Below are 57,671 nucleotides of genomic sequence, written 5' to 3' on the forward strand. Positions count from 1 at the left end.
AAGTCCAGGAGCCGTTGGAGCGAGTGACCATCAACACCCGAAACGCAGTGGCTCCCGTTCCGAATCAGAACGCGGGGGACGCGGGAAGGCTTACGATGCTGGTAGATGGTTCCGAAGCGGCGGAACTGCAGCTGGCACCAGGACAGAATGTGAAGCTGAAAGCAGGCGGCTACACGGTTGAGATTTCTGTCAATCCCGATGATTCCAAATCGTAAAACAGCTAAGAGGCCGGGAGAACTCGGCCTCTTCTTTTATGAAAACAACAAGGTTCGAGAGACAGGGCTTGTGCGCAATCTCTGACTGCGGGGTTATTATTGCGAAACAACAAGATTCCAGAGATGGTGTCCGTCCGATACCCGTAAGCATCTCTGATTGCAGCGACGGGTCAGATTCTTGTTAAACGAAATCTCCCTTTCTTTGCAACAAATGGACAGATTTTTTCCACTAAATGAACGAGAACATTTTTGTGCGCCGATTCTTGGAAATTATCCTAGTAATTTTCGGAAAAGGTTGCATTTTTAACAGGGAATCGTATATAATGAATAGTAACCGTTTTTCTTTTTTAGACGGTTTTTGACAACATGTGTGACAGAAGGGTGGCAGACATCATGAAAAAGCCCTGTAAAACCGCTTTGGCCATTGCGGCGATGCTGGTTTTGACGGCTTGCTCCACAGCGAAGGTATTTTCTGAGCCGTCCAGCCTGACAGAATCCGGTGAAAACGCTGTAGCCGGAGACGCAGGCACCATCGATTCGATTCTGACACAGTTACATATAGACTCTTCCGAGGAGGTTTTGGCGGCGCGGACCAACAAGGCTCCGGCTGATGAAGTCCGGGCTGTATGGATCGCCTATCTCGACTTGGCGCCCGTCCTCAAGGGGAAAACCGAGGCCCAGTTCAAGGAAAGCATCGGGAAAATGTACGATAACTGTGTTTCTATCGGACTTAACACCGTCATTGTCCAGGTGCGTCCGTTCAGCGACAGCTTTTATCCTTCCGAGTTGTTCCCCTGGTCCAGTTACTGCAGCGGAACGCTGGGAAAGGCCCTTTCTTATGATCCGATGAAAATCATGGTCAGCGAGGCTAAGCGCCGAAAACTCAAAATTGAAGCCTGGGTTAATCCCATGCGTGCCATGACCACATCAGAGATCAAAAATGTCCCGTCAGAATTCCCCATCCGTCAGTGGTATGACGACCGTTCTCTCAAAAGCCAAAACCTCATCGAGTACGACGGGCGGCTTTACTACAACCCCGCTTCGGCTGAGGCCAGAAAGCTCATTGCCGACGGAGCGGCTGAAATCGTCAAAAATTACGACGTAGACGGCATCCATATCGACGACTATTTTTATCCGCCTTCCCTGCCCAGCTCCTATGACAAAGCCCAGTATGACGCTTACATCAAAGCAGGCGGCAAGCTGAGCCAAGCGGACTGGCGACGGGACAATACCTCCAAGATGGTCAAGGAAATGAACGAAGCCATCAAAAAAGCCGATTCCACCGCCCTCTTCGGCATCAGTCCCAGAGGGGTGGTCAGCCAGAACGTGGATCAGCTTTACATTGATGTGGCGGAATGGTGTTCCACACCCGGTTACTGTGATTATATTGCGCCGCAGCTCTACTATGGGTTCAAGCATTCTACTGCCGCCTACGACGCTGTTATGAAGCAATGGAGCGACATCGTCACCTGCGACGATGTAGAACTGCTCGTCGGTCTCGCCGCCTACAAGGTAGGGCAGACGGACCAGTACGGCGGAAGCGGCCAGGATGAATGGCAGACCGACCACGATATTTTGGCTCACCAGATCGACGATTCGAGAGCCTACAAAAACTACGGGGGGATGATCTTCTTCCGCTATGAGCAGATTTTTAACCCCGCATCCAACTCAAAAGAAGCAATGGAACTGGAAAAACGAAACTTTACAGCCTTACTCAAATAACCGGAGGTCCCAAAGATGTTGAAAACGCAGAAGTTTAAATTCCTCAAAGCATTCCTGCTCATGACCCTGCTCACGATGGTTTTGGGCTGTACCAATGTGTTCGCCGCCGGGGGAACCGGCGTCAAAGAACCGATTCTGAGTCAGATCGAGCCGAAGGGCGTTACCTCGGTCTACACCGGGCAGCAGCTCAAGCTGCGGGCGTTGGCGGATTCCACCGCCACTGTCACTGCAAAGGTGAACGGCACCACGGTCAATCTTACAAAAACATCCACCCGGACCGGTACCATGTACTGGTTTGAGGGTAGCTATACCGTTCCGTCCGTTACTGCGGGCAAGGACTTGGGTGCCATTTCCTTCACCGCCAAAACCGCCAGCAACACCGAGACAAAGCTCTCCGCCGGCCTTGTGGGCGTGGAAGTCCCCGAAAATGCGGGAGGTTCCTCCAATCCGGGCGGCAGCTCCGGCGACAACAGCGATATTTCCGGCAGCGTTGACGCGGTTTCCGGCCAGCAGGTATCGGCGACAAAGAAATACATAGATGTATTCAAGACCGACGACCGGGGTGAGGATTACGCCGCTCCCTATTACTACAACATGCCCAAGGGAACCATCGACTATGTGAAGAGCGTTTCCGGCAACTACTATGAACTGAAATCCGGCCGCAAGGTCAAAAAATCCGACGTGGCTGTCGTTGCCGACAGCGGTAGCCAGGGCAACAATGTAATCTCCGGCCTAAACGTCTCGGTGGACAGCAAGATGACCACTTTGGACATCAAAGGCAAGTGGAACGTCCCCTTTAACGTGGAGACTTCTCCCTTTACCTACAGCTCCGGCAACTGGGTGACGAGCTACAATGCCACAAAGGTGACCATCACCTTCGATTACACCACCCAGATGAATCTGAGCGGGGTATCCATCCCGTCGGGCGGCGCGTTCAAGAACGCCACCTGGTCGACGAGAGTCAAGGACGGCGTCGCCCAGGGCGTGCTGGAGTTGACCCTGTCCCAGCCCAACAAATATTATGGCTGCTACGCTGAATACACTTCTACCGGCAGCCTGAAGCTCCGCTTCTACAATCCGCTGAACAGCCTGTCCGGCGCCCGAATCGTTATCGACCCCGGCCACGGCAACAACGGCGGCAATTTGGATTCCGGTACCATTGGAGCCGACGGCACATACGAATCAGTCATGAACCTCCAGAAGGCGAAAGCCCTGAAAACAGAGCTGGAAAACCGCGGTGCCACTGTCTACATGCTGGACAGCGACGGCACGAATCTGAAAGACCTTTACAAGCGGTGCCAGCTTGCCTATGACTGGGAGCCTCACATTTACGTATCCGTCCATCACAACTCCGGTGCTGCAAGCGCAAGAGGCGTTGAAACCTATTACAACACTCCCTTTTCCATGCCTCTCGCCCGGAATATCAACAATGCGATTTACCAAGCCTATCTCCAGATGCCTTACAGCGACGGCGCGAAAAACCGCGGCTACAAGTTTAGCGAGTTTGCCGTCACCCGTCAGAAACAGTTTGCATCGGTTTTGGTGGAATACGGCTTCATGACTAACCCGCAGGAGATGGAGATCCTCAAAAACAGCAGCAACGTTTCCCTGTTTGCGAAACACACCGCCGACGGTATCGCCAACTACTTTGCAGGCAAATAAAAAGTGAGTATTTCGAAAAAAGCCCGCCTATTAAGGCGGGCTTTTCCGGATTTTGGCGAAAAATGTTCCAATATTGATGAAAAATTCATATTTATCCCTTCGCACCCCCTTGAAAGTTCGGGACCAATCATGTATAATGAAAATGTTCAACTTTTAAGGTTGTTAAAATTTGTTTGGAGGTAATTCAATGCCAGCATTACTGGGAAATATGCCGCTCAGCGTTCTCGCTGACGCAGCGGGAGCCGAGGCACAGGGTGGATCCATGTGGGTCATGCTCATTCAGCTCCTTCCGATTGTTCTGATTTTTGTTGTGATGTATTTCCTGCTTATCCGTCCTCAAAAGAAGAAGGAAAAACAGGCGCAGGAAATGAGAAATAACCTGCAGGTCGGCGATGAAGTCATCACAGCCGGCGGCATCATCGGACGGGTGGTTTCTGTCCGTGAGGACACCGTTGTCGTCGAGACCGGCGGCGACAGAAGCAAGGTCCGCATCAAACGTTGGGCTATCCAGTCTGTCGAGACGATCCACGACGACACCGAAGCGTAAAGTTTTTGCATAACGCCGCATGGACGCGCATATCCTTTAATGAGCCTTAACCGGCAAAATTGTGGATAAGCGGGGCGATGGTATGGCGGGTGCCGTGGAAAAATCAAAATCAAAAAATGAAATCAGATTAGGCGTGTATGGAAAGCCTTTGCTTGTGGGAACCATTGCCGGGGCGGTGACGGCGGTAGCCGTAATGCTGTTCTGTGCACTTGCGGTTTCCTGTTTCTCCCTTCCCACCGCCGCCATGAGGATTATGGCGATTCTGACGGTGGCCGCAGGCGGATTTGCCGGCGGATACGGGGCGGCGCGGACCTTTCGGAAGAAGGGCCTTTTAATCGGTGTGGCTGTCGGTGTGATTTTGGCGCTGATTCTCACCATTGCTGGCGTTATCTTTACTCAACAGGCTCCGGCCATGCAAAGCCTTTCAAAATTTGCTATCTTAATCGCGTCGGCGATGATCGGGGGAATCCTCGGCGTCAACGCGAAGCAAAAGAGAAGATAATTTTTTCAAGGTTAGGAGAAATGAAAATGAAACACGTAAAAACTCTCAACAAATGCAATTTGAAAAAATCTGCTGCCAAGGGCGGCTGCGGCGAGTGCCAGGCTTCTTGTCAGTCTGCCTGCAAGACTTCCTGCACCGTTGCAAACCAGAAGTGCGAGAATAACAATAAGTAATTTGGGTTTTTACCGAATTGCTCTTTAAACCCTGCCGCAAGGCGGGGTTTCATTTTGTGCGGATGGTTTTGCTTCCGCATCCTATATCGGGGGAAGCATCAAATAATCACCGAATGCGGTCCCCATCGCGAAAGGACGAAAGACATGATACATAAGTATCACTTAAACGGCTATAACATTGTGCTGGACGTACACAGCGGCGGCGTTTCGGTCGTCGACGATGCGGCCTACCGCCTGCTGGATGAGGTGACGCCACCTTTGACGGAAAATTGTCCTGAAGAGGTGCTCCAGAAGCTTTCCCCCGAGTTTTCAAGGGACGAGCTTTTAGACGCTTACAGCGAGCTTTACGAGATGTACGCTGAGGGCATCCTTTTTTCCGAGGACGATTACGCTCAGTTCGCCGACAAAATGGTCGCATCCCCCGTCAAGGCCATGTGCCTGCACATCGCCCACGACTGCAACCTGCGGTGCAAATATTGTTTCGCTTCCACCGGAGATTTCGGCCACGGCAGAAAGCTCATGGACTTTGATACCGGTAAACGGGCCATTGATTTCCTTATCGAGCATTCTCAGGGCCGGAGAAACCTGGAGCTTGACTTTTTCGGCGGGGAACCGCTGATGAATTTCGAAGTGGTCAAGCAGGTGGTGGCCTACGCCCGAAGCAAGGAAAAGGATTTTGACAAGAATTTCCGCTTCACCATCACCACCAACGGCATGCTGCTTTCAGACGACAAAATCGACTTTATCAACAAAGAGATGTCAAACGTGGTGCTATCCATCGACGGCAGGAAGGAAGTAAACGACTATTTCCGTCCCCGTGTGGACGGCAGCGGTTCTTACGACTCTATTGTGCCCAAATATAAAAAGCTGGTGGACAAGCGGGGCCACGACCAGTACTACGTCCGCGGTACCTTCACCCACAAGAATCTCGATTTTGCTGACGACGTTTTCCATTTAAACGACCTGGGGTTTGACCAGATTTCGGTGGAGCCTGTGGTCACCGACCCGAAAGAGGATTACGCCATCACCGAGGCGGACCTCCCGACCATCGCAAAAGAGTACGAACGGCTGGCGGTGAAGCTCCTGGACTATAAAAAACAGGGGAAGGGCTTTAATTTCTTCCATTTTATGATCGACCTGGACCAAGGCCCCTGCGCCATCAAACGGCTTAGAGGCTGCGGCTGCGGCAACGAGTACGTGGCCATCACCCCGGACGGGGACATCTACCCCTGCCATCAGTTCGTCGGCATGGAGGATTGGAAGATGGGTTCCCTCTACGACGGCACCTTTGATCTGAAGCGGAAGGATTACTTCGCCCGGGCCAATATCTACGGCAAGGAAGACTGCCAGAAATGCTGGGCGAAATTCTATTGCAGTGGCGGCTGCAACGCCAACAACCTCCAGTACGCCGGAGATGTGCTCAAACCCCATAAGCTGGGCTGCGAGCTGGAGAAAAAACGCCTGGAATGCGCCATTATGATGAAGGCAGCAGAGGCTTTTGACGGCGAATAAATGAAAGAAGGGGAGAACGCTTTCGAATCGGGACTGTTTTGCAGCAGCCACCGTTCGGGACGGACTCCCTTATACTTTTTTCGGCCTGCTGGAAAGCAGCGGGCAAGGACGTGTGAAAGGAATGAGAATCAGATGATTAAATTAGGTGCAATCGGCTGTGGAAACATGGCAACCGCTATTATCAGGGGCGCCGCGAAAGGGATGAAAGGGAAAATCGCCTTCGCAGGTTACGACATCGACCCTAAAAAGGCAGAGGCTCTGTCCGACGTGGGATTGGAGGCCAAGGCATCAGCGGCGGAGCTGGTGGAATGGAGCGATTACGTTCTTTTTTCAGTCAAACCCCAGAATTTCCCCGAAATGTTTGCTTCTTTGAACGGGGCTTCCGGCAAGGACAAGGTGTTTATCTCCATCGCGGCGGGCATTACAGCCGAGGCCATCAAAACCGCTCTGGGCTTCGACGCCAAGGTAGTTCTCGTCATGCCCAACACCCCCCTGCTGGTGGGGATGGGCGCCACCGCCATGGCCCCGGTGGAACCGACGACGAGAGAGGAATTTGAAAACGTCAAAGAGATTTTCGGCTGTGCAGGTCTAGTCTGTGAGATCCCCGCCGATAAGCTCTGCGAGGTGATCGCCCTAAACGGCAGCAGCCCTGCTTTCCTCTACGAGTACGCCAAGGGCTTTATCCGCTATGGCGAGGTAAACGGCATCCCCTATGAGACAGGGCTTAAGCTGTTCTGCCAGTCCATGCGGGGCGCAGCGGACATGATGGAACATTCCGGCAAGGATGTGGAGGAGCTTATCCAGATGGTTTCCTCCAAAGGTGGAACCACCATTGCAGGCTTAGAAGGCCTTTCCGAAATGGGACTGCAAAAAGCTGTCACCCGCTGCTGTGAAAACTGCACCAAACGGGCATATGAGCTTTCCAAATAGTCATCGAGCTTTGTTTTTTTGAACAATGTTGCGAAGAAAAAGACTGTCGATTGATTCGGCGGTCTTTTTGCGATTTTCGGAATCCTCCAAAAAAATTTTGACTTGTCCCTTTTGAGACGGATATTATTCCTTGTCCTTTCATAGAATGTATCAGTTTGATGAGCCAATGAAAGGATGGTAGTGAAATGGACAAGATTGTAAACCTGCCGGAAAATATGTCGCTTCCGGAAACCGAAATTCACTTTGTCGCCGAAAAAAAGCCTAAAAGCCTGCTTTTTACTTTTTTAATTGCCCTGTTTTTCATCGGGGTGGCCTACGGCGCAGTGCTAGTGGGAGGGGCGAGCCCCGAGACCTCCGATAGCCTGCAGCGTATCACCGAACAATTTTTGCTGCAAAAGGCAGGAGACAGCTTTCTGCCGGCACTGCTTTCCGCGCTCCTGTCCAGCGGGGTTTTCGTGCTGCTTCTGTTTCTCTGTGGGTTCAGTGCGGTAGGGCAGCCCTTTTCCTTTTTTCTAGTGGCATTTCGCGGAATTGGCCTGGGTACCGCAATGGGGCATTTTTATCTGAATCTGGGAATGAAGGGCATCCTCATGTCCCTGGCCCTCATCGTGCCAGCTGGCATCCTATCCAGCTACGCCATTCTGCTGGCCGGAAGGGAGTCGGTAAAGCTCTCTAACCGATTTTTCAGGGTGATGACTTCCGACGATTTTTCCATGCCCTCAGGAATTCTTAAAACCTACACCGTGAAGTTTTTTATCCTGGCTCTGCTCATCCTGCTGTCTGCGGTGATCAACGGCCTCTGCACCCGGATTTTTGCTCCAATGTTTTAGCAGTTAATAAAACGTTTAAAAAATCAAGAAAGACTATCTATTGACAAAAAAACCGAATTCCTGCATACTGATTTAGTATCTATTGCAAAAGGAAAACAAAAAATCATTGGGGGAAAGGTAATAAAATGGCTTTTTTTGGACTGTTTAACTACAACAAGCCCGGTCCCGGCGTTGATAAGGGGGAGACCAATAAAAACCGGTTTTTCCACTTTTTTGAGCTTTATTTCCGGAAATTCTGGAAGCTGCTGGAACTGAACCTGCTGTTTTTGCTCTGCTGCGTCCCCATTGTGACCATTGGGCCAGCTATTGCGGGATTTACCTATATTCTTCGCAACTATGCCGACGAGCGTCCAACCTTTATGGTATCCGACTTTTTTGAGGCCTTCCGTAAAAACTGGAAGCAGGGCGTCGGGCTGTTCTTTCTAGACTTGCTGGTCTCCGCCGTCGTGATTTTGTCCCTGATGTTCTACTGGAAAAACGCAGATCAGGGTGCTTGGATGTTTATCCCGCTGGGAATCTGCCTGCTTATGATGGTCGTGATGTTCTTCATGCGCTTTTATGCGTATCTGATGGCGGTAACGGTAGAGTTGAAATTTAAGCACATCCTGAAAAATGCTTTGATTTTTGCCTTTTTAGGTCTGCGGACCAACGTGATCTCCACCTTTTTTATCTTGCTCATTTGTTTCCCGTTGGCTTGGTTCTTTCCGGTTACGGTACCGGTAATCGCCCTCATCGGATTTTCCACTACGGGATTTATCGCCGTATACAACTCTTATCCCTATATTATCCGTTACATTGTCGCTCCTCACGAGAAAAAGCTCCGGGAAGAGCGGGGGGAGCTTGACGAAACAGCCGGAGAGCCGGACAGCATCTTCACCGATGTGGGAACCAAGGAGCGCCCTGCCAAAGGGGGGCATTCCGGCCGGCATAAAGTCATTAAGTAACTATGAGCGAGAATCGTTCCTGCCGGGAGTGCAGATACTTTTACGACGACTGCCGGGATACGGTGTACCGCCGGAGCCACTGCTATTTCTGCAAGCGAAAGGGCCTTTACTTTAGCAGAAATTGCCGGATTGGGGAAGAAAACCGGATTTTGCCGGACGACCCTGCCTGCAAATTTTTTCAGATTGCGGAGGAAAAGAAGGGATAGCGTCGGAAAGCCCCCACAATCCGGCCTCAACATCCTCGAATGGGGAAAAAACGACGGCGCAGGCCGGAAAGGGAATAATTTCGCAAAATATTTTTGTTTGATGACAGATTTCGACAAATGCAAAGCATTTTTTATGCTATACTAAATCTGTCGTTAAGGTAGTTAATCAGAAGCCGAATGGTTCCTGGTTGGTACATACAAAAAATCTAACATTTTATCACACGGAAAACCCGTCGCTTTTTGCGGCGGGCTTTCTGTTTTACCAGAAAAAGTAAATTTCCTGTCAAAAGTACAGATTATTTAAGTAAAATGAAAAAAACACGCGAAAACAAGACAAAAAAGTTGAGTTTTCGACAAGCTGCTTTGTGTAGTGTGGATATAGACCATGTGGTCAATAAATGGTATAATAACCTCACAGAAAAACAACTCAGATAAGTTGTTTTCAAAGCGCCAAAGGCGCTTTTATCATAAATTTGCAAACCATAAATGTTTGCAGCTACTGCGCCGTTTGATGTCTGCTTCCGCAGAAAAATTTATGGTATTATAATGTCCACAAACAGCGCTAAAGGGTACTATGCGTTGCAGGCTAATGGCCTCTTAGAGATAGGAAATCTTAAAATAGTTTTTCCAGTTTGAAACTCCACAAAAATACTCCACGATAGAACCAGATTATATCGGGACATAATTGGCATAAGGACGGTTTGAGATGAATAAAACAGAGGAGAAGGCACTTACCCGCAACAAAATGATCGAGGCGGCCATTGTAGAATTCGGGCTTCATGGATATGAGGGCGCTTCCACCAATCAAATCTGTGCTGGTGCATCTATCTCAAAAGGGCTGCTCTACCACTATTTTAAAAGCAAGGAAAATTTGTTTGAGGAAACGCTTCGGTATTGCATGGAAGATTTCCACAGAGCGGAGCAGGACGCCTGCTGCGGGAAGCTGGCGGGCATAGACTATTTGGCGGCTGTATATGGGCTGCACATCGCTTTTTTTGCCGCGCACCCCTACCATTATCAGCTGATCGCCCAGTTCGTGACCAGCGGGGCCTTATCGGAAAACAACCAAGCGCTGCGGCGCTGTCGGGAGGAAATCTGGCAATATGGGCTTAAGGCACTGAGCAGATTTTTAGATAATATTTCCCTCAAGCCGGAGACCGACAGGAAGCAGGCTATGGAGGTTTTGATTGTCCTCATCGGTTCGATCCAGCGAAAATACATATCTGCTGTACAGCAAAACGGGCTGGCTGTTAAAGACGCTCAGCAGCAGTTCAAAAGAGAACTGCGAGATACCCTGGGGCTGATTTGCCGCGGGATTGCAGCCTGACCAACGGGAATAGCGTTTGATATAGAAGAGAGCAAAAGAAAGGGCCTCCAAAGGCGAGGCACCTCCCCGGACGAGGAGGTTGGGAAAACCATGAGATTAAGTGTAGGAATTGACATTGGTTCCACGACTGTCAAAGTGGTGGTCATGGACGGAGAAACCATTTTATTCAAACATTACGAACGCCACTTTTCCCAGGTGCGTCAGAAAACGGCGGAGGTGCTGCGGAAAGCCCGGGCTGTTTTAGATGGACATACCTTTACGGTGGCGCTGTCAGGCTCCGCCGGTTTCGGCCTTTCAAAGGCGGCGGGCATCGAATTTATCCAGGAGGTTTTCGCCACAGGCAAGGCGGTGCAGCTTTTTGACCCTCAGATCGACGTAGTCATCGAACTGGGCGGCGAGGACGCGAAGATACTCTTTCTGACCGGTGGCGTCGAGGAGCGGATGAACGGCACCTGCGCCGGCGGGACAGGCGCCTTTATCGACCAGATGGCCACGTTGTTAAATGTCACCCCCGAGGATTTGGATGTTCTCGCCTCCCATTCGGAGAAGCTTTATCCCATTGCTTCCCGGTGCGGCGTTTTCGCAAAGTCTGACATTCAGCCCCTCTTAAACCAGGGGGCCCGGAAAGAGGACCTGGCCGCCAGCATCTTTCAGGCTGTCGTCGACCAAACCATCACCGGTTTGGCCCAAGGACGTGCCATTAAGGGAAAAGTGGCCTTTTTGGGCGGCCCTCTCTACTTTTTTAAAGAACTGCAAAAGCAGTTCGCCAAAACTCTGAATCTGTCTAAGGAAAATGCCATCTTCCCGGAATTGGGGCAGTTTTCCGTGGCGATGGGTACAGCTGTTTACGCCCCTGAAAGCGGCAACCAAGAAACGATTGGAAGTTTGCTGCAAAAAATCGAGAAAGCTCCAGTGGACACCAGCAGTTCTAATTACTTAGAGCCTCTCTTCAGCGGTGAGGACGACTACGAGGCATTTGTCAGCCGTCACCAAAAGGCCGCTGTTCCGGTAGTGCCCATCGAGGGGTACGAGGGTGACGCTTACTTAGGCATCGACTGCGGCAGTACCACCACCAAAGTGGTGCTCATCTCGGAAAACGACGACATTTTATACGAATACTACAGTTCCAATCAGGGAAACCCGGTAGTCATCATCAAAGAACAGCTTTTGAAAATCCGCTCTCTCTGCGGGAATAGGATCACCATCCGTTCCTCCGTCGTCACCGGCTACGGCGAGGAGCTCATTCAGAGCGCCTTTCAGGTGGACGCCGGCATCGTTGAGACCATGGCCCACTTCAAGGCGGCCCGGCATTTTAATCCCCAGGTGGACTTTATTTTGGACATCGGCGGCCAGGACATCAAGTGCTTCAAGGTGAAAAACGACTCCATCGACAGCATTATGCTCAACGAGGCCTGCTCCTCCGGCTGCGGTTCCTTTATCGAGACCTTCGCCAAGTCCATGGGCTACGGCATCGCCGATTTTTCCCAGCGCGGCCTTTTCTCCCAATACCCTGTGGATTTGGGCTCCCGCTGCACCGTCTTTATGAACTCATCGGTCAAGCAGGCCCAAAAAGACGGGGCCGGGGTGGAGGATATTTCGGCGGGGCTTTCCATGAGCGTGGTCAAAAACGCCATTTACAAGGTCATTCGCGCCCACAATCCGGACGAACTGGGTCAGAACATCGTGGTGCAGGGTGGAACCTTTTTAAACGACGCGGTGCTAAGAAGCTTTGAGCGAGAAATCGGCCGCAACGTTGTCCGTCCCAACATCGCGGGACTCATGGGCGCATACGGCGCGGCTTTGTACGGCAAGGGTCTGCATCTCAAGGAATCCACCCTCCTGTCTACGGAGGAGTTAAACGCCTTTACCCACACGGCAAAGTCTGTGAACTGCGGCCTCTGCACCAACCATTGCAGCCTGACTGTCAACCTGTTCAGCGACGGGAAAAAATACATCTCCGGCAACAAGTGCGAGCGACCCCTGGGCTACAAAAACAAGGAAAAGCTCCCAAACATCTACGAGTATAAACTCAACCGCCTCAAAGAGCTGTCGGAGCAGTCCAAGGAAGGCCCTCGCGGCAAAATCGGCATTCCTTTAGGCCTCAACATGATTGAAAATCTGCCTTTTTGGCACACTTTTCTCACCGAACTGGGCTTTGAGGTGGTGGTGTCCCCGGTCTCGACTCTGGACATCTACGCCAAGGGCCGATACACCATCCCGTCGGACACCGTCTGCTATCCGGCAAAACTCATTCACGGACACATTGAATGGCTGTTGGAGCAGGGCATCGACACCATCTTTTACCCCTGCCTCACCTACAACTTCGATGAAAAGAAGGGCGACAACCACTTCAACTGTCCGGTGGTTGCCTATTACCCGGAGCTATTGCGCTCCAATATCGGAAAACTCAAGGAAATGGACTTCCTCTACCCCTATTTTGGCCTCCACCGGGAAAAAGACTTCATTAAAAAGGCGGCGGCTTATTTTGGGGAGCGATATCCCCACATCACCAAAACGGAGGTCAAAAAAGCGGCAGAAAAATCCTACGCCCTTTATCACCAGTGGCATGAGGACGTGAAAGCGGAAGGGCTTAAAATGCTCCGGTACGCCAAGGAGCATGATTTACAGACCGTGGTGCTGGCGGGACGCCCCTATCACGTGGACCCGGAAATCAACCATGGCATCGATAAGCTTTTAAATTCTTTGGGGCTGGTTGTGATTTCAGAGGACTGTGTGTCCGACCTGGTGGAACCCCAGAAGGTAAACGTCTTAAATCAGTGGACCTATCATGCAAGGCTCTACAACGCCGCCAAATACGTGGCGACGCACGACGACATCGAGCTGGTGCAGCTGGTGTCCTTCGGATGCGGCATCGACGCCATCACCACTGATGAGGTGCGTTCCATCTTAGAGTCCCACGACAAGCTGTATACCCAGCTTAAAATCGACGAAATCAACAATTTAGGCGCCGTCAAAATCCGCCTGAGAAGTTTGCTGGGCGCCATGGAAGAGCGCCGGGCGGTGAAACAGCAGAAAGGGGAACACCCGGAAAGGAATCGTGATTTCTATGGAACGCGTTGAATTCACCAAAGAAATGAAGAAAACACATACCATTCTGCTCCCCACCATGCTGCCCATTCATTTCAACCTGATGGCAAACATCCTGCGGCAGCACGGCTACAAAGCGGAACTGCTGACGAACGATGGGCGCAGCGTCATCGACGAAGGGCTTCGAAACGTCCACAATGACACCTGTTATCCGGCTCTCCTAGTTATCGGCCAGATGATCGACGCCCTGGAAAGCGGCAAATACGACCTTGATAAGGTGGCTCTGATGATTACCCAGACCGGCGGCGGGTGCAGGGCCTCCAACTACATCCACCTGCTTCGGAAGGCCCTCAAAAAGAGCGGCTACGGCCATATCCCCGTCATTTCCCTGAGCGTCGGCGGATTGGAGAAAAACTCCGGTTTCAAACTGACGCCGCCGCTGATTTTGCAGTTTATGTATGCCATCTATCTGGGCGACCTTTTGACCCTCATCTCCAACCAGTGCACACCCTATGAGATCCATTCCGGAGACAGCCAGAAGCTCATTGAGCGTTGGAGCGGCCGCCTTATGGAAGAATTCAGGGGCAAAACGATCGTCCGTTACAAGAGGATGAAGCAGCTTTACAAGGCGATTCTGGACGATTTCGCGCAAATCCCCCTCCGGGATGAGAAAAAAGTCCGGGTGGGCATCGTCGGCGAAATTTATGTGAAATACTCTCCCTTGGGCAACAACAATCTGGAGGCGTTTCTCCTTTCTGAGGGAGCCGAAGTGGTGGTTCCCGGCCTTTTGGATTTCTGCCTCTACTGCGTCTACAACGGCATGGTGGACAAAGACCTGTACGGCGGTAGCTTCTGGAAGGAAAAAATCTCCCGTTTCGCCTACAACTTTCTCATTAAAAAGGAAAAGGACGTCATCGGCCTTATCAAAGAGCAGGGAGTGTTCAATCCCCAGACCTGGTTCCCCGACGTGGTCAAAATGTCGGAGGGCACCATCAATCACGGCGTCAAGATGGGGGAGGGGTGGCTCCTCACTTCCGAGATCGTCGAACTTATCCACGAGGGCGTCAGCAACGTGGTCTGCACCCAGCCCTTCGGCTGTCTTCCAAACCATATTGCCGGAAAAGGAATGATCCGCGCCATCAAGGAGCAGAACCCTAACGCCAACATTGTGGCGGTGGATTACGACCCCGGCGCCAGCGCCGTCAACCAGCAGAACCGCATTAAACTGATGCTGGCAAACGCCAAGGCGGAGCTGGAAAAAGAAACCGCCTGTAAAAACGGCAAAACCGCGTGACATTCTGACCGAAAGGCAGGGGATTTCAGTTGGAACTTTTATCGATTTGGTTTCTTACTTTCGTCGTCTACAGCTTTCTCGGCTGGGTCTGCGAAACGGTGTACTGCTCCATAGGCTCTAGGAAATTTGTAAACAGGGGCTTTTTGAGCGGCCCCCTTTGTCCGGTTTATGGCGTGGGGGCGCTCCTAGTGCTCTGGCTGCTTCCAAAGGAAGTGGAAAACACCCTGTCCCTCTTTCTGTCAGCCGTTTTGGTCACGACGGTGTTGGAGTACTTCACCTCGGTCATCCTGGAAAAGCTTTTCCACATGAAGTGGTGGGATTACTCCCGCTACAAATTCCAAATAAACGGCCGGGTATGCCTTTTAAACTCTCTGATGTTCGGAGCGATGGCTACAGTGCTGGTGCGTTTCATCAATCCGGAGGTGCAAAAGTGGCTGCTTTTCATCCCGGGGGAGGCGTTGCCGTGGATCTCCCTGGCGCTGCTGGCAGTCATCCTCCTCGACACCTTCTTTACGGTGAAACAACTGCTGGAACTCAAGGGAAAACTCCAGCAGATGCACAAGCTGCTGGACGAAATCAAGGAAAAGACCGAGATGCAGAAACTCCATTTCCAGCTTTCCGTGGAGGAGAAGCTCTCAAAGCTCAAGGGCGGCGATGTGGAGCCAAAAGAATCGGTTTCCATCCGGGAGCGGCTTGCGGAGCTCAACCGAAGGCTCACCGAGCTGGAACGGGGCAAAATTCACACCCGTATCCTCAAGGCGTTCCCCAATATCAGCTCCAGCCGGTACGAGGGCGCTTTGGAGCGGATGAAAGAGCGGCTCACAACCCGGAAGAAGCCGTTTTAACCTGTAATTTACGGAGCGATGATACAATAATTCAGTCGTTCGATTGAGGCCGATAAAACAATTTAACAATTTCAAAAAGAGTTCTCAATAGAGAAAAGCCGCCGAATAAATCGGTGGCTTTTCTGTTGTATTTAATGCTGCTTTATGAAAATGGATTTTGGCCGTAATATATGAGAAATTAAACCTCTGCCGGATATTTCTGTCGGATGGCACAGAGAACCGCCTGGGCCTTGTCATTGATTTTTTTGTAATCCATGGCGTGGCCGTAGACCTGTTCTAAAGCGTCGTGGATGGATTTGGCCTTTTGGAGGGAACGGACCGACTCGTCTAACAGCTCCGCCGCCATCCTCTGGTTAAACCGCATCCGCTGTTTTTTCTTTTTGAGGGCTTCCATATCGGTGAAGCGGGTAAAATGGATAACCCGGTAAGGGGCGAGAGCTTTTTCCAGTGGCAGGAAGGGGTTTGCAGTCACAAAGCCAAGCCTGAGTTCTGGGACGAAGATGTGCTCGATTTTATCGTGAGGGTTCAGAGGGCAGATGCAGGTGTAAATCTCAAAACCCCGCTGCAAAAGCTGGGTGCGGAGCTCTTCCATAAACAGGGTTCCTGAAGCGCCATAGGAATCTTTGAGGACGTAAATCCGGTCGCAGAGCCGGTTGACCGTATCGGTACAGCAGAGGAGCCCTTTGGGAGTGATGGCGCTTAGAAAACGTTTGTGTTCTTTTGAAAGTAGACCCCGGCGACGTTTGCATTCCCGTTCCAGGATGTTGTCGGCAGCTTTGGTAGCCTTTACTCCGTCGGTACAGGCCATGGCCAGCAGAAAGTTATCCTGCAAAAGGGAATGGGCTGCCTTTAATAGTCCGACACACTGCCTGTGGCAGGCGGAGACCTTCTCAGAAAGAGAAAACACAGCCTCCCGGTTTTTTTGCAGATCCTCTTCGTCCCAGCAGTCACAAAAATTGACTACTGATTCATAAGCGCCGGGAAACTGAGGCTCGATGACGTGGGGCGGGGTGCCGTCGGCAATGGTCACCTTTGCCCCCGGTAAAATGACGGCGTCCAAAGAATTAGGGTCGGAAGAGCAGTGAATGCGCTCTAAGTACGGTTCCAGGAGGCTCGCCTCGGCTGCGCATTTTTTCATGAGGGTGGATTTTCCGGTTCCGGGCCCTCCCTTGATGACATAGCTTACATAGTCTTTATATAATCCGGTAATTTCATCGAATAAAGAAACAAAGCCTTCCGGTGTGTTGCTTCCCAGAAAGAAGTCCAGAATGTTTGACTCATCGTTCATTTCAATCCCTCCAAGCGTGATTTATAGCAATTTAACTTTTTATTACAATCCAGAATCTAGAAAAACCATATATGAGGGTCTTTCAAAATCTCTTAATGTTTATAAAAAGTAAAATAGCTATCGTGTTATTGCCATAGTATTCTTTTTGAAGGGATTTTGACACAGGGGAGGCCCCTTTCCGCCAGAGTAAGCCTGAAAATAGAAAAATTTCCTGGAGGACAGGCAGAGAATGAATCCTGCGACAAATTTTGCAGCCGCAGAAAGATTTCGCTGCATCTGACAGAGAAACGCATCCGCCGCTTCTCTGCTGTAAAAGACTGAATTTTATGGGATGTCCTGCATAGTAATGCAAAATTCTGTCGGGATATTGTAGCAAACAGGCATAAAATATCGAAATGCAACATTGACAAACCGGCCGGATTAAGGTATGATATATGAAAGAATTGTGACGTATTGTTTCAGAAATATGTCGACATCTTGCAACTGTACCTGAAGGACTGGGAATGCTTTTTATCCGCCTTTCAGGTATCAATAAAAGGAGGAAAACACCATGAATCAATTTTTGAAAAAAGCTTTGAGCTTTGGTTTGGCTTCCGCCATGATTGCCACTGCTCTCAGCAGCTGCGGCAGCGACAACGGCGGCTCCAGCACCCCCGACAGTTCTTCCCAGGGCGGCAGCAGCGTCGCTTCCGGTGAGACCTTCAAATTAGGCGGCATGGGCCCTCTGACCGGTGCAAACGCTTCCTACGGCATCTCCGTCAACCAGGGCGCGCAGATCGCGGTAGACGAAATCAATGCAGCCGGCGGTGTCAACGGTATGCAAATCGAGCTCTTCTTCCAGGATGACGAGTCCGACGCTGAAACCGCAATGAGTGCCTATAACAAACTGATGGACAACGGCATCCAGGCTCTTCTGGGCGCTACCACCAGCGGCCCCACCATCGCTTTGACTGATCTGACCAAAGAAGACGGCATTCTCCAGCTGACCCCTTCCGGTTCCGCAATGGAGTGCACCCAGTATGACAACTGCTTCCGTATCTGCTTTACCGACCCGCTGCAGGGCGTGACTATGGCGAATTACGCTGCAGAGACCCTGGGCTACAAAAATGCAGCCATCATCTACGACGTTTCCAACGACTACAGCTCTGGTATGGCGGATGCTTTTGTCAAAGAGTTTGAAGCCAAAGGCGGCAAAATCGTTGCCAACGAGTCCTTTACCGCTGGCGACATGGACTTCAACACCCAGCTCACCACGGTGAAATCCTCCGGCGCCGATGTGCTCTTCCTGCCCATCTACTATCAGGATGTAGCCTTCATCGTTGGCCAGGCTCAGAAAATGGGTATGGAAATCCCCTACCTGGGCGGCGACGGCTGGGACGGCGTTTTGGGACAGTTGGAGGACGCTTCCGTCGTGGAAGGCGCTATCTTCCTGACTCCTTTTGCTGCCAACGATACTGCTGAAAATGTTCAGAACTTTGTAAAAGCTTATGAAGAGAAATACAACGCTACTCCCGACCAGTTCGCGGCTGACGCTTACGATGGCGTTTACGTCATCAAGGCGGCTATCGAAAAAGCCGGTTCCACCGAGCCCCAGGCCATCATCGACGCCATGACTGAGATCAGCGTCAGCGGCCTGACCGGCGACATGACTTTCGACGCTACCGGCGAGCCCAACAAAGCTGCTAAAGTAGTTGAGATTGTAAACGGCGCGTACGAGGTCAAATTGGCGGAATAATCGCTTCCGTTAAGTTTTTTATATCAGAAATCGAAAAGGAGACGTCTGTCTCCTTTTCGTCGTATCGCAACAAACTGGGAAAAATGCTCTTCTGAGGGGATTTTTTCCGCAGGCCATGGCTTTTCCCAGGGCAGGGAAGCGGTTTTGCCCGTTTCCCGCTGGGGCGTGGCTTTTATCAATTGTTTAAAAAATAGCAACGATGCCCTATTTTTTAAGCAATTGCACCTCAAAAATTGCGCTTTCAAATCACTGAGGCGCTTCTGCTTGAGGAATCTCCCTTTTGCCGGAGAGAAAAAGATAGACTGGCAGCTTTCCCGCAAAAACGTGAAAAACTAAAAAAGGAGCGGTAGAATGAATCTGATTTCCCAGCTGATCAACGGCCTCAATGTGGGCAGTATCTACGCCTTGATCGCACTTGGCTACACCATGGTTTACGGCATCGCGAAGATGCTGAACTTCGCCCACGGCGACGTTATCATGGTTGGTGCCTACACCGTTTATGTCGCCATCAACAACCTGGGATGGCCCCCCATCGTGGCGGTCGTCTTTGGTATTTTCGTCTGCGCCGTGCTAGGCGTCACTATCGAAAAAGTAGCTTATAAGCCTCTGCGAAAAGCATCTCCTTTGGCTGTGTTGATTACCGCCATCGGTGTTAGCTACCTGCTCCAGAGCCTGAGCCTTTTGATTTTCGGCTCCAAGCAGATTCCCTTTAAATCCATCATTAATCTGGATCCGGTCCAGATTGGGGAACTGAAGATTTCCGGTGAAGCGGTTGTTACCCTCGTTACCACTGTTATCATCATGATTGCTCTGACCCTGTTCATCAACAAGACCAAAGCGGGCAAGGCCATGCTGGCCGTATCGGAAGACCGCGCCGCGGCTGAACTGATGGGCGTCAACGTCAACCGCACCATCTCAATGACTTTCGCTATTGGTTCCGGCCTCGCTACTGTTGCCGGCGTGCTTTACGCCTGCTCCTACGGCTTTATCGGGCCGTACATGGGTTCTATGGCCGGCATCAAGGCGTTTATCGCAGCGGTTTTGGGTGGTATCGGAAACGTACCCGGCGCTATGTTGGGCGGTATTCTTTTAGGCCTGATCGAAAGCCTTTCCAAAGCGTACATATCTTCCCAGCTGTCGGACGCCATCGTGTTCGGCGTGCTGATATTGGTTTTGCTCATTCGTCCCGCCGGACTCTTGGGCAAGACCCGGACCGAGAAAGTGTAGGTGAGCGGCATGAAAAAGATCTTCAACAAAAAAAATCTCTTCACTCTCTTGGCTGTTGTTCTCGGTTACCTGCTTATCTTCTTTTTAGTGGAGCAGAATATTCTTTCCCGTCAGTATAGAAGCCTCCTCGTTCCCATCGGTGTCAACGTGATTTTGGCGGTATCCTTAAACCTCACCACTGGCTTTCTTGGTGAGTTGACCTTAGGCCACGCCGGATTTATGGCGGTGGGTGCTTATGCAGGATGTCTTGTGAGCATATCCATGCCCGGTCTGCCCCCTCTGCTCAACCTGTTTATCGCGTTGATCGTTGGCGGACTGGTAGCGGCTGTGTTCGGCGTCATCATCGGCGTACCGGTCCTGCGCCTCAAAGGCGACTATTTGGCTATCGTTACCCTGGCTTTCGGCGAGATTATCCGCTCAGTGATTGTCAACTTAGGCTTCACTGGAGGAGCCGCTGGCCTGAAAAACATCCCCAAAAATTCCAACTACACTGTTGTGTACGTGGTGATCGTCATTACCATTTTGGTCATTGTGAACTTAGTCAAGTCCCGTCACGGCCGGGCTATCTGCTCCATCCGGGAAAACCGGATCGCCGCAGAATCCATTGGCATCAACGTGACCTATTATAAGATTCTCGTATTTGTGCTGGCGGCGTTTTTTGCTGGCGTCGCGGGTGTGCTTTACGGACAGAACCTGGGTTATCTTCAGCCCGCTACCTTCGACTACAACAAATCCATCGAGATTCTCGTTATCGTTGTTTTGGGCGGTATGGGCAGTATCAAAGGCTCTGTTATTTCCGCCATCATTGTCACTTTGCTGCCGGAAGTGCTCCGCGGCGCAGACGACTACCGCATGCTCATCTATGCGATTGTCCTCATCGCCATGATGCTGTTAAATGGCTCGCCCAAAGTGGCTGAATGGAAGGAAAAACTCTTCTCGAAACTCCGTTTTTCCAAAAAGCGCCCTCTGGCCCAGAAAGGAGAATAAGATATGGCTTTACTGGAAGTAAAAAACTTAGGCATCTCCTTCGGCGGGCTGCGGGCTGTGGACGATTTTAACATCTCGGTGGAGAAAGGGCAGCTCTACGGTCTCATCGGCCCCAACGGCGCCGGTAAAACCACCGTCTTTAACCTTCTGACTGGAGTGTATAAGCCCACAAGAGGCGCATTTTCCTTAGATGGCGTCAATCTGACCGGCAAGACCCCTTTGCAGATCAGTAAAGCCGGCATCGCCCGTACCTTTCAGAATATCCGGCTCTTCAACAAGATGACGGTGCTCGACAACGTCAAAGTGGGACTCCACAACCAAAAAAAATACTCCCTGCTTTCCGGCATCCTCCATTCCCCCTCCTATTTTAAAGAGGAAAAGGCCATGGACGAGAAGGCGATGGAGCTTTTAAAGGTTTTTGACCTGGATAAGGAAGCGGCATTTTTAGCCTGTAATTTGCCCTACGGCAAGCAGCGAAAGCTGGAGATCGCCAGGGCTTTGGCGACAAATCCGAAGCTTCTGCTCTTAGATGAGCCGGCGGCAGGTATGAACCCGAATGAAACGGCAGAGCTGATGGAAACCATCCGCTTTGTCCGGGATGAATTCGACATTGCGATCCTGCTCATCGAGCACGACATGCGTCTTGTCACCGGAATCTGCGAAGAAGTCACGGTATTGAACTTCGGCACCGAGCTGGCCCACGGCAAAACCGAGGAAACCCTCAAAGATCCGAAGGTCATAACCGCATATCTGGGAGAATAAGAGGGAGAACCCCGATTTGTGCCTTTTGGCATAAATTCCGGAAAGGAATGGTACAATTAATGGCAATGCTAGAAGTAAAGGATTTACAGGTATACTACGGCATGATCCAGGCCATCAAGGGAATCTCCTTTGAGGTCAACGCCGGAGAGGTTATCGCTCTGATCGGCGCAAACGGCGCGGGAAAAACTACCACCCTGCACACCATAACAGGATTGGTCCCCGCTAAGGCAGGGAGCATCGTCTTTGAAGGGGTGGACCTTTTAAAGACCCCTGCCCACAAAATTGTTTCCCTGGGGATGGCCCACGTGCCGGAAGGACGCCGGATTTTCCAGCAGCTTACCGTTTATGAAAACCTGAAACTGGGAGCCTACACTCGGAAAAACAAGCAGGAGATCCAGGAGTCCTTCGCGCGGGTCTACAAACGTTTTCCCCGTCTGGAGGAGCGGAAAAATCAGGTGGCAGGCACCTTGAGCGGCGGCGAACAGCAGATGCTCGCCATGGGAAGAGCTCTCATGTCCCATCCGAAGATCATCCTCATGGACGAACCCTCCATGGGCCTTTCGCCCATCTTCGTTTCTGAGATTTTTGACATCATCCGGGAAATCAGCGAAAGCGGCACTACCGTGTTGCTGGTGGAGCAGAACGCGAAAAAAGCTCTCTCCATCGCCGATAGAGCTTACGTCCTCGAGACGGGCAACATTGTTTTGAGCGGCGACGCCAAAGACCTGATGAACGACGATTCAGTCAAAAAAGCATACTTGGGCGAATGAACCCAGCGGTTTTATCTGATACAGCCAGAAAGGATGGAGGATTTTGATGCAGAATACGGTCATTACCATCGCCCGCGGCTACGGCAGCGGCGGAAAAACCATCGGCAAGATGCTGGCGGAGGATTTGGGCATCCATTTCTACGATCGGGAGCTTTTGCGCCTCGCTTCCGACGACAGCGGCATCCATGAGCGGCTGTTCGGGCAGGCGGATGAGAAGATCAAAAAAAGTCTCTTCATGCCCGGCACCCACGTTTATAAAGGGGAGCTGTTTCCCCCGGAAAGCGACGAGTTTGTCTCCAACGACAATCTGTTTAATTACCAGGCCAAAATCATTAAAGAGCTTGCTTCCACCCACTCCTGCGTCATCGTGGGCCGCTGCGCCGACTATGTGCTGAAGGGGATGGACAACGTGGCACGTATTTTTGTTTACGCGCCGTTTGAGTCCTGTGTCCAAACCGTTATGGATATGTACACCATGGAGCGCCGGGCTGCGGAGAAAATTGTAACCTCCACCGACAAGCACCGCAGCGCCTACTATAAATACTACACCGGCCAGGATTGGGACAATGCCAAAAACTACGATTTATCCTTAAACAGCGAACAGCTCGGCTTTGAAAAATGTGTCGAGATTATCAAAGGTTATCTCAAAGTGCGGTTTGATTGATGAGAACCCGTCGCGGAAAAACGCGGCGGGTTTTCACATATACCGATCAACCATATCATACCCATATAGTAAGCAGAAATATAAACTTTTTGGAAAGAGTCCTACCATATGTTGTGTGCTGGGACAAGAATATGATATAATAAATAATAAAAATAGCTGTTTTACTAGGATAATAGATTGAGATTATCTATGCTGTTTTTTGTTACGGTTGAGGAAGAAAATCTCCGATTTTCCTCTAGTAATAAAAAATAGTATCGTTGCGGCCATGAACTGCCCGCAATATGCCTGTCGAATCAGGCATATGCAATCCGCGACACGGATTGCAACTATTATTTAACAATTTGGTTTTTCAAAAGGCGTATGCCTTTAGATGGATTTCCCGCATAAAATGCGGGAAAAAGAAAGCAAATTATAAAAAATACATTTTATCAGCGTCAATTTGCCATCAAAATCCATCGCCCGCTGTTTAGCAACACTGTAACCAGACGGAATTTGCATATGACATGTGACATAAAAACGGAAAGGAGGAGAAAATTTGTCCTTCGCCATATTGATCTGCGCCCTTGTTCTCATCGCCTGCATTATCTCCAACAAATTTTCAAACAAAATCGGCGTTCCGGTGCTACCTTTGTTCATCATCCTTGGAATGCTCATGGGGTCCGACGGAATTTTCGGCATCGAATTCAGCGATTTTCACCTAGCCGAGCAGGTCTGCTCCGTCGCCCTCATCTTCATCATGTTTTACGGCGGCTTCGGCACCAACTGGAAGATCGCAAAGCCTGTCGCTGTCCAATCGGTGTTGCTCTCGACGTTGGGAGTCGTCGTCACCTCGGTACTGGCGGGACTTTTCTGCCATCTGGTGCTGAAAACTTCTCTACTGGAAGGGCTGCTCATCGGTTCGGTTATCGGCTCCACCGACGCCGCATCGGTTTTCTCCATCCTTCGTTCCAAAAAACTCAATTTAAAGCACAACCTGGCCTCGCTCCTAGAGATCGAAAGCGGGAGCAACGATCCCACCGCTTATATGATGACGATGATTTTTCTGTCACTCATGTCGGCCCAGAAAACCGGTACATTTGTCTGGATGATTCTGGCCCAGATCGGTTTTGGGCTTCTCTTTGGATTCGGCGTGGCGATTTTGTCCGTCTGGGTGCTTAAGCGCCTGAACTTTGAAAACAGCGGCATCCAGGCCATTTTTGTCGTGGCGATCGCTTTGGCAGCTTATGCCCTTCCGTCGGTACTGGGCGGAAACGGATACTTAAGCGTTTACATCACCGGCATCGTGCTGGGCAACAGCCGCATCCGGCAGAAGGTGGAGCTAGTTCACTTCTTCGATGGCCTCACCTGGATGATGCAGATCGCTTTATTTTTCGTTATTGGTCTCCTGTCCTTCCCGTCTCAGATTCCCCAGGTTATTGTGCCCTCGCTTCTCATTGCCCTGTTTTTGACCTTTGTGGCTCGTCCGGCGGCGATTTTCCTTATTCTCACGCCCTTTCGGACGCCCCTTAAACATCAGCTGCTGGTGGCCTGGTCGGGGCTGAGGGGAGCGGCGTCTATCGTGTTCGCCATCTACGCGGTGGTCAGTCCTGCCTATACCAAAACCGATATTTTCCACATCGTTTTCTGCGTGGCGCTTTTGTCGGTTTCAATGCAGGGGACATTGCTGCCGGTGTTTGCCCGGAAGCTGGGACTCGTGGATAACGAGGAGACAGTCATGAAGACCTTCAACGACTACCAGGACGACCGGGATCTGAGCCTCATTGAAATCCCAATGGAGGAAGGGCATCAGTGGTGCGGGATGACCCTAAGGGAAATCCATCTGCCCCAGAATATGGTGGTGCTGATGATCCGTCGGGACGGCAAAACGATTCTGCCCAAGGGTACCACTAAAGTGCGGTCTCAGGACGTTCTTGTCCTGGGAGGCGCTCCTTATCGGGAGGACGGCACAGTGCTTCTCACCGAAGAGGAGGTGGGGGAAGACCACCCTTGGGCCGGCCAAAATATCCAAGACATTGCCTTTCCCAGCCAACGGATGATTGCCGTCATTCGCCGGGGAAACCAGGTCATCATTCCCAGCGGTGGCACAACCCTGCTGACAGGGGATCTGCTCATTCTCAGCAGCGCTCCCCAGGAAGAACCGGAGCCTCTTTCGCTCAATGGTTAACAAAAAGCCTGCGTCCTAAACAGACGCAGGCTTTTTCAGTGCTGTGGATTAAAGAGTCTCAGGCTCAAAGTCTGGGCATTTTTTTGCGATTTCGCTGTAAGCTTCTTCATCGACGAAAATCATCACGTCGGGGTGGAAGCGGAGGATGGAAGCGGGAACCTGGGGAGTCACAGGGCCGAAAACGGTGTCATAAATGATAGGGGCTTTCCCTTTTCCATTGGCCATGAGAATGATTTTTTTCGCTTTCATAATAGTGCCAATGCCCATGGAAATTGCCTGTTTCGGCACGTCGTCCATGCTGGCGAAGAAGCGGGCGTTGGCTTGAATGGTGCTCTCAGTCAAATCCACCACATGAGTGCACTCGGGAAATTCATCACAGGGTTCGTTAAATCCGATGTGGCCGTTGTTGCCGATGCCCAGGAGCTGGATGTCCACGCCGCCCATGCTGGCGACAATGTTCTCGTAATTAACGCACTCGGCTTCCGGATCAGCGGCAAGGCCATTGGGGACGAAGGTCTTTGCCTTGTCGATGTCCACATGGTCAAAGAGGTTATGGTTCATAAAATAACGGTAGCTCTGGTCGTTGTCACCGGAAAGGCCGATGTACTCGTCCAGGTTGACAGTGCGGACTTTGCCGAAATCCACACGGTCCTCATTATACTTGCGGACCAGTTCCTCATACATGCCGATGGGGGTGGAACCGGTGGCGAGGCCCAACACCGATTCGGGCTTCAGTGTAATCTGTGCCGCAAAGATACGGGCCACTTTTGCACACATTTCTTGGTAATTTTTCGATTTAATCAGTTTCATATCGGTCACCTTCTCAAAAGATTTAGAAAACAACGTCTCTTTTTCTATTTTATCACAAATAGGGGACAGGGTCTAGGGAATTTTGGAAAAAAGCCCCTTTCTATCTTAGGACTGTCATTATTCCTAAATTTTTGGTAAAACAAACGATTAACCTTGCAATTTTTTAACGTGTGCAATAAAATGGAAGAGGATAGAGAACGGAAAGGATGGGGAAGTATGACGAAAATTTCGGGAATCGGATTTCATCACGCGGGGCTTGCTTCGGCAGATTTAGAGCGCTCGCTGAAGTTTTACATCGACGGCCTGGGCGGCAGGCTGATGAGGAGCTGGGGCGAGGGCAAAGACCGCATCGTCATGGTGGACATGGGCGGCGGCGCGGTGCTGGAGATCTTCGCAAACGGGGCAGCCGCCCCGGAGCAAAACGGCCGTTTTATCCACTTTGCTTTTCAGGTGGACAGCCCGGATGAAGCCTATGGGGCCGCTTTGTGTGCGGGAGCTACCTCTCATATGGAGCCGCAGGATATGGAGCTTCCTTCCGAGCTTCCCTGTCTCATTCGAGTGGCCTTTGTTAAAGGTCCCGATGGGGAAATCCTCGAATTTATTCATCAAAAGTAAGACATGTCACCTCGCGAGACCGACCATGGCGAAAGGAAGTTCATATGGCTGTTTCCAATATGCGAGTTTCCCTGCAACAAGACATCGAAAAAATATGGTCGGTGGTCACCGACCTTTCAAATTGGTCCTGGCGCAGCGATTTGAGCAAAATAAAAGTGCTGGAGCCTCATAAAAAGTTTGTGGAGTACACAAAAGACGGGTTTCCCACCACCTTTACCATCACGGCGCTGGAACCTATGACCCGCTACGCCTTTGATTTGGAAAATGACCGGATCAAAGGTCATTGGGAGGGGCTGTTCACCCAGTCGGAGGGCTTTGTATCCCTCGATTTCACCGAGACGGTGACTCCAAAGAGTGTTTTAATGAGGCCCTTCATGAAGCCTTATCTCAAAAAACAGCAGAGCCAATATTTTGCAGATTTACAAAGGGCGCTTAAAAATTGCTCCAAATAAAAAACAGGCGGAGAACTCGTTCCCGCCTGTTTTTATTGTCATTTACGCCAGAATTTCCGCTTTCCGTTCCAAAAGCCCGTTTCCGATAAGCTCTTTTTCCACATTTGCAAGGCCCAGCCGCTCAATGGTGGTGCTAAACCGCTCGCCGGGGATACCTTTCTCCTTAAAGAGCAGGATGGCCTTCTCCACTACGTCCAAAGCTTCCTCCTTGGTGAAGACCTTATTAAGCGGCGTGCCAATGCGGATGGATTTACCCCAGCGTCCGCCGATGACTACTTTGTAACCGGTCATGGTTTCCTCGGCGGCGCCGAAAGGACATTTTGTGATGCAGCGCCCACAGTTGTTGCAGATTTCCTCATCGAATACCGGCATCTTATTTTCACTGACTGCAGCCGCGCTCATGGGGCATTCCACTTCCACGGCACATTTTTTGCACTGACGGCACTTTTCTTCGTTGAGTTTGGGAATGCGCTGCCCAATGATGCCTACGTCGTTTAAGTCGGGTTTTACACAGTTGTTGGGACAACCGCCCACAGCGATTTTGAACTTGTGGGGCAGGACAACATCTTGATACCCTTCATAAAAGCGTTTGTGAATCTCCGTTCCCAGCGCCTGCGTATCGATGAGACCGAACACACAGACAGTACCTTTGCAGGCCACCACAGGACGCACCTTTTTGCCGGTGCCGCCAGTTTCTAAGCCCGCCTGCTCAATCAGCTCACGGGCGCTGGCCAAATTTTCGTAGCGAAACCCGCCCAGTTCCAGCGTCATGCGGGCGGTCATGGCGATGCTGCCGTCGCCGTATCTGCGAGCCACTTCGGTGAGGGCCGCCACTTGCTGCGCGTTCAGTACGCCGTTTTCGGTAATGATACGAATGGAAAAATGTTCCATATCCCGATTGGATAAAATTCCCGCCCCTTTGAGGGCTGTTCTGATTTCTGGTGTAATGTTTGCCGCCATTGATTGCCATCCTTTCATAAGTTCCGCATCGTTTAAGCCCCATCGCCGCTGGTACAGCGATTTTGAAATACCGTCTGCGGAACCGTTATCCTTTCCCCGAAGGGAGACAAGCCGTTCACATTGTCTCCCTCGTATTTCTCTGCCTGTACAGTGATTTCAGCAGGAAATTTGTAACAATCCAATTATAGCATCCTCGAGTTCATAAGTAAATTCATATCTCTAATGATGAATATAAGAAAAATGTAATGAAAAATCCAAAGCCAGATAAAAACAGCGGCTGTCCAGCAGGATATGCCGGACAGCCTATTAATAGTATCAGCCTGTAAAAATTTGGATTACCGATCCTTGATCATTTGGATGTAGTCCAGTTCCTCGTACCCCAATCGGCGGTAAAGAGAAATGGCCCGTTCATTGCAGTGGGTTACCTCCAGCCGAAAGCGTCGCACATCCGGAAATTCTTTTTCCGCAAATGCAAAAAGCTCTTTGCCGAGGCCGCACCCTTGAAATTCCGGAATAACATAAGCTTCTTCCAGCAGGCAGGCAAGGCCTCCAGCCTCATTGGAATAGGTGAAGGACAAAAGAGCGTACCCGGCGGTTTTTCCTTCCATTTCGAAGATATAGCCCTTTGCATAGGGACTTCCAGCCAGAATTTCATCCAGCGTATGATGAAAATACTCTGTGGGAACGGTGTGGAGACAGGCGGAAGAATGGTAAAACTCGTCCGCTAACCGGACGAAAATCTCCCGATCCTGTTCCGTCAAAGGTCGAAGCATGATAAAACTTCCTTTCATATTCAGATAGAATGATTACCAATATAACAAAGTTTCCATGCTTTGTCAATGCGTATAGTCCTATTTTGTAGTGCTTTTTATAATATCTTTTTGAATATTGATTCAATAAATCAAAAATATTAATATAGAGAAAAAGGAGGTTTTATGATGAAAAAAATAGGATGCTTTTTGTTGACTGTTTGCGTTATGCTAAGCGTTCCATCAGTGGCCTTCGCCCATCCCGGACGACTGGATGCAAATGGAGGCCACTACAACCGAAAAACAGGGACATATCATTATCATCGCGGGACGGGAAGTTCTTCCACCAGTTCTTGGGCGGGTTCGTCGTCCAGTACCTCAAACTCCGGCTACTACAACAAATGGGTCTGCAAAAATGGAAAATGGTATCATTACAACAGCTCTGGCAGCAAGGATTCAGGGTGGCTCCAGGATGCCGGCCACTACTATTATTTGGACAGCAGCGGCCAGATGAAGAAAGGCTGGTATTTTGACCAATACTGGTACTATCTGGACAACAGCGGCAGGATGCTCACGGAATGGCAGTTTATCGGCGACAGCTGGTACTACCTAGGCAGCGACGGCGCCATGGTAAAGGGCTGGAAAAAAATTGACGGGCTTTGGTACTATTTTGACAGCAAGGGAAAAATGGCCAGAGGCTGGAAAAAAATCGGCGGTGATTGGTACTATTTCAGCCAGAAGGGCGTTATGCAGACCGGGACTCACACCATTAACAGCGTAGCATACACCTTTGACAGCCATGGAAAACTGACCGCCTAGGCAAGCCGCTCAAAAAACTCAAAATATGTTGTAAAGCACGGTGCAGCCTTTGCTGCGCCGTGCTTTATTTTTCCAGCTGCGAAAGCTGATGCATTGCCCAAAATCCCGCGGCAAACAAGATGGGACAAATCAGCAATTCCCATCCTTCCGGGACACCGGGAAATACCTGTAACACCGATCCGATGATGAAACCTAAAATGACAAGATAAGTTCCCTGGGGAAACCGGGACATCAGTTTGTCAATGAGCTTGGTTGTGGCTAGGATGCCGAGGATCAGGCCGACCCCCATAGGCACCAGATAAGAAATCTGGAACCCACTTAACGCTTCCATTGTGCGGGAGTACATGCCCATCATCAAAAGCATATAAGATACACTGATACCAGGCAGTACCAGCGCGATAGCCGCCACAAACCCAGCCGCAAGCAGCATCAGGACGCCGAACCAACCGGAATAGCTGTTTTGGGGCATCAAATCCTGTGGGATCAAGCCCATGAGCACCACGATTCCCACCCCGACGCAGGGATAGACAACCGTTTTAACCGAAAGTTTCGTGACGCCGGATTGGTGATAAATAAGGGGCACACTTCCGGCTACCGCACCGATGAAAAAATACATCATTGGCATAGGAAAGGTGTCCACCAAATAAAGAAGCGGTTTTGCCAGCAGTAGCATACCCAGCCCTGCCCCTAGGCAGAAAACCGCCAGAAACTTTAGATTTTGCTTCCAGTTTTGCCGTAAAGAGCTGATGGCGTCAATGAGGTCACTGTAAATATTAAGCATCATGGCCATAGTGCCGCCGCTGACCCCCGGAACCAGCATGGAACTGCCGATGGCGAAACCTTTTGCCGCCGTCGGCAGAAATTTTTGTTTCATAGGATGTCCCCGCATTTCCAATAAATTTCTTCTTTTTCAATATATTACCACAAAAAGGGGATTCATGTAGAAAAACTCCAAAAGTTTTACAAAAACTTGACACAGGGGTATTTCACCGGGCTTAAATCAAAAATTTGTGCGCATAATAGGTGAAAAAGCAAAAGGAGCGAAACTATGAATATCACCTTTCAAAAAAATGCTGTGACCCTATTGGGAACGCCCTTGAAAGAAGGGGAAAAAATGCCGGATTTTACCGTCTGCGACAACTCTCTGCAAGAGGTGAAGGGAGGCGATTTAAGCGGCGTCCGCATTTTCGCCGTGGTACCGTCGCTGGATACGGGAGTCTGCGATCTGGAGATAAAGCGTTTCAATGAAAAAGCCTCCCAGTACCCGGACGTAAAGCTTTACGCCGTAAGCCTTGATCTCCCCTTCGCACAGGCAAGGTGGTGCGGCGCAAACGGGGTCAACGCTGTCACGACGCTGTCCGATTATCGGGAACGGGATTTTGGGCGAGTCACCGGAACCCTCATCCAGGAGCTGTCTTTGCTGACCAGGGCCATTTTCCTAGTGGACGACGACAATGTGGTACGGTATGTGGAATATGTGCCCGAGATCACTGACCATCCTGACTATGATACGCTGGAGCAGAAGCTGAATCAGGTGATCAGAGCACAATAAATACAAAAAGAGGGCGGAAATTTCCGCCCTCTTTTCAATATGTATACAAATCTTCAAGAATGTCCTTCACGTGGACGGGATAAACTTTTTTCCGGCTCAGCAGCTTAAAAATTTTCTCTGCTGTAGCTCGGTCATGGGAAATGTCCCGGCACAGGCAGTAATCGGTTTTGGTCTGCCCTTTTATGTAGCATTCAATGCCGTATTCGCCGTCGCCCTCCCGGACAAGGTTATAAATGATGGTGTTTCGGGGAGAACGGTAGTGAAGATTGTTGACACGGGTACAACTGCAAATCGTATCCATAAGATGACCACCCTTATTCAGTTTTCTGTTTCAATGGAGCGCCTAAAATTCTGATAAATAAAAATTTCGTCAGCCGCATTTGGTGCGGGTTTATATTTATTATAACGCGAATCTTTTGCCGAAGCAAAGGTAATAATTTCCGCAGATACATCAAAAACAGCGGTATTTGGGCGTTTTGGGGGATTTTTGCATTCTTCCATTTATTACTATTCTGTGTACAAAAATACCCTTCCCGCGGCGGGAAGGGTATTTTGGATTTAAAGGGAAACCGCTTCGTGAAGCACCTGTATCTCGTCTAAGAACATAGTGCCGGAAGAAGCGTCCGGGGTCAGACTGATGCGCACCGCATCGGCCAAAAGGCTTTGCCCGCCGGGAACGGTGTAGCATAGCGTAAAGGGGACGATATTTCCTTCGGGAGAAGCCCGGCCTTCGTCGGAATCATAAGCGGTGATCCAGCTTCCGGCTTCGTCCCGGTATTCCACCTTGAAGTGGGAGGGATTGCGGATACCGTCGGCGTTGTTGTCCCAGCCGCTGACAATTACCTGCTGGAAGGATTTTATGCCTCCCAACTCAAAGGTGATCTGAGCGGCTGAATCCCCCTGCCGATTAAACCCGGCAATACGGGCGGTGTCCCAGGAGTTTTGGGCCAATTCCCCATCGGTGAGCTTCGTCCGCGATGGGTCATTTGCCATGCCGTGGAACTGCCCGTCCGTCCAGTTGGTCGTATAGAAAAGTCCTTTAATCAGATCGTTTTCGGGCACGACGACCTGGCTGCCCCAGGCTTCTACTTCGTCTAAGAACATGGTGCCGGAAGAAGCGTCGTGAGTCAGGGTGAGGCGGAGCTTTTGAGCGATGACGGTTTCACCGGAGGGAACGAGATAGTCAAACTGGAAGGGAACCTCTTCCCCGGAGACCGAAGCCCGGCTCAACTCAGCGTCGCAGAGGGTGAGCCAGTTTCCGGCGGCATTTTGGTATTCCACTTTCCAGTGGGAGGGGTTCCGGACGCCGGAAGCGTTGTTGTCCCAGCCGCTGAAATCCACTTTGCTCAGTCGTGTGGCGGAGCCCAGGTCAAAGGTCAGGGTGACGGGCTCGGAGCCGTTTTTGTTGAAGCCCGCCACCCGGTTCCAGTCCCAGGTGCCGGTGGCCCGCTGGCCGTCGGTGAGCTTTGTGCGGCTCGAGTCCGGCGCGCTGCCGTGATAGTTTGCGTCCGCCCAGTTGGTGGTGTAGGTCCGTCCGCTGAGGACGTTCCCGTCGTCGGAAACCGATTCGGCGCCGATGATGCGGATTTCGTCCAAAAACATGGTGCCGGAGGAGGCGTCGTGGGTCAGGGTAATACGGACTCTGCGGGAAGAAAAGTTCACGTTCGCGTCCAGCTGATAGGGAATTTCGTACCCTTCCGGGGAGGCGCGGCCAAAGTCCTTGTCGGAGGCGGTGGCCCAGCCGCCGATACTCTCGTCATAGTATTCCACCTTGATGTGGGAGGGGTTGCGGATACCGGAGGCGTTGCCATCCCAGCCCAACACGCTGACCGCTTCCACGTCTTTTTTGGCTCCCAGGTCAAAGGTCAGCGTCACGGGTGCTGCGCCGTTTTTGTTGAAGCCGACGATGTTTTGAGCTTCCCAGGGGCTTCCCGCAAACTGATTGTCGGTGAGCTTTGTACGGTTAACGTCCTGTCCGCTGCCGTGGTAATTTTCGTTTGCCCAGTTGGTGGAATAGGCAATGCCCGCCGCCAGATTGCGGTTTAGAGCGTTGCTTTGGGCATGTTTGAGAGTAAGCGTTGCCGTCACGGCTACATTGCCGCTTGTGGGCTGCCGGTAGCCCGCTGGTGTCTCATAGGATGCAGTAAAAGTTTGAGGAGCAGTGCTTTTGGGGTCGAAGCTCTGGCAGCTCCAGCTGACCGGTACGGTAACCGTTCCGCCCTGATAGGTGAGAGCGACGGTTGCGGGAAGTTTCTCTGCCGCCTTGGACGCGGTGGTCAGGCCCTCGTCCCGGTGGACCGTCACAGCGGGAATTTCACTAAAACCGGTGAGGGGAGTCGCGGCGGCCGTGACATCCCGGCCGAAGATTTCCACTTCGTCTAAAAACATCGTGCCGGAATAGGGGTCGTGGGTCAGAATAAACCGCACCTTTTGAGCGGTAACGGTAGTTCCTTCCGGAACAGCAAAGCTCAGCTTATAAGCTAAGTCGTTGCCTTCCGGTGAACTGCGTCCCACCTCCTGGTCGATGGCTTTGGCCCAGATCCCGGTCTGCTCGTTTAAGTACTCGACAGCGATGTGGGAGGGATTGCGCACCCCAGAGCCGTTGCTGTCCCAGCCACAGACGGAAAACTCGGTCAGCTCCTGCTTTTTGCCCAGATCAAAGGTCAAAATAACAGGAGAATCCCCGTTTTTGTTAAATCCTACGTTGTTTCCGTTCCAGATGCCGCCGGCGCGGACACCGTCGGTGAGCTTTTTGCGGTTTATGTCCGGGTAACCGCCGTGGTAGCTCGAATTAGCCCAGTTGGTGGTATAGGCCTTGCCGCGGATGAGATTCTGCTGGGCGGGAAGGTCGGGGTTTTCCGTCTGAGCAGTCTTTAACGTCAGGGTGCCGGTGACGGAAACCGCGCTGTCGGTGGGCTGCCGATAGCCGGCGGGAGTCTCATAGAATGCGGTGAAGGTCTGGGGCACGAGTTTTTGGGGGTCGTAATCGGCGCAGGCCCAGTTTATCACATTAGCCGTGACAGTGCCGCCGTCGTAGGAAAGCTGCACCTGTTTCGGCATCCGCAGGGCGGCCCGGGCGGAGGTAGTCAGGAAATCGTTGTCCTCCACCGTGATGGAAGGAGCGGTAAATCCGGTGATGACCGGTTTTCCTACGTCGGCGGGATCCTGGCATCCACTCAGGTCACTATTGCCCCAAACCTCGATTTCATCAGTGAGGACGACGCCGGCATTTTGGGTGTAAGTCACCCGAATGTAGCGGGCTTTCCAGGGAATCCCCGGCAAGAACCGGGCGGAAAAGAATTTCGAGACCGGTATCGCCGGGGTGCCGCCGATGTACTCGTTGTGGACGCTCACCCAGTTGCTTCCGTCGTTTGAAAGTTCCACTTTAAAGCTGGTGGGCAGGTACAGGGCGTAGTCGGAATTGACCACAAAGGAGGCCGAAACCTGATGAATGGCCTTCTGCGCGCCCAAATCGATGACGGTGGAGACGGGAACGTCCACGCCGCTACCGTTGCTGCGGCCGGTGTAGAGGTTCCGGTCTGCGTTGAAATACCGGGGGTCGGCGACAGTGACGCCGTCGGTCAGTTTTACGCCGTCGTCCGGGTCGCTCCAGCTGCCCGCCGCTCCCGCAGGAACGGATACTGTGTAGGGACGGCCTTTGGACAGCAGGGTGAAGCCCGGTTCAGAGGGGAGCGCGTCGGTTTTCGCCAACACCCGAAGCTCTGAGATAAAGGTGAAGCCCGCCGGGACGGACAGCTTGACGTACCGGCCCTGCACCTCGGAAGTTTTGGCGTAGGAATAGGTGTAGACGGCGTTTTCCGGCGCACCGGCTGGAACCGAACCGTTTACAAAGCTCGTCCAGTTTTTGCCGTCGCTGGAATAGCTGAAGTTGAGCGCTCCGGGATAGGTGACGCCGCCTTCTGCCACGGCGTTTAAGAGCACTGCCTGCACGCCCTGGAAAGGCTTGACTGCCCCCAAGTCCAATACGATGTCCCGGGCGGCGTTAAAGCCCACCCAACGCCAGTCGTAGATCGTGGCGTCGCCCACGAGGCCGTCGGTCAGGGCCTTGAACCGGGCGTCGTAATACCGTTCCGCCGGAGGGGCGCTGACAGTGTAGGGGCGGTTTAGGGCTAAATTCGCGGCGTTGTCGATGTCAAATTCGCCGCTCTGGGCGAGATTCAGGTTGCCGTCCGCTGGGGCGCTGTCGGCAATGGAGAGAACCTTCACGTCGTCGATGGCCATCCAGTTGGCCGCGCCAAAGTCGAGAAGCAGCCGGATGTGCCGGGCGGTGATCCGCTTGCCATTTTGAGTGCGGTAGATGAACTCTTTGTTGGTTTCCGGGCCGCCCATGGCGGTAGAGCAGATGGTCGTCCAGTTAGAGGGCGTTCCGGTGTCGTTGGAAATCTGAATCGTCACTTTGCTGGGCCGCCCGATTCCCAAAGCGCCCGCCAGTGTGCTGATGTTCACCTGCTGGAAAGATTTTCTGCCCCCAAGATCGAAGGTAAAGTCGGCAGAAGAAAGGGAATTGTAGTTCCGGTTAAAGTACCCCGCTATGCCGTCCTCACAGAGGATTGCCCTTCGGTTGTCGGTGAGCTTTGTGCGGCTGGGGTCGTTTATATAGTTTCCGGCGCCCTGATTGGGGTCTCCCACCTTCATGCCGGTGGTGTAGGTGACGCCGGCAAGGATGTTATTGGGATCTGAAACCTCGTCATAGGTGTCTATGTAGGGCTTTTTCGTGTAAGTCCCCCGCATGACCTGATAGGCGTAGTCGTAAATGGCACGGGCTTTACTGTTGGGGGAAATCGCGCATTTGTAGTAGGTGCGCACGTCGTTATACCAGCAGCGGAACACCCCGGGGCCACGAAAACCCTGTTCTACAGAGGCGTTGAAGTAGTCGAGGCCTTGGTTGTATTTATCGACGTTTGTTAAAAGCCTGTCGTCGATCTCCAGCTCCAGGCCGATACCCGCGTAAGCCGCTAACTTTGCGGCATTGACTACCTGCTTCGTCCCAATCAGCCCGATGTCGTTTTCGTTGTAGGCATCGGGGAAGAAGTGGTTGGGCTGGTAGGCCACTGCGTCGAACTGCAAATCCTTGCCGTACAGGGCTCCAGGAACGGTATAGTAGGGAATCCAGAAGAACTTGTAGCCCTTGTTGTGAACCTGGTTTGCGGTGTAGCGGATGCGGTCTACCCGGTTGACGGCCTCATCCAGCCAGTAATAGCCCGCCAGTTCCACATAGGAGTAGTTCCCGCTGTTAAAACGGGATTCGGTTTGATTGATGAACCAGTTGACTGCCGACTGGTAGCCGCTGTCTGTGCTCAAATTGTAGTAGTTTCCGCTCAGCGGCCCGAAGCTGGTGTACCGCTGGTCGGGGTAGGGGATGGACATGACGAATTTCACTTTGTAATTGGGGTCTCCTAAAGCGAGGGAGGTTTGACGGGCCGCCTCATTGAGAGCTGCCAGGTCGCCGTTCGCTTTAAAGGTCTTGTCCATAACCCAGTTCCAGTCTCGGCCCTGGGCATATTGGCTGGTGTTAGCTGGGGCCGCAAAGTCGCAGCCGTAGGGGGAGCGCAGAGCCAAAAACAGGACGGCGTCAAACATCTTGTCCTGGGCCCGGCCGTATTTATCGTAATAGGCGAGGAGGGGCTTGAACTGTTCGGCGTTCCAGTCGCCCGTGTTGCCGTCGTAATAACCGTTATAACACAGTACCATGTCCTGAATGCCGGCTGTAGCAGTACCGGGCTTCTGGTAGTTCGTACTGTTGTCCAGCGTGGTCAGATTTCCGGGAGGCAGGGAACCTGCGGCCTCGCCGTCCACGCCGGTGACCTCGATTTCATCGATGAGGTTTAACCCCCTCGTCTGGAAATCGAACCGGACGTATTTGGCCCGGTAGACCGAGTTGTCGTCCCAGCTCAGGTCTGTGTACAGGCCGTTTGTGTTGGACACGTGCCATCCATAGCTGTGGATGCCGCTGGACCACTGGTCGATGATGGACGTCCGGCTCATGGGCATCCAGTTTGTTCCGTCCATGGACGCAAAGGTACAAACCATGGTAGGTTGTCCGGCGCCTGCCGACGAGCTTGTCAGGAAAGTGCCCTTGATGGAACTGATTGATTTTGTGCCGCCCAAATCGATGACCACCGATTTTAGAGGCCACCGGTCCACCGGCTTTCCAGTGGGGGAGGAGGTCTGGTAATAACCGCTCCAGGCGCTGTTATTGGCGTTGGTGTTGCCCTTGACGCCGTCGGTCAGCTCATGTCCGGTGCTGTCAGGGTAGTTGTTAGGCGTTTCCGCCTGATGGATAAAATAGGACTTTCCCCGAGCGACATTGTACGCCCCCGACAGGGCATACGTAGACGTTTCCGCAGCTAATGCCTGCGCTGGCAGGATGCTCCCCATAATAGTCAATGCGGTAACTGCGGAAAGCAAGGTTCTTCCCAGGTGTTTGACCCGTTTCATTTTGAATTCCTCCTTCAAATCTCTTTCTCTCCATATCTCGCTGTATTCTCCGGGAATTCGCGTGGGTTTCTGACTACAGCCTCCTTTCCTAATTAGCAAAATATATAAAAGTTATTCATATATTTGCTATATATTATGAATAATAACATGAAAGGAATACTAAATTCGTCGAAGACAGTCGAGGATTCAAAGGCGGGTAAAAGTAAAAATTCCATTTTGCAGGGCCTTTTGATGAACTTGTTATATATATGGCCGAATTTTTGGGCAAAAAAAGACAAAGCCAAAACAAGCATTGCTCCCTATGCTTGTTTTGGCTCTATAAACGCATAAAAATATTTTATCGTCTGCCTGTTTTTTACGGTGAAGGCCCTTCTGCCATTCAGAATTCCAAATGGTCGATAGCTGCAACTCCCACGTGGATAGATTCTTCCATAGCAGATCCTCCCCAAATAATGTATATTAATTAAGAGGAAAATTAACAGTAAACGAGTTGTACCTCTCCCAGATTCTCCCCGCAGACGCAGAGGACATAGCCTTTCTGAAAAGGCACAAAGCGCAGCTGTGCAGATTCTGCCCGGTTCATATTTCCGTGCTCATCCACAACGGAAAATCCGGAAAACCGGTCGGTAATACCTTCGCCGGTCAGCTTGACATAACTTTCCTTGGCTGCCCAGACCGAGAAAAAGGGTTCCCAGTTGTTTTCCTGGAGAAAGTTCTGTTCCAGCGGATGGAAAAACCGGCGGGCAATGGCCTCTTTTTTACAGGTCCGTTCATCCTGTAAATCCACTCCCAAGGGATTTGCTCCCATGGCACAAATCCAATAATCTCCGCTGTGGGTGATGGAAAAGGAAACCGCCGCACCTGCGAAATATGGCTTTCCCCGTTCTGTCCGAAGCAGAGGCGCGTCCTCCTGCACAGAAAGTCCGGTTGTCGCCCCAAACAACTCGGCACAATCTCTAAGGCGCTGGTCAGGGGCGAGAAAATGCCCTTTTGGATAGACGTATAAAAAAATATTGTTTCCGTTTTCCATTTATGCCTCAATTCCTTTTTCTACAAGGTAGTTTATGACATCCTTGACCTGATGAATCTGCCATACATCCCGAGTGGGAATGGTCATGTCGAACCGGTCCTCAAAGGCGCAGATGATGTTCATAATGTCAAAGGAATTGAGCTCCAAATCCTTCACAAAGTCGGTGTCTAAAGTCAGGTCTTTCTTGCCGGTGACCGAATATACGATTTCTTTGATAATGTCCAGCACAGTCTATTTTCTCCTTTCGGTCTATATGCTTTGCCGCTTGATTTTATGGGCGGAAGTCCGGTCAAAATCCGTCTCCCGGATGTTGACCATCTGGATTTGCTTGTAGGTGGGGAGCCGCTGGTTCAATTGGTCTACGAACCCCTGCACCTGCTCGAGGATTTCATAGGAGGTCATCTGTTCCGAGAGCTTCGGGTCAGGATAGACGCTGATGGCGATCTTTACGTCGTCAGCCGATGCGCCGCTTTTGGCTCCATATGCTACCACGTCCTTGACCAAAGGCATTTTTCGGATTTCTTCCTCCATTTCTTCGGCGGAAACCTTCTTGCCGTTTTTCATGACGATGAGGTTCTTCTTCCGCCCGGTGATGAACAGATGCCCCCGCTTGTCCACAATCCCCAGATCGCCGGTTTTGAACCAATCGCCGTCAAAGGATTCCTCGGTGAGAGCCGGATTTTTATAGTACCCGTTCATCAGCGGCTCCCCTCGGACGAGAATTTCACCGTCTTTGATTTTCACCTCGTAATGGGGGAGGATAAGCCCCACAGAACTCAGGTCAAAATCTTCATTCCGGTTGCAGGAGATGCTGGGCGCGCACTCGGTGATGCCGTATCCCTGGAGCACCGTGATGCCCATGTGCAACAGGTGCCGGGCCTCGGTGAGAGGCAGGTGGGCGCCGCCGGAAAGGATGACGCTGAGATTTTCGAGACAGCTGCCCCGGAAGGCCTCGGCCACTTCTTTTTTGAGCAGGGTGTGAGGCCTGCGGAGAACCGTCTCCAGCTTCATGAGCCGCACGACCTTTTCTTTTTTCTCCGCCTTGATAATCAGCGACCAAGCTAGTTTATGGAGCTGCTCAATGATGAGGGGAACGGCCACAATGGTGTGGGGCACAAAGGCGCTCAACTCCTGGAGCATCCTCTTGAGGTCACAGGTGAGGCCTACGTGAAGCCCCCGGATGAGCGGGCAGACGACGGCACAGGTGAGGCCATAGGTGTGGTAAAGGGGGAGGGCGTTGAAAACCCGTTCCCCCGAGCTTAAAATGGTAAGAGAGTCGGCGGCATTCCACAAGGTGCTCCGGTGGGAGAGCATGACAGGCTTTGCCATGCTGGTGGTGCCAGAGGTGAAGACGATGGAGGCTGTCTGTTTAGGGTTTATTTCGACACCTTCAAAAGCTTTAGATGCCGCCTCGTCACCTGCGGCGGACCGGACGAAAGCATTGAAGCCGTCCTCACCGGCGGAACCGATAACAATGAGACTCTGAATTCGCTCATCCTGATCTTTTACTGCTTTGCAGAGGTTTTCCAGGCTCTTGGAAGTAACGATGGCCTCAGCGTCCGCCTCTTTTATCATCTCCGCGATTGTTTCGTCGGCGTGTTCGATGTCGATGCAGACGCAGACTCCGCCTGCCGCCGCGATCCCCATGTATGCCGTCAACCATTCATAGCTGTTTTCGCCGACAATGGCGATGTGTTTCCCCTGTAAATTATGGGCGCAAAGCGCTTTTCCGAAAGCGAAGGCGTCGTCTTTGAGTTCTTTGAAGCTGTGGGTCGACTCCTTTCCCCGGGAGTAGGTGGTGACAGCGGGCCGCTCTGAAAAATTTGCCGCAGCGCCCTCTAAAAAGGCCCGAAAATGGTCGTAGTATTTGGTCTCTTTCGCAGGAATGTTTTTCATAGGTCGGGAACACACCTTTCTATCTTGTGGTATCTCGGAAAATCTCGGGAAGCTCAAAGGACATCTTCTCTTTGATGGAATCAAAATCCTTTAAAAGCTCCAAAAACACATCGGTAATCCGGGCATCGAACTGGGCGTTTCGACCGTTTTTCAGTTCTTCGATGGCTTTTTCCAGGGGAAGGCTGTCGCGGTAGGTGCGCTTGGAAGTCATGGCGTCAAAGGAGTCCGCGACGCAGATGATGCGGGCTTCCTCGGGAATTTCATTGCCGCTGAGCCCCTGAGGATAGCCGGCGCCGTCATAGCGTTCGTGGTGGCTCCGCACGATTTGGGACACGTCCTGAAACGCCGAAATGACCGAGAGGATTTTCGCCCCCTCCTCGCTATGCTGTTTGATGAGTGCGTATTCCTTGTCGGTGAGTCTGCCGTTTTTCCGGAGGATTCCATCGGATACGCCGATCTTGCCGATGTCATGGAACAGCCCGGCGATTTTCAGCCGGTCGAGATAAGCCCTGTTTCGGCCCATAGCCTCTGCGATAAGGCAGGAGTAAAACGCCACCCGCTCCGAGTGGCCTCTGGTGTAGAAGTCTTTTGCATCCACCATGAGCCGTAAAGCGTCCACTATCTCAAGATAGCTCTGGTGAACTTTGGAATAGGCCGACGATAGCTCATCGTTGCGGTTTTCCAGCAGGGAGTGGAGCAAAACATTGCTTATGGAAGCCCCCACCTGCTTGGCATAAACTTCAAAAAGCTGGGCGGTGTCGCTTTGGACGGTTTTGGCGGCGTCTATCCCTAGGATGCCGAAAGGCTGGTGCTTTTCGGTAAAGAGGAGCGCCAAAAGGCAGGTTCCCTGCTGGGAAATCTGGGCAAATCCGCCGGATAGCAGGCTTTCGTAACATTCCGCTGCCACCCCGTCGTCATATTCGTAGCGCCCGGACCCGCAAAACAGCTTTTTGCGGCTGGGCGAATTATTTTCAGCGCCCCGTTCAGGCAGCAGCTCCACATCCAAATAGATAAATCCGTCGGCGCAGGAGAGAAAATGGGTGGCATACTGGAGCGACAGGCTCATAGTGTCCTCCACCGCCTTGGACCGATACAGATCGGGCACGTGATCCAACATGGTCCGCAGGCCGTCCCGGTAGCTTTTGATGGTGCGCATCTGCCGGATGGATTTGACGCAGGACTCCACAAGTAGCTCCAACTGGTCAAACCGGTCGCTTTTTTCGTAATACCCCTGGATGTCCAATTCTCTTATGGTCTTGATAGGCGGCGCCATGCTCTTGTGTCCGGTCAGCAGAATGATGTAAAGGTCTTGGTTGAATAGCCGGATGCGGCTCACCACCTCGTCTCCGCAGATGGGACGCATCAAAAAGTCCAGCAGCAGGATGTCGTAGCTGCCATTTCGAATCCGCTCCACAGCCGCCACCGGGTCGTTTTCCACATCCACATGGAATCCCGCCGACTGAAAATAGGATTGGAGGGTCAATGTCATCACTTCGTCGTCATCCAAGGTCAGGATGGAAAACTCGTTTCTTTCCTCTGCGATTTTATTTTTTCTCATATATTTTTGACCCTCCCCGCTGCCTGATTTGAGGTGAACTTTACATTCTCTAAGGGAATCGCGATGCCAAAAATCGAACCGCCCTCCGGATTTTCTTCCGCCCACATGGTGCCGTCGAACTTAGCGCGGATGACGCTGTCGGAGATGAACACCCCGAGCCCGGTGCCCATGGTTCCCTTGCTGGTGATCATCTGCTTGAAGAGCTTTCGCCGGACCTCGGGCGGGATGCCGCAGCCGTAGTCCTTGACGGTTATCGTAAAGGAAGCCCCGTCCTTGCCGATGCCCACGACGATGTCCCGTTTTCCTTGGGGTTTCTGGGCGTCGATGGCGTTGGAAACCAGGTTGTTGATGACCTGGACCAGATTGTTGATGTCGCCGTTTAGATAGATTTCCTCGTCGATATGGTTTTCCACCCGGAGGACACAGCCACTGCTCAATAGTTCGTGCCGCAGCAGCAGAGTCACCCGCTTGAGGGTCTCGTCGATGGAAAACTCAGCGTTTTCCGATTCGCTCATGTTGCTGGCCTGCCCCTTGACGGCGCTGATGATGTCGGACATGTAGCTGCACGCGTCATGGACTTTTTGGAGCCATCCGTTCATCTCCCCGTAGATTTCCCGGTAGTCGTCGGGGGTCACTTCCAGGTCCCCGATGCTTTCCCGGCATTCCTGCACCAGGTTTTCAATGGCGCTGGCCGAACCGGCCACGCTCATAATGGGTGTTTTCAGGTTGTGGGCCAGCCCGCCCACCATCTGTCCCAGAAATGCGAGCCGCTCCCGCTCCATCATCTTGAGCTGGCTGTCCTGGAGTTTTTGCATATTGTCCTTCAAATTGGTCACGTCTTTAAAGATGGCCAGATAACCGCAGACTTCCCCTTTTACCGTCAGCGGGGAAATCTCCGCCATGTAGTAGAACTTTTTCAGCTCTCCGTCTCTGTAGGCGCTGATTGCCTGCTCATAGGAAATTGCGGAATGGGAATTTTGGCAGGATTCGATGGCAGTCAGAAGATTGTAGATGCCGGTTTTATTCTCCACGTCCTCGTCCTTGAGGCAGTCTTTCAGATGAAGGTTTTCCCGGATGCCATACTGGCTGCCGAAGATTTCCTTAAAGGGTTGATTATAGTTGATGACGATGCCCGAAAGGTCGGTGACGAGATAGCAGTCGGACATGACGTCGATCAAATGCTGCATGGCGACGGGCTTTACGTCAAACAGGTGCAGCCGGTAGATGAGAAATCCGTTGAACCCGATGGTCACCACAAAGCTCAGGGGAGTGACGGCAAAAGTTGCCTCCACGATCCGCAGCATCACCAGCACACTGACGACGATGGGAATGAGAATTCCCACCGAAAATAGGATCGCCTGCTGAATATGAAGCTTCGTCCGGGTTTTGATGGCGCACCGCACGATGATAATCATGGCGGCGATGGAGCAACCGAAAGTGTAGAGGGTGTGGACATACATGTAAGGGCCGAAGACCACCGACGTGTTGTCCAGGGCGAAATGCCGGTAAAACAGGTGGTGAAACGGGTTTGTCCAGACGATGATGTTTGTGAGGATGGGCACCGCGAACAGCCAGTAGTATTTCCGGGGCATTTTTTTTTCGTATCCTTTTGAAAAGGCGATGGAAAACAGCACCGAAAACACTGGCGTGACAGCGCACCCGATGTAGGTGGTGGAGTCCCAGACCCAAAGCAGCCAAGTGTCGTTAGGGTCGGTGAACTTGACGGCGATCAGCGCCAAAAGCCAGGTGATGATCATAGCGGACGCCACAAAGTAGTATTTGTGGATGAGCAAGAGCTGCCGTGTCTTCGCCATGGTCACCATGAACACCAAGATGCACAGGATAATGACGATGAAAACCGCCATGAAGCTGTTGGAAATATACAAGCGGATGCCCTCCTTATATCAATTTGCCCAAAGAAGCAATGCAGTTTAGAAAGAGCGCAGGAGAAGCCCCAAATCGGGCTCCTTCCAGTGAAAGCCGCGGGCGCTGAGCTGCTTTGATGTCTCGGTACAGTCGGGAAAGATGTTTTGAGGGATGGTTCTGAGGCGGTTGTACTGCTCCACAAGGGCGGCGAGCTTCATCCCCAGCCCTTCTGAGAGCTTTTGCGACAGGTGCCGCTCAAACTCCATTTCGTCCACCTCCGGCAGTTTTTTCCCTTTGACCGCCGTGACGATGTCCCTCAGCGGGACGGTATACGGGTTGCAGACATGGAAGGTGAATCCGCCCGCGTCCAGCAGGGCTGCGATGGCCTTGGCGCACTGGTCCACGGCGGTGAGCTCCATGGGGAGCCCCACGAAACACCTGGGACACAGCTCGAGTGCTTCCATCCCCTTGACAAAGCTGTAAAAAGCGTTGGAATCGGGATTTTTCTGGAACACCCCGTCAGAACTCCGGCCCACCAGCCTCCCCACCCGGAAAATCTTGGCGTCGAGGCCGTTTTGTGCCGCCTCCCGCACCCGCTTTTCCGCCAGGAACTTGCTTTTGATGTAGGTGTTTCCCTCCCAGTTCTGCCCCATGTCCAGGTCATTTTCAGTGAACAAAATCCGCCTTTGGGGTTCGTCTACGATGTATTCCGCCGACACGCTGACGGTGGAGATATGCATGAGTTTTGCGCTGACAGCGCGGCAGAAGTCAATGGCGTTTTGTGTGCCGCCCACGTTCACTTCTTCGGAGCCGCCGCTGACGTAATGCCGCACGTCGGCCGCTGCGTGGACGCAGCAGCTGATTTTCCCTCTCCAAAGCTCCGTCAGAGCGGAGGGAAGCCCCAGATTTTTCTGGGTTACGTCCCCACTTAGTACTTCCAGCGCCTTCCAGTTCGCTTCCGTCCAGCCACTGCCGAAGTACCAGACTAGGGTCTCCCGAAGCCGCTCCGGGTTCCCGTCCCGGATGGGGCAGATAATCTTCGCCGTCCCCGCTTCCAGCAGGTATTTGATGAGATGCGCTCCCAGAAACCCCGTGGCCCCCGTTAAGAGAATGGTATGTTTTTTCTGGACGCTGTCCGTCCTCGGGGCGGCAGCGCCCACCGTAGGGAAATCGGGGGATTCCTCCGTGAGAGCAGGCGCCTCCGGTGGGCTTTGGGGTTCCGTGGCGTCCGCTTCGACGCCCATCAGCTTCACCTGTCCAGTCAGGGTGGGGTTTTCGTAGAATTGGGCTAGCGTCATGGTGACGCCTAAGTTGAAGTAGCCGCTCAACAGATTCAGCGCCCCCAGCGATGTGCCCCCCTGTTCAAAGAAGGAAACTTCGGGTAAGACGGCTTCTTTCCCAAGCGCTTCCCGCCAAAGGGCCGCCACCTGCTCCGCTTTACAGCCGGACGGAACTTCCGCCTGAACGGGAGCTTTAGTCTTCGCCGCCGGTGGAGCCACAGGCTCCGGTTTTGCGGTGTCAGCCTGCACCTTAGCCGGTGTTTTTTCGGGTATGGGGTGATCGGCCTGAGGCGCATTGACCGCCGCTTTATATTCCAATCCCCATGCCTTTGATTCTGTTTTCGCCTGAGGCCGCAAAACTTCTTCCGCAGATGCCGCAACAGCTTTTTCGGAAGCCTCCTTCGTTGCCTCAGAGCAGTTTTCCTGATTCCAACGGCTCAAAGCCTCCCGGTCTACCTTTCCGGTTGCCGTCCGAGGCATCTCCCGCAAAATGGTGAAAGCGCCGGGAACCATGTAGGGCGGCAGCTCCGCCTTGAGAAAATCCCGAATATCCTTCACGTAGTCCTCCCGGTCGGAAACCACAAAGGCCCGCAGGGACATGGCACCGTTTTGCTTCACTGCGATGACCGCCGCCTCCCTCACGAAGCCGGAGGCGAGAATCCGGTCGGAGATTTCGTCCAGCTCCACCCGCTGGCCGTTGAGCTTGACCTGATGGTCCCGGCGGCCCAGATAATCGATGCTGCCGTCCGCCGTCAGCCGAGCCATATCCCCGGATTTGTACATCCTTTCCCCGGGGAAGAAGGGGTCGGGCAAAAAGGATTCTTTTGTCAGTTCCTCATTGCCGATATACCCGGTGGACAGGCATTCGCCCGCCAGATACAGCTCTCCCCGCGCCGTGGGCAGGGCGGGGTGCAGGTGCCCGTCAAGCACGTAGGCCCGGCAGTTATGGAGGGGCTTCCCGATGGTGACGGGGCCGCTCGTCACGTCGGCCTTGGTCACATAGACCGCCGCCTCGCTGGGGCCGTACAGGTTGACGATTTTTTCGCAGCCGGTTTTGCGGAGGCTGTCCCGCAGATTCTTTGTCAGCGCCTCTCCGGCCAAAATCATCAGCTTGAGCTTCCCGGCGGCCCCCTCAAACGCCCGGTTCCCGAGACACATCTGCAAACGGGAGGGGGTGAGCTGCATCACTGCGGCGTTTTCCGCCTCGATGAGCCCGGCAATCTTCCACGGGAGCATCATTTCCTCCTCGTCGGCCATGACGACGCAGCGGCCCAGGGCCAGGGGAAGCAAAGTTTCGGTGATAAAGGTGTCGAACACGATATTTGTGGTGCAGAGAATGTTTCCCTCAACAGGGGCAAACAGCTCCGACACCGAGATGAGCAGGTTTGAAAGAGAGCGGTGCCGCAGCATGACCCCTTTGGGCCGTCCGGTGGAGCCGGAGGTGTAGAGCACGTGGATGAGGTCTTCGCTCGTTCGGTTTGCGGGAGGGACAAAATCCCGTTTTTTCCCGTCGATGACGACGGTGAGGCAGGGAAGATCCGGCAGTTCTTTGGCCGTTTCCCCGTCGGTGAGCAGCAGGGAAGCCCCGCTTTGCTCCATCATGTACCGGAGCCGATTTTCTGGGAAGGAGGCGAGCATGGGAACGTAAGCCCCGCCCATTTTCATCACGGCGACGAGGGCGCAGAGCATGTCAAAGCCCCGCCTGCACAAAACGCCGATTTTGTCGCCTCGTTTACCGCCCGCCTCTACGAGCTGAGCGGCGATGGAGGCGGAACGCTCTTTGAGCGCCCGGAAAGTCATCGTCTCCCCATGGAAAACCACGGCGGGAGCCTCCGGCGTCATCTCTGCGAAAGCGTCGATCTGCCCGTCCAAAGGCATGTCGAGAAAAGGCGTGCGCATCCGGTTGGGCACGTCGATGAGGCGGTACCGGTCGGCGGGCGCGATGCCGCTTATCTCCATGAGGGGCAGGCTGTCGTCAGAAATCGCCTCTTTGAGAATCGCCGCCAGGCTGCGGCCGTAAAGGGCGATGGATTGCTCGGTGAAAAGGGAGCTCGCGTACTCAAAACAGAAGGCAAAGCGGCCCTTTTCCCGGTAAACTTCCAGCATGATGTCCAGCTTGGCCGTGCCGGTGCGGCAGGGGAGCCCTTCGACAGTTTTTCCCGCAAAGGTCATAGCCTCTTCATTTACCGGGCGCATGGAAACCATGGTGTTGTAGAGGGGATTCCCGCCAAGGCTCCGTTTTGCGCCGGAAAGGGCGATCACCTCTTCCAGCGGGATGTCCTGATGGTCTAAAAGCCCCACTACCTCTTCCCGGACGCGCCGGAAGTAGTCCCCGGCGGTCAACTCGTCCTCGGGCCGGAGCCGCAGGGGCAGGGTGTTGATGAACATGCCCGCCGCGTCCCGCAGCTCAGGCCGCAGCCGCCCGGAGACGGGGGTGCCCACGGCGAAATCCCGGCTCCCGGACAGCTTGCCCACAAGGATGCCGAAGGCCCCGGCGAAGAGCATAAAGGGGGTGATGCCGGTTTGCTTGCAGTATTCCTCGCATTGTGCCGTCAACGCCTCGTCCAGGCCGCAAAAATGCACCCCGCCCCTGAAATCAAAGTTTTTCGGGCGGGCATGGTCGGCGGGCAGGTCGGGGGTTTCGGAGAGGCCCTCCACTGCCTTTTTCCAGTACTCCCGCTGCCCGGCGAACAGGCTTTCCCCCTTTTCCCGGAGCCAGCAGGCGTAATCTTTATAGGTCACGTCGGGGACGCGGACAGCCGCCCCCTCGTAATAATCGCTCAATCGGCTGAGGACGATGGCCGCGCTCATCCCGTCGCCCACGATGTGGTGCATGTCGATAAAGACGACGGCGGAGCCGTCGCCCTGCCGCCAAACCGCGGCCCGGAGGAGCGGCGGGCGCGATAAATCAAAGGGGCGGATAAACGCCTCTTTGGCTTCCTCGTAACTGTTTGCCCGAAGGGTCTGAAGAACAAAGGGAACGCTTGGAAGAACCTTCTGCCGGATTTCATTGCCCCTTTGCACAAAGGCCGTGCGAAAAACCTCTTCCGACCCGATGAGGCGTTCAAAAGCGGCGGCGAGCCGCTCTTCGTCGAGACCTCCCTTCACCCGGAAGGCCACCGGCATGTTGTAGGAAAGACCGGTGGGGTCCAGCATGCTCTGAAAATAGGCGCTCTGCTGGGCCGATGTGAGGGGATAGTCCTCTTGTTCCCGCGCTTTGGGAATGCCCGTATCCGCCGGAGCGGGTTTCCCTTCCGCCAGCCCCAGCCGTTTTTCCAGCCGCTCTGCCGTCCGGCAGGCATACAGGTCGCTGACCCGCAGCCGGACGCCGAAGGCCTTCTCCAGCTCGGCCAGGGTCTCCACGGCGTTCAGGGAATCGCCCCCAAAGAGGAAATAATTGCTCCCCGCCGTCATCTGGGGCTTTTGGAGCACCCTGCGGAAGACGGAGAGGATTTTCTCCTGGGCTTCGGTGACTTCCCCGGCGCTTTCCTCCTGAATCTTCGGCTCGGGCAGCCGGCTGAAGTCGGTTTTGCCGTTGGCGGTCAAGGGAATTTCCTCCACCCCCATGAAAAAGGACGGAATCATATACCCGGGCAGGTAGGTCGCTGCGAACTCCAAAAGCTCCGACTCGGGGATTTCCCCGTCAGAGACGTAATAGGCGGCGATTGCCTGCTGGTTTTCTCTCGTGAGCAGACGGACGGCGGCCTGGTGAATCTGTGGATGCAGGCAAAGCCGCGCGGAAATCTCACTGAGCTCGATGCGAAGGCCCCGAAGCTTCACCTGGTCGTCCTTTCGGCCCTGCAACAGGATTTCGCCCTCCGGCGTCCAGGCGGCCACGTCCCCGGTGCGGTAAATCCGCTCTTCCGGCTCAAAGGGGCTTTGGAGGAAGGATTTTTCCGTCAGCTCCGGCGCGCCCCGATACCCCCGCCCCACGCAGACGCCGCCGATGTACAGCTCGCCGTAAACCCCGATGGGCAGGGGCATCAGCCGCTTGTCCAGCACGTAGGCCCGGCAGTTTGGCATGGGCTTTCCCACCGTGATTTGCGAGGCGGTGTTTAGCAGCCTCGCGCTGACGCCGATGGTGGTTTCCGACGGACCGTACTGGTTGTAGATTCGGGCGTTTGTCAGCCGGCTCAGTTCTTTTAACAGGTCGCTTTGGAAGGCCTCCCCGCCGCAGACGATGGTTTCCATTCCCCGCAGGGCGGAGCGGAAGGCGGGGCTTTTCAGGTACGCCGCCAGCCTCGACGGCGTCGTCGCCAAAAATCCCACCGCGTACTGGCGAATGAGGGCCGCTAAGCAGTCGGGATTTTCCTGCTCCCCGTCCATGGGCAGCACAACGGTGCGCCCGTTTAGAATCGAAACGGCGCTTTCCAGCAAAAAGGCGTCGAAGCTGACGCTGCACAGGGACAATACCGCCCCGTGTCCATAGAGGTTTTTCATGGCGTCCGCGAAGTTTAATAGGCTCCTCTGCTCGATCTCCACCCCTTTGGGCTTGCCGGTGCTCCCCGACGTGTAGACGAGGTAGGCGAGGGACCTAGGCTCCGCCGGGCAGGGGAACTCCTCCTCCGCTTCGTCGGGGACTTTATCCATGTGGACGACGGGAATCCCCTCGTCCAAAAGCCCGGCCCGCTCCGTCAGCTCCCTTGTGGACACCAGCGCCGCGGCGTTGCTGTCCCGGAGGATTTCCCTAAGGCGCTCCCTTGGAAAATCCGGGGACAGGAACACAAACGCGCCCCCTGACTGGAACACCCCCGCCATGGCGGCGAACAATTCATAGCTTTTGGGCAGCAGGACGCCGACAACACCGCCTCCTTGGGGCACAAAATCCGCCAGAGCATGGGCGACGGCGTTGGCCTTCTGCTGGAGGGCGCGGTAGGTGTACCGCCTGCCGTCCTGGATCACCGCCACTCTCGCCGGGTGCTCCTGACAGACCTCCGCGAATTTTTGGTACAGCGTCCCCTCAAAAAAGGGCGCGTCGGTGCGGTTAAAGGTAAAAAGGACCTTCTCTTTTTCTCCGAGGCTCATGATGGGGAGCTGCCAGATGGGCCGCTCCGGCTCTGTCAGCGCCTGATGGAGGATATTGACGAGATACCGGTGGAGGTTTTCAATCTCTTTTTCCGAAAACAGCTGGGTCAGGTAGTCGTAGTTCACCGAATACCGCCGGTCGCTCTCCATGCTGTTTAAATGGATGCAGAGGTGCTCCGCCTGATACCCGGCGTAATGCCACTGCCCGGAAAACAGGACAGAGGTGTCTTTGCTGGAGTAGGTCCGGCTGTTGTGGAAGGACAGAACGATTTGGAACAGCCGCCCCGCGTCAGGGTTCTTTTTTTGCACGATGGAGGCAATTTCCCCGAAGGGAAACTTCTGGTGCCGCAAAAGCTCCAGCCAGCGGTCGGCGAGATTCGCGTTGAATTCCTCAAAGCTCCAGTTCTCATCCAGCTCGTTTACAAAGGGCAGGGTGCTGACGAACATGCCGGTGGTGTCCCGGTCGGTGACGTTTACCCGATTGTGGATGGGCACGCCGATGCAGAGCCTGTCAAGGCCCTTGATCCGTTTGATGTAAATGGCCAGCGCCATGTAAAAACAGGCGAAGGGGGCCACCCGATGCTTTTGGCAGAAGTCATAAAGGGCGTGGTTTAGTACCTCCGACAGCTGGAAGGTCAGCCGCCGCCCCACCGGACTCACGGCGACGCTGCCGCAGTCCTTGATGGAAACCGGTGGTTCTGGGTTCTCCATGGCCTCTTCCCAAAACGCCCTGTCCCGCCCGCAGGCTTTGGAGGACAGGTATTTCTGCTCCTCCTCCACATGGAGCCGGTAGCTGGGGGATGGTTCCAGAGTAACCTCCCGCCGGTCCACTAGGGCGAGATAGGTCTCTGCAAACCGATTGATGAGGGCTACAAGGGACCATCCGTCGGAAATGATGTGGTGGGTCTTCAAAAGAACGCCGCCCTCGTGTTCTCCCACCCGGATGACAGCAAAATAATAAAGCGGGGACTCAATAAGAAACATCACCTCGCGGGTGATGCTCTCCTCCCAGTGGCGGATGCCGTCCTCGCTGGTCGTGGAAAAATCAAACACCGGAAACTGCTCCAGCTCAAAGGGCGCCTCGTATTGAACCGGTTGTTTCCCTTCGCCGAGAATAATTCGGGTGCGCAGGGAAGCGTCCTGCTCTAAAATCAGGTTGAGGCTTTTCTGCACAAGGGCCACGTCAAAAGTGCCCTTGATGCGGATCGTCTCGCAAATGTTGTTGATCGAAGCCCCATGAAAGGACTGCTCCAGCGCCCAGATATTTTTTTGGCTGTTGGAAAGGGGGTACAGATTCATTTCAGTCACGTTATTCAGCCCATCCTTCGCTATTGTCCCGGCGAAAAGTCTCTCTATCTTTCTTCGCAGATATATATGTATATAATTATAAGGTTTTTTCGACATAATAGCAATGGTTTTGACATGTTTTTGAAAGCTTTTTGACAATTTCCGTATAATATTTCACGGAAATCGAATGAAAGGCACTGGTAAATGGATATTCCTGGAAAAATTATCTTTTTTGAATACTGCTAGCGGAAATCTGCACACGGACCTGTCTTTTTTTGCATATACTGATAAAGAAGACAATATGAGGAAGGAGGAGGCATCATGAATACATACCGGCACCACACCGAATCTGCCGATTACGGCTCGGAGCCGTTTGTGGTAAATATCAGCAGGGTAACCCGTCAAAATCGCTGTTTTCGCACTGCCCTTTGGACGGGAGAGCATTTACAGCTGACCCTTATGAGCATCCCGGTTGGTGGGGAAATCGGCCTGGAATCCCACCCAAATCTGGATCAATTTCTGCGGATTGAAGAGGGGAACGGCTTTGTCAAAATGGGACCCTGTCGGGAGGATCTCTGCTATCGGCGCAATGTCTGCGAAAACCACGGGATTTTTATCCCGGCGGGCACCTGGCACAACCTCATAAATACCGGCCACAAGCCCATCAAGCTCTATTCCATCTACGCGCCGCCCCAGCACCCCAGAGGGACGGTTCACGAAACTAAGGCGATTGCTGACGCAGCGGAAGGCCACTGATTTGACACACAAAGCGCCCCAGCGGGTTTATCATACCTGCCGGGGCGCTTTACGTCATCTATAAGGAGGGACTTTCCTTCAAACCGAAAGGACATGCCTGATGGGAGTAGAAGGGGAGAGGGGAGAAGGTAAAATCCCCGTCCGAAACCGCCGCATCCTCTGGCAGCAGCAGATAGCTGCCTCCCGGAACTGTCTCAAAGGAGAGAAGCTCTCCCGAAAATATCTTCTCGTGGCCGCCGGACATCAGTCGGCAGCTTCCCTCATAAGGATTTTTTACCCGGCAGACGCCGCCCGCCTCGCTTTCGATGCGGAGATAGGCGATTTTCCCGCCCCGCAGGGAAGCTGACACGAGAAATGCCCCTTCCGCCCGGAGTGTCTCAAAGGAAGCGTCCCGCCACACATCCGGCATGTGGGGGAACACCCGGATGACGCCGCCCCAGCTCTGCAAGAGCAGCTCGTTGACGGCGGCCACGACAGCAAAGCCCGCCTCCACCGTCATGGGCCGGTAATCCCAGATGCCGATGCCGTGCCGTCCCGGGTCGCCGTTTTGGTGCTGGGTGTTTTCTAGGATGAACCCGGTCATATATTCGTGCAGGTCGTGCAGAGCGGCGTTTGCGTACCCCGCCCGGGCGCAGATGCAGGCGGCCCAGGGAAAACTCCACCCCGTCCATTCCCCTTTGCCCCGCCGCCACCACTGCATGAGGGAACTGGCGATGAGGCGTTTTGCCTCCTCCCCCTGCTCGATGTTTAAAACGTCCAGAGGATAAATCCCCATGAGATGGGTGTGGTGTCGGTGGGAGGACGACAGGGGTTCCCCCCTCTGGATGGACAGCCCTTCTCCGCACCAGTCGGTGTGGGTGGGGAAGGGGGCCAAATGCTCCCAGATGTCCTCCCAGAGGGGCCTTTTTTCCTCTGAAAGCCCTAAAATTTCCGCACTTTTAAGCAGCGCGTCCACCAAAAACCGGATGAGGGCCAAATCGCCGGAACCGTCTTCCCCCCAGGCCTTGAGGGTGTTGTCCCGCCACTCGGGACTGCTCCCGAAGGGCAGGTGCCACAGGCCGTCCTCCCGTTTTTCCAGCACCCGTTCCGCCGGGCCCATGAGCTTTTTCATCAGGGGGTATCCCTGTTCTCGGAGAAAATCCCCGTCTTTGCTGTAAAGATAGGAAAGCCACAGATGATGGGCCGCCCAAAGCCCGTTTCCCAGCCAAAGGTTTACCGTGTGCCACCCATGGATGATCTGCCCGTTTTTGGCGACGGCGCAGGGCAGCATCGCCCCCTCGCAGCCGTAGAAATCCCGGCAGTATTCCTCCATCCTCGGAAGGATTTTTTCGAGCATATCATTGAGTGAGGTCCCCAGCTCCAGCCGGTTCGATGAATAGACGCACCAGTAGGTCTCTTGGACGTTCATGTCGAAATGGTAGTCCCCATTCCAGGGAGGCAGCACCCCGTCTTTGGTCCACAGCCCCTGCAAACTGACGGGGTCCCCGTGGGGCCGGACGGCGCAGCCCAGCTTGTAAAGCTCACAGTAATAAAGGCTCTCAAGCTTCGGGTCGGGAATGGACACCAAAGACTTCTCCCAATACTCCTTCCACCAGTCCCGGTGCTCTCCATAAATCGCCTCAAAATCCGCTTCCAGCACCTCATGTAAATTGCCTGCCGCTTTCTCGATACAGCTTGCCTGTCCGTTTGCCGACGCGGTGCTCCACAGAAGCCGCAGGGCGGTTTCCCCTTCGTTTTCCGCGGGGAGCGCCTCTTTCGCCCAGATGACGCAGGTTTCCCCCTGCTCCGGGATTTCCTGCCTCCAGTAATCCATGCCGTCTGATTTTCCGTACTCCGGCTCCGGATAGCCCCAGCTTTTCAGGATTTTCCGCACTTCTCCCAAAACCGGTTCCGCCCCGAAGAATGAAATCTCCACTCCCCGGGGAAGGTGGAGCTCCACCGATAAAACGTCCCGGCAGGCGTGGAGGAAGGCTGTAAACGTCCCCCGGCCGCCCGGAAAATCCAGCATGCCGGTGACGGTCCCGTCACAAAGGCTGAGCCGGGCCCGAAACGCGGTCAGCGGTTCTGAAAAGGCGATTTTTGCCCGCCCCATGGGGAGTTTTGTGGGAAAAACCGGTGGAGTTCCCTTCTGGTACAGCGCCCCCAGCTCCGGCTCAAAAATTCGGGACACCTCCGAGGCGTTTCCCTCCGCCGCCAGCCGCCGAAGGTTTTCATAGGTGTATGCCTCCCGGTCGATGGCACAGCCGCTGCGGTTTTCCCAGACGTCGTACCGGTCCAGGGTGATGAAAAGCGGCCCCTCTCCCCAGAGCGCGCCTCCCATGGAGCCGTTGCCCATTGGAATGTGCTGCTCCCACTCCGCCGCTGCTTTTTCATAGACCATGTCTTGCCTGCGTAAAAAGGATTTCATATCGAGCATAGGCATTGACCTCGCTATTCTATAAATTTGTGGAATAAAACCCCGGAGGCGGTAAAACACCGCACTTTTTTCACCCAGTATATATCACCGAAAAAACCAAAGTCAACCCCATCACAAAATTCTTGAAGAATGCCGGACGTCTCCTGAAAATATTCCCTCTTCTTTTGGTGAATCTGACGAACTCTGCCCAAAAGAAAATCCCTATGCAGACGCACAGGGAGCCTATAAAACGGGATGAAAACGATTATTTACAGCTGCTCAACGGAAATTTCGTAGTCCTCGCAGGAAATCTCTTTTTCCTCCATCCGGGCGATGGAAATCTCATCGGAAACAAGCTTTCCTGTGACCCAGTTTTTCCCGACATTTACGTCGGAACAGCAATCAAAGGTAAACAGCGCCTTTTGGGGATGCCGGGGCTTGTAAGCGTGGCTGCGGAAGAGACGGTTCCCGGAAAAGAGAAGCCCCGCCGTGGACTTTGCGTACAAAAGGGGCGCGTCGTACAGATGGAAGACGTTTCCCGCGATGCGGATGCCCGAGTGAAACGGCGCGTCCGCATCCGGCTCCGGCACTTCGGGGCAGATGCTGATGACTCCGTCACAGAACTGGTAGTCGGAGGTGAGGCAGCAGTCGCGGAACACGTTGTCCCGGATGACCACATCCCGGCAGGAACCGGATTCGTACCACTGGTTGGCGTCCCCGGCAAGCAGGATGGCGCACCCGGAGGACTCGAACAGATTCTGCTCGATGAGCACCGGTTTCGGCGTGGAAACGAGGATTCCCCTGGCCCGGCCGCTGCCGAACAGGTTGCGGCGGCAGATGAGGGACGGGGTGTTCGTCAGGTTTTCCAGCGCGTCCCCGGCCCCGATTTCCTCCGGTATTTTTCCATCGAAAGCGATGACGAACTCCCCCTTGGACAGGAGGGAGAAGGATTTGACGATTGCGGTTCCCAAACTTTTGAGGGAACGCCGATTGAGAAAGGAAACCTCCTGCCCCGGCAGCGCCCACCGGGAAAATCCCAGGGACTGAGGATGGACAAATTCGCCCCTCAAGGTGTGTGAATCCATCATTTCGGCGATTCGCACCGAAGTCCCGTGGACGTTCAGCGGATCGTCCATCAGCCCTTCGAAGCAGCAGCCTTCCACCGTGATAACCCCCCGGTTGTTGGATAGATGGAGTCCATCATCGTGCCCCGACAGAAACCGGCGCCCGTTTTTGCGGTCGGGGACGAGGTTTACGTCCACAAAGTTCAAATCCTCACAAAACTGACAGAGAACGCCCAGTCCCCCAGTGCTGTGGATATTCAAATGTTCAAAGGAAACCTCCCGGCAGCTGTCGGCGAAAATCCCCGCGTGAACCCGGGGGCTGTGCCGCAAAACCAGTACATTCCCCGGCTGCGGCAGACGGGAAAAGTCCCCCTTGAGCCGGAAAAGCCCCTCCCCAAGCTCCGCAGCTTCCACCTTGGGAAAACAATCGCCGGTGTCATAGCGGACTTTGCCGGTGGAGACGTCGAATTCGACGGCGTGGCGCAGCGGCTCTTCCCAGTTCTCGCCGGTGAAGATCAGCGCACCGTTTTCCGCACGGCAGGGGTATTTCTTCGGATCGATAAACACCTGGATTTCGTTCCCCGCCGCTTCACGGACCTCTCCCTCGGCGGACAGGGGAATCTCCCAGTCGATGGCCAAGTTTTTCACCGTCACATCTTTGCAGTCCAGCAGGGTGACAGGCATCATGGGGCCATGAAAGACGAATTCCGCCCCGCCGCCGTCCAAAACCGCGTTTTCCATCCCTTCCAGCAAAAGAGCCAGGTTCCGCTCAGGCACATCGTCGCTGTTTGAGAGGAAAAGCTCCCTGTGAAGGGCGTTCTCCCTATAAAAATCGTATCTCCCCGGCTGGAGCAGGAAGGCGGCGCCCTGAGGATTCTCCCGGAACATCCGGCGGAAATCCTCCCCATGATCGGCCCCGGTATCCGGTCGGATGCCGTAGTTTTCTGCTCGTACTTTTTTCATGCTGTCACCGCTTTCTCATCATTTTACGTCCCAGTATAGCATATCCTGACAAAAATTCCTCTGTTCCCTTATTTTTTTGTTCAGGTTCTATTCGTTTTATCTTTTTTTGGATTCACAGCCTGAAAACAGGTCTGGAAATTTTTTTCAATTACTCCTTGACAAATAGGTCTATTCATGATAGACTGAGCTTAAAGAAAGGGTCTATCCAAAGTAGACCAATGGCAAAATCCTTGGAAGTATGCCGCCTTAAAATGGAAAGGAACGATGACTGCTATGAAGAAAGTACAGTTGGCCGAAGGGGAGCTGAGGTTTGCAGAGCTCATCTGGGAGCGGGAGCCGATTGCTTCCGGCGATTTGGTAAAGCTCTGTGCCGACCGGTTCGGCTGGAAGAAATCCACCACCTATACCGTCCTGAAAAAACTTTGCGAGCGGGGGATTTTCCGCAACGAAAACGCCTGCATCAGTTCTCTCATCAGCCGGGACGAGTATTTTTCCATGCAGAGCGAGCAGTTTGTGGAGGACGCCTTCGGCGGGTCGTTGCCTGGCTTTCTCACGGCTTTCATGGGCCGAAGGAAACTGAGCGGCGGGCAGGCGGAGGAATTAAAGCAGCTCATCGATAGCTACAAAGAAGACTGAGGATGTACCTTTTGTACAGTAAATGCCTCTCAGGCCTCAGCGCCTTAGAAAGGAATGATACTCATGATGGAAGGGATTTTTAAAACGGTGCTTCAAATGAGCGCCACGGCGGGGTATGTCATCCTGCTGACGTTCATCGTAAGGC

General features: G+C 53.1%; 45 protein-coding genes and 1 pseudogene (2 of these 46 running past the window's edge). 29 read left to right on the forward strand and 17 right to left on the reverse strand.

Annotated elements, in window-relative coordinates; all coding sequences use genetic code 11:
* The 15 genes from H8710_RS07950 to H8710_RS08015 form a co-directional block, all read left to right on the forward strand.
* A protein-coding gene (locus tag H8710_RS07950; RefSeq protein WP_249294957.1) for a hypothetical protein crosses the window boundary here: on the forward strand, positions 1–215 show its 3' portion. 832 nt of this gene lie to the left of the window's left edge; only the last 215 of its 1,047 coding nucleotides appear in the window; its start codon lies off the left edge, out of view; the stop codon is at positions 213–215.
* 366 nt (positions 216–581) lie between these two features.
* Entirely contained in the window at positions 582–1,937 is a 1,356-nt protein-coding gene (locus H8710_RS07955) for a glycoside hydrolase family 10-like protein (RefSeq protein ID WP_249294958.1), read from the forward strand.
* A 15-nt stretch (positions 1,938–1,952) separates the two neighbouring features.
* Entirely contained in the window at positions 1,953–3,599 is a 1,647-nt protein-coding gene (locus tag H8710_RS07960) for an N-acetylmuramoyl-L-alanine amidase family protein (protein ID WP_249294959.1), read from the forward strand.
* A gap of 187 nt (positions 3,600–3,786) precedes the next feature.
* The gene (gene yajC / locus H8710_RS07965) at positions 3,787–4,146 is read left to right on the forward strand and encodes a preprotein translocase subunit YajC (RefSeq protein WP_346727099.1); all 360 of its coding nucleotides are present in this window, start codon (positions 3,787–3,789) and stop codon (positions 4,144–4,146) included.
* Positions 4,147–4,228: 82 nt separating this feature from the next.
* Positions 4,229–4,648, forward strand: coding sequence for a TIGR04086 family membrane protein (locus tag H8710_RS07970; RefSeq protein WP_249294960.1), 420 nt, complete (start codon positions 4,229–4,231; stop codon positions 4,646–4,648).
* Between the two features lie 26 nt (positions 4,649–4,674).
* Positions 4,675–4,821, forward strand: a complete 147-nt coding sequence (gene scfA / locus H8710_RS07975; RefSeq protein WP_249294961.1) for a six-cysteine ranthipeptide SCIFF — start codon at positions 4,675–4,677, stop codon at positions 4,819–4,821.
* A 144-nt stretch (positions 4,822–4,965) separates the two neighbouring features.
* On the forward strand, positions 4,966–6,333 hold the full coding sequence (scfB, locus tag H8710_RS07980; RefSeq protein ID WP_249294962.1) for a thioether cross-link-forming SCIFF peptide maturase: 1,368 nt from the start codon (positions 4,966–4,968) through the stop codon (positions 6,331–6,333).
* 132 nt (positions 6,334–6,465) lie between these two features.
* On the forward strand, positions 6,466–7,263 hold the full coding sequence (proC, locus tag H8710_RS07985) for a pyrroline-5-carboxylate reductase (RefSeq protein WP_249294963.1): 798 nt from the start codon (positions 6,466–6,468) through the stop codon (positions 7,261–7,263).
* 185 nt (positions 7,264–7,448) lie between these two features.
* Positions 7,449–8,093 carry a stage II sporulation protein M gene (locus H8710_RS07990; RefSeq protein ID WP_249294964.1) on the forward strand — a complete coding sequence of 215 codons (645 nt, stop codon included), beginning with the start codon at positions 7,449–7,451 and terminating at the stop codon, positions 8,091–8,093.
* A gap of 125 nt (positions 8,094–8,218) precedes the next feature.
* A complete protein-coding gene (locus H8710_RS07995; protein ID WP_249294965.1) occupies positions 8,219–9,037 on the forward strand; it encodes a YesL family protein in 819 nt (272 codons plus the stop codon).
* Between the two features lie 2 nt (positions 9,038–9,039).
* Entirely contained in the window at positions 9,040–9,243 is a 204-nt protein-coding gene (locus H8710_RS08000; protein ID WP_249294966.1) for a hypothetical protein, read from the forward strand.
* Positions 9,244–9,949: 706 nt separating this feature from the next.
* A complete protein-coding gene (locus tag H8710_RS08005; RefSeq protein WP_249294967.1) occupies positions 9,950–10,570 on the forward strand; it encodes a TetR/AcrR family transcriptional regulator in 621 nt (206 codons plus the stop codon).
* A gap of 90 nt (positions 10,571–10,660) precedes the next feature.
* Positions 10,661–13,651 (forward strand): acyl-CoA dehydratase activase, encoded by a 2,991-nt coding sequence (locus H8710_RS08010; protein WP_283242817.1) that lies wholly within the window; start codon positions 10,661–10,663, stop codon positions 13,649–13,651.
* Positions 13,638–14,912 carry a 2-hydroxyacyl-CoA dehydratase gene (locus tag H8710_RS13370; RefSeq protein WP_283242818.1) on the forward strand — a complete coding sequence of 425 codons (1,275 nt, stop codon included), beginning with the start codon at positions 13,638–13,640 and terminating at the stop codon, positions 14,910–14,912. The genes H8710_RS08010 and H8710_RS13370 overlap by 14 nt, the downstream gene beginning before the upstream one ends.
* 29 nt (positions 14,913–14,941) lie before the next feature.
* On the forward strand, positions 14,942–15,757 hold the full coding sequence (locus tag H8710_RS08015; RefSeq protein WP_249294968.1) for a putative ABC transporter permease: 816 nt from the start codon (positions 14,942–14,944) through the stop codon (positions 15,755–15,757).
* Between the two features lie 178 nt (positions 15,758–15,935).
* Here the strand turns inward: H8710_RS08015 and H8710_RS08020 are convergent, their stop codons facing one another.
* Positions 15,936–17,045, reverse strand: a complete 1,110-nt coding sequence (locus tag H8710_RS08020) for a hypothetical protein (protein WP_249294969.1) — start codon at positions 17,043–17,045, stop codon at positions 15,936–15,938.
* A 550-nt stretch (positions 17,046–17,595) separates the two neighbouring features.
* On the opposite strand from H8710_RS08020, the gene H8710_RS08025 reads away from it, so the two are divergent.
* The 7 genes from H8710_RS08025 (at position 17,596) to H8710_RS08055 (ending at position 25,354) form a co-directional block, all read left to right on the forward strand.
* A complete protein-coding gene (locus H8710_RS08025; protein ID WP_249294970.1) occupies positions 17,596–18,780 on the forward strand; it encodes an ABC transporter substrate-binding protein in 1,185 nt (394 codons plus the stop codon).
* A 351-nt stretch (positions 18,781–19,131) separates the two neighbouring features.
* Positions 19,132–20,007: a branched-chain amino acid ABC transporter permease gene (locus H8710_RS08030; protein ID WP_249294971.1), complete on the forward strand. Its 876-nt coding sequence runs from the start codon at positions 19,132–19,134 to the stop codon at positions 20,005–20,007.
* Positions 20,008–20,016: 9 nt separating this feature from the next.
* Entirely contained in the window at positions 20,017–20,994 is a 978-nt protein-coding gene (locus tag H8710_RS08035; protein ID WP_249294972.1) for a branched-chain amino acid ABC transporter permease, read from the forward strand.
* A gap of 3 nt (positions 20,995–20,997) precedes the next feature.
* The gene (locus H8710_RS08040) at positions 20,998–21,756 is read left to right on the forward strand and encodes an ABC transporter ATP-binding protein (RefSeq protein ID WP_249294973.1); all 759 of its coding nucleotides are present in this window, start codon (positions 20,998–21,000) and stop codon (positions 21,754–21,756) included.
* A 59-nt stretch (positions 21,757–21,815) separates the two neighbouring features.
* Entirely contained in the window at positions 21,816–22,526 is a 711-nt protein-coding gene (locus H8710_RS08045) for an ABC transporter ATP-binding protein (RefSeq protein ID WP_249294974.1), read from the forward strand.
* 46 nt (positions 22,527–22,572) lie between these two features.
* Positions 22,573–23,190 carry a cytidylate kinase-like family protein gene (locus H8710_RS08050; RefSeq protein ID WP_249295318.1) on the forward strand — a complete coding sequence of 206 codons (618 nt, stop codon included), beginning with the start codon at positions 22,573–22,575 and terminating at the stop codon, positions 23,188–23,190.
* Positions 23,191–23,725: 535 nt separating this feature from the next.
* Positions 23,726–25,354, forward strand: a complete 1,629-nt coding sequence (locus tag H8710_RS08055; RefSeq protein WP_249294975.1) for a potassium/proton antiporter — start codon at positions 23,726–23,728, stop codon at positions 25,352–25,354.
* A 48-nt stretch (positions 25,355–25,402) separates the two neighbouring features.
* Here the strand turns inward: H8710_RS08055 and nagB are convergent, their stop codons facing one another.
* Complete coding sequence (gene nagB, locus H8710_RS08060) at positions 25,403–26,164, reverse strand: glucosamine-6-phosphate deaminase (protein WP_249294976.1); 762 nt, start codon at positions 26,162–26,164, stop codon at positions 25,403–25,405.
* Between the two features lie 216 nt (positions 26,165–26,380).
* Between nagB and H8710_RS08065 the strand changes: the two genes are divergently transcribed.
* Together H8710_RS08065 and H8710_RS08070 are read left to right on the forward strand one after the other, a co-directional pair.
* On the forward strand, positions 26,381–26,779 hold the full coding sequence (locus H8710_RS08065; protein WP_249294977.1) for a VOC family protein: 399 nt from the start codon (positions 26,381–26,383) through the stop codon (positions 26,777–26,779).
* A gap of 44 nt (positions 26,780–26,823) precedes the next feature.
* A complete protein-coding gene (locus tag H8710_RS08070) occupies positions 26,824–27,231 on the forward strand; it encodes an SRPBCC family protein (RefSeq protein ID WP_249294978.1) in 408 nt (135 codons plus the stop codon).
* Positions 27,232–27,273: 42 nt separating this feature from the next.
* Here H8710_RS08070 and H8710_RS08075 read toward each other — a convergent pair whose 3' ends face one another.
* The 3 genes from H8710_RS08075 to H8710_RS08085 form a co-directional block, all read right to left on the reverse strand.
* Positions 27,274–28,191, reverse strand: coding sequence for a 4Fe-4S dicluster domain-containing protein (locus H8710_RS08075; protein ID WP_249294979.1), 918 nt, complete (start codon positions 28,189–28,191; stop codon positions 27,274–27,276).
* 32 nt (positions 28,192–28,223) lie between these two features.
* The gene (locus H8710_RS08080; RefSeq protein ID WP_249294980.1) at positions 28,224–28,373 is read right to left on the reverse strand and encodes a hypothetical protein; all 150 of its coding nucleotides are present in this window, start codon (positions 28,371–28,373) and stop codon (positions 28,224–28,226) included.
* A gap of 153 nt (positions 28,374–28,526) precedes the next feature.
* Complete coding sequence (locus H8710_RS08085) at positions 28,527–28,964, reverse strand: GNAT family N-acetyltransferase (RefSeq protein WP_249294981.1); 438 nt, start codon at positions 28,962–28,964, stop codon at positions 28,527–28,529.
* Positions 28,965–29,126: 162 nt separating this feature from the next.
* Between H8710_RS08085 and H8710_RS08090 the strand changes: the two genes are divergently transcribed.
* Positions 29,127–29,759 (forward strand): YHYH domain-containing protein, encoded by a 633-nt coding sequence (locus H8710_RS08090; protein WP_249294982.1) that lies wholly within the window; start codon positions 29,127–29,129, stop codon positions 29,757–29,759.
* 64 nt (positions 29,760–29,823) lie between these two features.
* Here the strand turns inward: H8710_RS08090 and H8710_RS08095 are convergent, their stop codons facing one another.
* On the reverse strand, positions 29,824–30,633 hold the full coding sequence (locus H8710_RS08095) for a DUF368 domain-containing protein (RefSeq protein WP_249294983.1): 810 nt from the start codon (positions 30,631–30,633) through the stop codon (positions 29,824–29,826).
* A 174-nt stretch (positions 30,634–30,807) separates the two neighbouring features.
* Here H8710_RS08095 and tpx point away from each other — a divergent pair, with 174 nt between their 5' ends.
* The gene (gene tpx / locus H8710_RS08100; RefSeq protein WP_249294984.1) at positions 30,808–31,311 is read left to right on the forward strand and encodes a thiol peroxidase; all 504 of its coding nucleotides are present in this window, start codon (positions 30,808–30,810) and stop codon (positions 31,309–31,311) included.
* A gap of 34 nt (positions 31,312–31,345) precedes the next feature.
* Here the strand turns inward: tpx and H8710_RS08105 are convergent, their stop codons facing one another.
* The 9 genes from H8710_RS08105 to H8710_RS08145 all read right to left on the reverse strand — a co-directional run bounded on the left by H8710_RS08105 (position 31,346) and on the right by H8710_RS08145 (position 51,724).
* Complete coding sequence (locus H8710_RS08105) at positions 31,346–31,612, reverse strand: DUF6514 family protein (RefSeq protein WP_249294985.1); 267 nt, start codon at positions 31,610–31,612, stop codon at positions 31,346–31,348.
* 17 nt (positions 31,613–31,629) lie between these two features.
* Complete coding sequence (locus H8710_RS08110; protein ID WP_249294986.1) at positions 31,630–31,812, reverse strand: hypothetical protein; 183 nt, start codon at positions 31,810–31,812, stop codon at positions 31,630–31,632.
* A gap of 57 nt (positions 31,813–31,869) precedes the next feature.
* Positions 31,870–37,770, reverse strand: a complete 5,901-nt coding sequence (locus H8710_RS08115) for a DUF4855 domain-containing protein (protein ID WP_249294987.1) — start codon at positions 37,768–37,770, stop codon at positions 31,870–31,872.
* Positions 37,771–38,245: 475 nt separating this feature from the next.
* Positions 38,246–38,800 carry a 4'-phosphopantetheinyl transferase family protein gene (locus H8710_RS08120; protein WP_249294988.1) on the reverse strand — a complete coding sequence of 185 codons (555 nt, stop codon included), beginning with the start codon at positions 38,798–38,800 and terminating at the stop codon, positions 38,246–38,248.
* Positions 38,801–39,028, reverse strand: a complete 228-nt coding sequence (locus tag H8710_RS08125) for an acyl carrier protein (protein WP_249294989.1) — start codon at positions 39,026–39,028, stop codon at positions 38,801–38,803.
* 21 nt (positions 39,029–39,049) lie between these two features.
* The gene (locus H8710_RS08130; protein WP_249294990.1) at positions 39,050–40,696 is read right to left on the reverse strand and encodes an AMP-binding protein; all 1,647 of its coding nucleotides are present in this window, start codon (positions 40,694–40,696) and stop codon (positions 39,050–39,052) included.
* 19 nt (positions 40,697–40,715) lie between these two features.
* Positions 40,716–42,254 carry a response regulator gene (locus H8710_RS08135; protein WP_249294991.1) on the reverse strand — a complete coding sequence of 513 codons (1,539 nt, stop codon included), beginning with the start codon at positions 42,252–42,254 and terminating at the stop codon, positions 40,716–40,718.
* Positions 42,251–44,140, reverse strand: coding sequence for a histidine kinase N-terminal 7TM domain-containing protein (locus tag H8710_RS08140; protein ID WP_249294992.1), 1,890 nt, complete (start codon positions 44,138–44,140; stop codon positions 42,251–42,253). The genes H8710_RS08135 and H8710_RS08140 overlap by 4 nt, the downstream gene beginning before the upstream one ends.
* A gap of 45 nt (positions 44,141–44,185) precedes the next feature.
* Complete coding sequence (locus H8710_RS08145) at positions 44,186–51,724, reverse strand: non-ribosomal peptide synthetase (protein ID WP_249295319.1); 7,539 nt, start codon at positions 51,722–51,724, stop codon at positions 44,186–44,188.
* A 333-nt stretch (positions 51,725–52,057) separates the two neighbouring features.
* Between H8710_RS08145 and H8710_RS08150 the strand changes: the two are divergent.
* A pseudogene (locus H8710_RS08150) lies at positions 52,058–52,468 on the forward strand (cupin domain-containing protein); the annotation flags it as partial.
* Positions 52,469–52,526: 58 nt separating this feature from the next.
* On the opposite strand, the gene H8710_RS08155 reads toward H8710_RS08150, so the two are convergent.
* Together H8710_RS08155 and H8710_RS08160 are read right to left on the reverse strand one after the other, a co-directional pair.
* On the reverse strand, positions 52,527–54,884 hold the full coding sequence (locus H8710_RS08155; RefSeq protein WP_249294993.1) for a glycosyl hydrolase family 95 catalytic domain-containing protein: 2,358 nt from the start codon (positions 54,882–54,884) through the stop codon (positions 52,527–52,529).
* 248 nt (positions 54,885–55,132) lie between these two features.
* Positions 55,133–56,890 carry an alpha-1,3-galactosidase-related protein gene (locus H8710_RS08160; protein ID WP_249294994.1) on the reverse strand — a complete coding sequence of 586 codons (1,758 nt, stop codon included), beginning with the start codon at positions 56,888–56,890 and terminating at the stop codon, positions 55,133–55,135.
* A 273-nt stretch (positions 56,891–57,163) separates the two neighbouring features.
* Between H8710_RS08160 and H8710_RS08165 the strand changes: the two genes are divergently transcribed.
* Both H8710_RS08165 and H8710_RS08170 read left to right on the forward strand, forming a co-directional pair.
* Positions 57,164–57,526, forward strand: a complete 363-nt coding sequence (locus H8710_RS08165; RefSeq protein ID WP_249294995.1) for a BlaI/MecI/CopY family transcriptional regulator — start codon at positions 57,164–57,166, stop codon at positions 57,524–57,526.
* A gap of 54 nt (positions 57,527–57,580) precedes the next feature.
* A protein-coding gene (locus H8710_RS08170; protein WP_249294996.1) for a M56 family metallopeptidase crosses the window boundary here: on the forward strand, positions 57,581–57,671 show its beginning. Its footprint extends 2,459 nt past the window's final position; the window shows 91 of its 2,550 coding nt (coding positions 1–91); the start codon lies at positions 57,581–57,583; the stop codon falls past the right edge of the window.

The organism is Fumia xinanensis (assembly GCF_014384905.1).
Taxonomy (GTDB): domain Bacteria; phylum Bacillota; class Clostridia; order Oscillospirales; family Ruminococcaceae; genus Fumia; species Fumia xinanensis.

What these genes read in the sequence shown, in the direction of transcription:
- scfA (WP_249294961.1), top strand. Translation starts at nt 4,675, where the DNA reads ATGAAACACGTAAAAACTCTCAACAAATGCAATTTGAAAAAATCTGCT.
- H8710_RS08095 (WP_249294983.1), bottom strand. Translation starts at nt 30,633, where the DNA reads ATGAAACAAAAATTTCTGCCGACGGCGGCAAAAGGTTTCGCCATCGGC.
- H8710_RS07990 (WP_249294964.1), top strand. Translation starts at nt 7,449, where the DNA reads ATGGACAAGATTGTAAACCTGCCGGAAAATATGTCGCTTCCGGAAACC.
- H8710_RS08120 (WP_249294988.1), bottom strand. Translation starts at nt 38,800, where the DNA reads ATGGAAAACGGAAACAATATTTTTTTATACGTCTATCCAAAAGGGCAT.
- yajC (WP_346727099.1), top strand. Translation starts at nt 3,787, where the DNA reads ATGCCAGCATTACTGGGAAATATGCCGCTCAGCGTTCTCGCTGACGCA.
- H8710_RS08155 (WP_249294993.1), bottom strand. Translation starts at nt 54,884, where the DNA reads ATGCTCGATATGAAATCCTTTTTACGCAGGCAAGACATGGTCTATGAA.
- H8710_RS08025 (WP_249294970.1), top strand. Translation starts at nt 17,596, where the DNA reads ATGAATCAATTTTTGAAAAAAGCTTTGAGCTTTGGTTTGGCTTCCGCC.
- H8710_RS07970 (WP_249294960.1), top strand. Translation starts at nt 4,229, where the DNA reads ATGGCGGGTGCCGTGGAAAAATCAAAATCAAAAAATGAAATCAGATTA.
- H8710_RS08050 (WP_249295318.1), top strand. Translation starts at nt 22,573, where the DNA reads ATGCAGAATACGGTCATTACCATCGCCCGCGGCTACGGCAGCGGCGGA.
- scfB (WP_249294962.1), top strand. Translation starts at nt 4,966, where the DNA reads ATGATACATAAGTATCACTTAAACGGCTATAACATTGTGCTGGACGTA.
- H8710_RS08160 (WP_249294994.1), bottom strand. Translation starts at nt 56,890, where the DNA reads ATGAAAAAAGTACGAGCAGAAAACTACGGCATCCGACCGGATACCGGG.
- H8710_RS08130 (WP_249294990.1), bottom strand. Translation starts at nt 40,696, where the DNA reads ATGAAAAACATTCCTGCGAAAGAGACCAAATACTACGACCATTTTCGG.
- H8710_RS08085 (WP_249294981.1), bottom strand. Translation starts at nt 28,964, where the DNA reads ATGCTTCGACCTTTGACGGAACAGGATCGGGAGATTTTCGTCCGGTTA.
- H8710_RS08070 (WP_249294978.1), top strand. Translation starts at nt 26,824, where the DNA reads ATGGCTGTTTCCAATATGCGAGTTTCCCTGCAACAAGACATCGAAAAA.
- H8710_RS08065 (WP_249294977.1), top strand. Translation starts at nt 26,381, where the DNA reads ATGACGAAAATTTCGGGAATCGGATTTCATCACGCGGGGCTTGCTTCG.
- H8710_RS08075 (WP_249294979.1), bottom strand. Translation starts at nt 28,191, where the DNA reads ATGGCGGCAAACATTACACCAGAAATCAGAACAGCCCTCAAAGGGGCG.
- H8710_RS08145 (WP_249295319.1), bottom strand. Translation starts at nt 51,724, where the DNA reads ATGAATCTGTACCCCCTTTCCAACAGCCAAAAAAATATCTGGGCGCTG.
- H8710_RS08090 (WP_249294982.1), top strand. Translation starts at nt 29,127, where the DNA reads ATGATGAAAAAAATAGGATGCTTTTTGTTGACTGTTTGCGTTATGCTA.
- H8710_RS08040 (WP_249294973.1), top strand. Translation starts at nt 20,998, where the DNA reads ATGGCTTTACTGGAAGTAAAAAACTTAGGCATCTCCTTCGGCGGGCTG.
- H8710_RS08035 (WP_249294972.1), top strand. Translation starts at nt 20,017, where the DNA reads ATGAAAAAGATCTTCAACAAAAAAAATCTCTTCACTCTCTTGGCTGTT.
- H8710_RS07995 (WP_249294965.1), top strand. Translation starts at nt 8,219, where the DNA reads ATGGCTTTTTTTGGACTGTTTAACTACAACAAGCCCGGTCCCGGCGTT.
- H8710_RS08020 (WP_249294969.1), bottom strand. Translation starts at nt 17,045, where the DNA reads ATGAACGATGAGTCAAACATTCTGGACTTCTTTCTGGGAAGCAACACA.
- H8710_RS08030 (WP_249294971.1), top strand. Translation starts at nt 19,132, where the DNA reads ATGAATCTGATTTCCCAGCTGATCAACGGCCTCAATGTGGGCAGTATC.
- H8710_RS08045 (WP_249294974.1), top strand. Translation starts at nt 21,816, where the DNA reads ATGGCAATGCTAGAAGTAAAGGATTTACAGGTATACTACGGCATGATC.
- tpx (WP_249294984.1), top strand. Translation starts at nt 30,808, where the DNA reads ATGAATATCACCTTTCAAAAAAATGCTGTGACCCTATTGGGAACGCCC.
- H8710_RS08000 (WP_249294966.1), top strand. Translation starts at nt 9,040, where the DNA reads ATGAGCGAGAATCGTTCCTGCCGGGAGTGCAGATACTTTTACGACGAC.
- H8710_RS13370 (WP_283242818.1), top strand. Translation starts at nt 13,638, where the DNA reads ATGGAACGCGTTGAATTCACCAAAGAAATGAAGAAAACACATACCATT.
- H8710_RS08115 (WP_249294987.1), bottom strand. Translation starts at nt 37,770, where the DNA reads ATGAAACGGGTCAAACACCTGGGAAGAACCTTGCTTTCCGCAGTTACC.
- H8710_RS08005 (WP_249294967.1), top strand. Translation starts at nt 9,950, where the DNA reads ATGAATAAAACAGAGGAGAAGGCACTTACCCGCAACAAAATGATCGAG.
- H8710_RS08010 (WP_283242817.1), top strand. Translation starts at nt 10,661, where the DNA reads ATGAGATTAAGTGTAGGAATTGACATTGGTTCCACGACTGTCAAAGTG.
- H8710_RS08165 (WP_249294995.1), top strand. Translation starts at nt 57,164, where the DNA reads ATGAAGAAAGTACAGTTGGCCGAAGGGGAGCTGAGGTTTGCAGAGCTC.
- H8710_RS07960 (WP_249294959.1), top strand. Translation starts at nt 1,953, where the DNA reads ATGTTGAAAACGCAGAAGTTTAAATTCCTCAAAGCATTCCTGCTCATG.
- nagB (WP_249294976.1), bottom strand. Translation starts at nt 26,164, where the DNA reads ATGAAACTGATTAAATCGAAAAATTACCAAGAAATGTGTGCAAAAGTG.
- H8710_RS08110 (WP_249294986.1), bottom strand. Translation starts at nt 31,812, where the DNA reads ATGGAAGAATGCAAAAATCCCCCAAAACGCCCAAATACCGCTGTTTTT.
- H8710_RS07955 (WP_249294958.1), top strand. Translation starts at nt 582, where the DNA reads ATGTGTGACAGAAGGGTGGCAGACATCATGAAAAAGCCCTGTAAAACC.
- proC (WP_249294963.1), top strand. Translation starts at nt 6,466, where the DNA reads ATGATTAAATTAGGTGCAATCGGCTGTGGAAACATGGCAACCGCTATT.
- H8710_RS08105 (WP_249294985.1), bottom strand. Translation starts at nt 31,612, where the DNA reads ATGGATACGATTTGCAGTTGTACCCGTGTCAACAATCTTCACTACCGT.
- H8710_RS08135 (WP_249294991.1), bottom strand. Translation starts at nt 42,254, where the DNA reads ATGAGAAAAAATAAAATCGCAGAGGAAAGAAACGAGTTTTCCATCCTG.